The following is a 57671-nucleotide window of genomic DNA, read 5'->3' as shown; positions in this document are numbered from 1 at the left end:
AGCTCTAGTCAGCACGATTGGGATGAGGAATATGACGAAGATGATGTTGATGCATTAGATGATTAGCGAGGAGCTTGAACATGATTGCCGAAGAAAATAAATATAAGCGAATTCCAAAAACTGATAAATTCGGCATTTATCTAGGATTGGACAATAAAGGTAGGACAAGTATGTTTGTTAAGCTATCGAAAAAGCCTAAGTTTAATAATAGTAGCAAGTATCTCATTTATGAATATAACAAAAGACAGGACGGGTTGTGGGCGTTGACAGTCTCGATTGCTGAACAACGGTATCTTGGAGTTTTTAATAAGCTTGTTTTTGATTTGGTTGATACTGTCCGTGACGCAAGTATATCGGTAGTTGCCGAAAGGATGTTTATACAGCGTTTTGTTGAATGGAAAACACTGTTTGAACAAGGTATAAAGTCAAGCCTCGATTTTAGCAAAGCAGTGGGATTAGCAGGCGAGTTATATTTTATAAGTGAATTCATGGTTGAAAAATATGGTATAATAGATAGTTTGAATTCCTGGTGTGGTCCATTAGGGGCTGATAAGGATTTTAAAATAAATAATACTTGGTTTGAGGTAAAGACAAAATCTTTAAACAAAGATACAATTCATTTAAACAGTAAGTCGCAACTTGTTTCTAATAGTATTGGATATTTGACCATCGTATCATACGAAAAAAGCAGTTTAGCAAATTCGAAGTCCACTAACTTGTTCGACTTGTATCAAAAAATTAGTAGTTTTATTCAAACACAGAGCTTGCAAGCAGAGTTCGACAGGAAATTAGCTAATCTAAATTTTGTCCCGGATGAAAAGTATAAGGAAATAAACCTGGAGTTCCATGAAATTGTGTTCTATGAAGTAAACGGAAGCTTCCCTCAAATATCCAATGTTGAATTGGGTAAGGCAATAACGAATATTGAATATGATCTTTACTTGCCTGAATTAAAGCAATTTAAAGTTGAGGTATAACTAATGGATTCATATAGAGAGGAATTAGTAAACGAACTGAAAGTCCAAGCTGTATCTGATAATATGTCGGATCGTGAGTCGTTTTTTCAATTATATTGTGAGAAGCTTGAACAGTCTGAAATCATAGAGGATTTCCACTATCTTCATTTTAAAGGTAGAGGCAGTCGCAACCGATCAATTCAGATTGATGGATATGTATACAGTGAGTTAGATAGTAAATTGACACTCTTCATTATTCCTTCTTTGGCATACTATGAAGATAAGATATTAACAATGACTGATGCCGATTCATTATTTAATCGCGCCAAATATTTTTATTTTGATGTAGAAAAAATTATTTCAAAAGCAGAAGAAAGCTCAGAAGGTTATGGTTTGGCTTATGATATCTTGAACAAGAAAATTGAGATTGATGTTCTTGAAATTATCATATTAACAGATTATTTGAAATCAAATACAATTAACATTATTGACAGCACACTTGAAAATAGCGTCCGGGTAAATTACTCAATTTTTGATATTTCCCGAATGAAATTAATTGATGAGTCAGCAAATGGTAAAGAACCATTAATAATTGATCTTTGGGAGGATTTTCAAGCGGAGGGGATTCCGGTACTTCCAGCGTCTAAAACTGATGATTACCAAGCATATCTGTGTAATATTCCTGGAGAACTATTGGCTAGAATGTATAATAAGTATCAGTCAAGGTTGCTTGAAGGAAATGTTCGTTCATTCTTACAATCCAAAGGAAAAGTTAATAAAGGTATTAGGAATACAATTTTAAATAATCCCCAAATGTTCTTTGCATTTAATAATGGTATTGCTGCAACCGCAGAAAAAATTGAAATTTCGGAAGGACCAGATGGGAAAGTAATTACAGGTTTTAAATCATTACAGATTGTAAATGGTGGACAAACAACAGCTTCTCTTGCAAATGCATGGGAAAATGATATAAAACTGAATTCTCGTAATCAAATAAAGAGGATTTTCGTTCCAATGAAAGTCTCGGTTGTCTCCCAAAAATCATCAGAAGAATTGATACCAAATATTTCAAGGTTTGCAAACAGCCAGAATAAAGTAAGTGACGCTGACCTAGCATCTAACCATCCATTCCATAGAAAAGTTGAAGAGCTTTCAAGAAGGATCCATGCGCCAGCGGTTGGGGGAGCTCAATTCGGGAAGTTCTGGTATTATGAACGTGCTAATGGACAATACAGACAAGAAGTATATAAATCAACAGCTTCCTTTAAAAGGAATTTTGAATCGCGATATCCAAAAAGTCAAATGTTTAAAAAGGTTGATCTAGCAAAATACTATAACATATATCTTCAAACACCTCATATAGCAAGTGCTGGATCTCAAAAGAGTTTTAACAAGTTTAGTGAATGGATGATTAAACAGTGGGATAAGAATTCTGAATTTGTAAACGATGAATTCTATCGTAAAGTAATTGCATTAGCTATTCTGTTCAAAAAAGCAGATAATATTGTGCGGAATCAAGAGTGGTATGATAGCTATAAAGCAAACATTATTGCTTATACACTCTCAGTAATCATTCACAAAGTTGAAAAAGACTTCCCTGAATCAACAATTGATTTCCAGCAAATTTGGAAAGATCAAGATTTATCTAATGGATGGATAAAACAAATTCAAAAAGTGTCATATATAATGTATCAACACTTGGTTCGTGAGGATCGTACAGTTGAAAATGTTACGGAATGGGCAAAACGTGAGATATCCTGGACGATGGCAAAAGAAATAGATTTTGAATATGAAAAAGAATTTATTGTTCAGTTGGTTAATAAAAAATATGTAATGACACAAGAATACAGTGCTATTAAGGAGCAAAAAAAAGCTAATGAGATAAATGCTTTACTTCAAGTTTACGAATATGGTTCTGCTTTTTGGAAGGAAGTATACAATTGGGGCGTTCAAGAAAAAATTTGGAATATACAGGATGTCAGCTTCTTAAAACTAGCTATGGGAATTGACGATGGAAAAGTACCATCGGATAAACAAGCGGCAAAGATTTTGCAGCTACTTGAAAAAGCAAGAATGGAAAGTTTTTCTAAATAGGAAGATGGGATGATGGATAAGTCATCCCTTTTATATGTGATATGACATGAAAATCCTCTAAGCTTAAATGAAACCACATTATAGTGTTCAAAGAAACGATTATTTATCTCATACACTTCCATAAAGGTTTGTTTCAAAACATATACTGCCATACACAATTACGAGTAAGCTTTAGAAATTGCGTATGGCTCTTGATATAGAAATGGTGATACATCATAATAATAATTTTAGAGGAAGATAGGTAAATATCAGAAAAAGACATAGCAGAAGGCCATTCTAATCAAGCAGTATTACTTCAAAGTGATCTCTTCTAGATAACTCACTTATCAAAGTAATATCAAATTCGTCTTCAATTTCTTTATTTACATATATAATGTCAATTTCAGTTAGTGAGGAATTCAACAGTTCCATTAATTCATTGCTACTGCCAGGTAAATCAATATATACACCTCTGATGACATGAGGTGTCTGCAACTGTTCTATCAGAGCATTGACACGGGGAACTGCCTGTTTGGTACTTTCGTTGTCGTCCAATTTATAGTAAATTACTGCATTTGCCACTTGTTTAACCTCCCCTGTTAGAGGTATTGTATAAAAGTAACTTTAATATTCTAGCACAAAAAACGACCAAACTACAATAAACTTTGATATAATTAAAAATAGGACAAGTGTTCGGAGGTGGAAATCTATGCTATACAGATTTATTGATCTATTTGCAGGCATTGGAGGCATAAGGACAGCCTTCCAACCATATGGAGAGTGTGTCTTTTCTTGTGAGTGGGATGTAAAAGCGCAGGAAACTTATGAGGCTAACTTTGGTGAAAAACCAGTTGGTGATATTCGCTTGGTAGATGAAAAGGAAGTTCCTGACCACGACTTACTTCTCGCGGGTTTTCCTTGTCAGCCGTTCAGTATTGCTGGAGTAAGTAAGAAGAACAGTTTAGGTCGTCAACACGGTTTCCTTGATGATACACAAGGGACTTTATTTTTTGATATTGCCCGTATTATAAAGGAAAAAAAGCCACAGGCTTTTCTGTTGGAGAATGTAAAGAACCTGAAATCTCATGATAAAGGAAATACATTTAGAGTAATAAAGAAAGTACTAGAAGAAGAATTGGGGTATACCGTTTATTCGGAAGTCCTGAACGCAAAGGGTTTAGTACCACAGAACAGGGAAAGGATCTACATAGTGGGCTTTAAAAAGCCGCTCAAGTTTGAATTTCCTGAAATACCAAAAGAAGGTCCCGCTATCCGTACTATTTTAGAAGAGAATGTGGATGATAAATTCACATTGTCAGACAAGTTGTGGGAGTACTTACAGGCTTATAAAGAAAAGCATAGCAAAAAGGGCAATGGATTTGGTTACGGTTTGGTAGATTTGAACTCTTATAGTCGTACCCTATCAGCTCGATACTATAAAGATGGTTCAGAAGTTTTGATTCCACAGGAAGGAAAAAACCCTCGAAGATTGACTCCAAGAGAATGCGCCCGCTTGCAGGGATTTCCAGAAAAGTTTAAAATTGTAGTTAGTAACACTGCTGCTTATAAACAGTTTGGCAATAGTGTTGCAGTTCCTGTCGTAGAAAGAATTGCTGAAAAGATGATACAGGCAATTGAAAACGACAAGATACTACAAGTGGAAACGGAAGAGGGTCGGTTGGAGTATGCAACAAAATGAGTCAGATAAACTGACGAGTGCGATTGAAGCGGCCAAGCAATATGGCCGCTTTTATTGTAAATTCGTCACAGCCAATGATGTCGGATTGACTAACGCACACCAAGAGGGATTGCACATTGCTAAGAATGCTTGGAGTGTATTTTTTGAAACAGAAGGAGTAAAAGGGGAAAATAAAGATAACTTTGTCAAAATACATATAGACGGTTATTACCCTTTCGAAAGTAGAATTATATACTATGGTGTTAGAACAAGGAATGAATATAGGATAACTCGCTTTTGGACAAATTCCCCGTGGGATAAAAATCAGCAGGTGGGAAATCTTATTGTATTTATCCCAGTAGATTTTGAGAATTTTAAGGCTTATATATTTGATACTGAAGAAGAGATTGAGAACTTTATAGAGACATTCTCCCTATCACTTGTCAGCAACAATGCAGTTTATGGAGTAGAAAACCAAAAGACTACTCTTGTACAAAAAAGAATAGAAGATTGGATAAAAAAATATGGCAGTCTATATCCTGACAGTTTCCCAGAAACTACTGTTTTAGCAGAGCATTCAAGGGATATTGTAATGAAGTTTGCTAAAGGAATAGGTAATCCAGATAATACATTATTAAAGTGGATAGATGTTGAATATGAGTTATTTAAAGAAATAGAACGAAATATATATAAGCCATACTTAATTGAACCATTTTGCGAATTAGATCCTCTTTTGAAGTTTGCCTCTAGTGCTTTAAATAGAAGAAAGAGTAGGGCAGGAAAATCACTTGAACACCATATTGATTTTCTTCTTTGTTTTTTTAATATTCCTTTCAGTCATCCTGGAAAGACTGAAGGCACCAAGAAACCAGACTTTCTTTTGCCAAGTAATGAGCATTATGCCAACTTGTTGTATGACTCTGACAAACTTATTATGCTGGGCGCCAAGACAACTTGTAAGGACAGATGGCGTCAGATATTAAATGAGGCAAACAGGATTCCACAAAAACATTTATTAACATTGCAGCAAGGTATTACAATGAACCAACTTGACGAAATGCAAGAAGAAAAAGTGACACTCGTTGTACCAGAGGCATATCATAAGATGTATCCAGAGGCATATCAGGATCGTCTATGGACAGTGGAAAAGTTTATAAAGTATACAAAAGAAAAATACTCAGTATAAGGAGACCTGTAAAGGGTCTTCTTTTTATTTTCTAAATAGAGTATTAGTAGATTATGTTATATACTTGAAAGTAAATAATGAAGAAGAATTAATAGAAATAACCTTACAAAATCACAAATTAAACGGTAAAGTAACCTGAAAGATTTGAAAAAGTTTGAAGACGGATACAAAAAAGGTGGAAATATCATACGTTGTCTACACATTTAAGCCTTTAGAAATGAAACAGGAAAATTATAAAAGCAGTTAAGTAGTAGTGGGCTTCCCACTACTACTTTTTTTAGCCTCGCTAATAAATTGAATGATATCATTGACCACCTCATCTAGATCCTGCTTAATCTCGTGTTCCCATACTCGTTTAAGGTGCCAGTCTTTTTCTAGATAATATAGATTTACCTCTTTATCCCGCTCCACATTTCTTCCCAATTTATTTTTCCAGAACTCCGAATTATTCTTTGGCGTATTCCCGTGTATAGGGCAGCAGTGCCAAAAGCAAGAGTCAATAAAAATAACTACTTTGTATTTAGTAATTGATATATCAGGTTTACCAAACAACTTTGTATTTCTCCTGTATCTTAAGCCTCTTTTCCATAATTCCCTTGATACTATACCTTCTAATTTACTAATTGACTTGATGGCTTGCATGTTTTTCCTTCGTTGATCTTTGGTCATTACATCAGTCATCGTACCACCTCTATAATATATTTACCTCTTCCGATTATTTGCAAACAGGTAAGGATTAAGAATGACTAATCAGAGTTGTACTTATGATTTGTGTATGTGATGGAATATTAAATCTAATTGGTGTGGAGGAATATCCAACACACCGTAAAGGAATGTAACTGCTAGACTAAATTGAACAATTTATGCTAGATAAAAATGAACATTTTCTCACCAAATTAAGGCTAGTTGAGCTATGATAGTTTTTCAACATAGTTTAGCTGGAGGATTTGAAAGGTGGGAAAATTGCAATTGTATATTCATGTTCAACAATTAAAGAAACAAGGATTTAAGGTAGCTGCTATCTCAAAGACGTTGGTATATCAAGAAACACTGTGTAAAAATATTTGAATATGTCATTTGAAGAGGCAGTGGATAGGGTTGAATCTTTGGGTTCCAGAAGTAAAAAGTTAGATCCCTACCGGGACCTGATCCAATTAAATTCATTGACCGTGAAAAAACATAGAATTATTGGGGAATCCTCACTTTGAAGGTACCCTAAAGAACTTTCTAGTAAGGTGCCTTTAAAGAGAATTTATGAGTTCGTGTTGATAAAATATCTTCTTCAGCATGAAGAAATATCACTGGACAAAGTAATCAATGAAATTCAGAAAGTCCTTGATGATGGAGAGAAAGTGTACTGCACGCAATGGAATACTTAAACCAGAACTACTATGATAGTGTTCAGTTAGATTTTAAAAATGTCTACTATGGAGTATCACATTTCAAATTAAATTGTATGAGCATTACCGAATGGTAGATGCAGCTCTTTTATCAAATTACCGAAAGCTACATAACACCTTTCGAGGATCTGGGCTCATTACAAATGGGAATGAATATTTCCTCTATATTGATCTACACAAGGAAGAAGATATAAAGGAGTGGCAAACACCAAACACTGTCTCCCAGCAAACCGATAGAGGAAAAAACATTATTTTTAAAACAAAGGTGCATTAATCTTCACTTGTTTGTTAGAAAGTACAAGGAAATCGAAGGTAAGGTAGAGCCGTATATTTATATAGGAAAAGGGGATAGCGTGGAATTTTCCGGAGCAAAACCAATAACAGTAAAGTATAAGCTGTAGAATGAAATTCCAACCAACTTATATACAGAATACACGAAAAAAGTATGGTCTTCTCATATGAGAAGACTATTTTCCATTCATTAACTGTTCTACCGCTGGAAAATCAGCAGGTGCCCATTAAAGGGAGCTAAGATTTTTTTTTTTGAGCCAGATTAGTTTTGAATGCTACTTGGTTGTGGTTCTCCGCTGGCAACTTTTCACTTAATTGATATGAGATTAATGATAAAGGTGTCTTATCATGTGTATTTTCGTTGAAGAACCCTAGGTATATTATGTGTTTCTCTTACGAGAGCCGAGTTGATATCTTCATTTGGTTCGACTTTTCCTCCTGGAAACTCCCACATGTTGGGACATTTCAGGGGATCTCAATTCGCATAAGATCTCTTCTTGTTCATTTTGGATAATTGGCTACTACTGTCGTGGCTCCTTACTAATTGATTTTTTCTTTTATTAGTATAAAGGAAATATAATATTAAAGTCGAATATATAATTAGGGGGATAGAGTATGCGTTATTTCATTGTTTATGTTACATTTATTGATAATCGTACTGAAAATTTTTGGTTTAAGAGTAGATCGGGAGCTTTACTTCTATCGCAATTAAGTAAATATCCAAAAGGGATCATCGCTACTAATAAATTTAGTTTTTCTACAAACAATGCTTTATCAGCATTCATCCTTGAAGTAGATTTATTATTACAGCCTCAAATAGTGAAGAATGATTTTGCTATTCTTAATGAAAATGCTTGTTATAATTATTTTGATATGGATCATTACTAATTATATAATGTCTTTTTCTTAGGTTTTTATATACATTGCGCAGGGTTAATAATATTTAACAAGAGTGATATTCTCTCCTTAATATAAAATTAGTTTAACAAAGCTGATACATCAACCTCTAATATTCTTTAGTGAATATGGTGGTATAACGTTCATGTTAATAATACCAACGTTTATCAACTTACAATATGTGAGTTTTTTAAATATTCTATCTTGTATAATAAATACTTATTAAATTGAAGATTATTCTTTTTTCTCATGAAGTTCTGAAAAATAGTAGGGGGATAATCACTTTTGTATGAGATTTGTAGCCATGTTCATATAATAGCTCCCAGTAACTCAGCTGGCAAGAGAAACAACCTCCTAAGCTGTAGGTCGAGAATTCGAATCTCTTTTGGAACGCTGAATTGTGAAAAAGGTTGATATATAAGGGTTTCCAAAACTTAAATGGGTTTTGGTTGTCCAACATATATCAACCTTTTTTGTGTAGTTTTGGGTTGACGTTTTGTGGGACAGAAGGCATCCTTTGTGTGTCCTCCATTCTATTTGGAGGTTTAGGTAAAATGGCAAGAGCATATATAGGCGGAAGAGGACAAGCAGCAACTAAGAGTACAAGTTTTGTGGATGTTGAAGAGTACACTATAGATGAAGCTTTAGAAACATTCATTTTATCTAAAGAAGCAGAAGGAGTCCGTTCACGAACAATTGAGGAATATCGGCATTATAAAAGATATCTTAAGATGTTTTTAGAGGAGTATCAGTATAAGGTGAACTTAATTAATGGCTTATCAGCAAAAATAATATGTGAATACATCATTTACTTGAAACAAACAAAAAAAGCTTACGAAGGAATTGCGAACAGGGAAAAGGAATCTGCAGGACTTTCTGTAAATACAAGTAACATTCGACTAAGAACACTAAAAACCATGTGTAACTTTGGGTTTAAGGAAGGGATTATTCAGACTAATCCAGTCAGCAACATCAAACTTGTTAGGGATGATGAACAAAAGGAAGTACAAGGGTTGAATGATGAAGTCTTGAATAAGCTGCTTAGCCAGTTTGACACGAGAGAATACGCCCAATGGAGGGATAAAGTATTGATTCTTCTGCTACTGGATACTGGTATGAGGATTAATAAAGCTGTCAATTTGCAGGTATCCCACATCGATTTAAAACTGTTAACCATTCATATCCCTTCTGAAACAGCAAAAAATAGAAAAGGCAGAGATGTGTCTATTACTAGGGAGGTAGGAAAGCTATTGCAAGAACTACACATGGAAATCTCTAATTACTTTGGTGATTGTGAATATGTATTTTTCAATGCCTATGGTGAGCCTTTTACAGCAGATGCGTTTCGACGTAGGCTTAACCGAAAAAATGATAAAATGGGATAGAAAGACTACATCTTATATGTTTCGGCATACCTTTTGTAGGAATTACATATTGTATGGTGGGATATTTTCACACTCCAAAAGATTGTTGTCCATTTCTGATATCAAGACTACAAGGAAATATTAACAGTTAGGCTGAGCATATTTATAAACAACACAATAAATTCTCTCCTGTAAGAAAGTATATTTCAAAATAATGAGCAATGTTGTTTTCAAGATAATACTACTAATTTTAGCTTTTATATCTTTGAAGATGGAAGTGTGTTTGAAAGGATAGTGATGGGGTAATTTTTATTTCCGATAGGTCTGTATAAGCATTCTAGTATTCTTAATATCAATGAAACTATGAATATTAGAATGAACAAATGCCAGCAGTAGTATATGAAATGGCATAGGGAGAATAAATTTTATATCAAAAATCATTATGAATAAACTCAAGAGATTCTTTATAATGATTCTGTAATATAATTAACGTTGGTCGAGGTAGAAAAATGAAGAAAAAACTATCTTTTGGCATGAACAAGTTTACCAATATTCCAACTACTCTTCAAAAGACAGGTCATCCTAGTATACCTGTAGATTACATAACAATAGATGTTCGGAACATTTGTCATTTCCTATATATGGATGCATATGGCGGTTCTCCTGCTTTTTCACGTTCTCAACATTTGTTTGAACATTATAAGTCCTTTATTAATAGTGATGATTATTTTAGATTTGAAAAAAGAGGATTAGGTTCACATAAAGAGGTAAGAATATGAGAAAGCAATAGATGGGGGAAAGCTTTTTGCAGGTGGTTTCTACACGAACATTTAGGAATCAAATATTTCGTACATATGGATGAAGTTCTTGATAAATCAATTTTAGCTGAAGGAGGATATAAGATTGAAAGAACAGTTAATGGAGATACACCAGATTATCTATGTGCTAAATCTGCAAGAAAAATATATATAGCAGAAGCAAAAGGGAGAAAGGGCTCAATTAGTTTTAGGAATAAAGAATTTGCAAACTGGAGGAACCAATTTAGCAGGGTAACTATTAGTGATAGTAGTGGAGTAGCTCATTCTATTAAGGGATATATGTAGCTACTAGGTTACTAACGAAGGACGAATATAAGACAGTAAAACCCAATTTACTAGCCGAAGACCCTTATACACCTGGGATGGAAGATTTTAAGAGTTAGATAATTGGCCTGAGGAAATAGGACAAATGATTATAGCAGGGCATTATACTAATTCTCTTGAAATTCTTGGGATGTTTGAGTTAGGGGATGCTTTGAGGTTTAATTATACACTGCCAAGGGAGATTGAGATACCAGTTGGTGTGTGGAGGTCAACATTACCTAGCTTAAGAAATAAAAGGTTTATTGGCATGTTTGTCCCTTACTTTTTAAATTTCACATTAAATCAATTATATCCTAGGCTTAGACGTGAATCTGCGGTTTTTATAGGAATCGATTTAGATACATTTAGAACAGTGAGTAATGCTACTGTTTTGGGAAGAGGGATTTTAAATCAAATTGAGGAGTTTCCTTTATATGAACATAGGATAGCTAATATTAGTATACTGAGATACGGAACTATTATATCTCCATTACACACAATGAAGTTTGATGAAATATTATATGTAAAAAATGAAACTAAACTTAAAAGTGAGGGACTAGCTATCCCCAATTATTTTTTTATCCATCTTGTATATGTTTTAAAATGAATAGATTTTTGATTTTATTAAATCATTTTTCTTGTAAGGATAGTGTCAAAGTAGCTATTAATTTTGCGAATACAAACAGTTCGGAAACAATGTTGAAGTTCCAGTGGTGGAACCTATTGCATATGAAATGATTCAAGCAATCGAACAATGAACTTATATAAAATGAGGACATTGAAACGTCACAAGTAACTGAAGAAAGAGGTTTGGAGTATGCATCCAAGTGATAAATTAACTAAGGCAATAGAAATGGCTAATAAATTTGGTCGTTTCTATTGTAAATTTATTTCTGCAAATGATGTTGGACTTACAAAAGCACATCAAGAAGGCTTATACATATCCATAAATGCTTCACAAATTTTTTTTGATGAAAAAGGACAAAGAGGTGAAAACAAAGACCACTTTATAAAAGTCCATATTGATGGACATCCTTCGTTTGAAAGTCGTGCTATATGGTACGGGAGTAAGACTAGAAGGGAATACCGGTTAACTAGGTTTTGGACAAATTCACCTTTTAATAAATATGACCAAGTAGGTAATCTTATTATTTTTATTCAAGCTAGTATCGATGATTTTTATTGCTTCTTACTGGATGGAGAAGAAGAGATAGAAACATTTCTTCAATCTTTTTCAATATCACTATTAAAAAATAATGCAGTCTATGGACTGGATACTGATGATAAAGAAACACAAATAGAATTGAAAATTAATTCATTAATAAATACCTATGCATCTTCATTTGTTGAAGAATTTCCTTCAACTATGGAAATGTCAGAAAAGGCAAGGCAAATTTATTTTAATTGCTTTAACCGGCCACACCTTGTCGATTCAGTTTTATTAAGATGGATTGATATAGAATATCAACTTTTCAGGGCGATTGAAAAAAGTGTTTATAAGCCCTATTTAACAGAACCATTTTGTAATTTAGATTTATTATTGGATTTCTCCAACAGTGCACTTAATAGAAGAAAAAGTCGTGCTGGACACTCACTGGAACATCATGCGGATTTTTTATTGTATCAAGCAGAAGTTCCTATTATTCATCCTGGGAAAACAGAAGGAAAAAAGAAACCGGACTTCATCCTACCTTCGAATGAAGCGTATGCATATCTTTTATACGACGAGAAAAATTTGACTTTTTTAGGGGCAAAAACAACGTGTAAAGACCGCTGGAGGCAGATTTTGAATGAGGCGAATAGGATTCCTGTTAAACATCTAATAACATTACAACAAGGTATTTCTAAGAATCAAATGGAGGAAATGAAGGAAGAAAAGGTTGTTTTAGTAGTTCCGAAACCATACCATGATTATTATCCACCAGAGTATAGGGATGGACTGATGAGTGTGGGCGATTTTCTCGGTTATCTTATAGACAAGTATGCAGTATAAAAAAACCTATTAAAACATTGATATTTACAAAGACGTTCTATTTTAAATCGTCTTTGTTTTAATATGGTAGCTTAAATGGAATATCTACTTACTATAAAGTTAATTAATTAAAAGTGGGGCAATTAAATGGAATATAATCATAAGTTAGCATTAATTGTGGCTTATTATCTTTCTAAGTTTGATTGGAAGGCTATAGAAAACTTAGGCTATAAAAAATTTAGGCATGCATTTGAAGACATAGGTAGGATATTAAATGTTAAACCAAATACAATTAAAAATATGAGAGATGAGTTTGATCCCCTAAACCCAAATGAAAGGCTAGGCTGGTATCAACGTGAACTTAGACCTAGCCGTTTACAGGTTGTAGAGAAATATGAAAATCTTAGTGAGGTTGCATTTACTGAGATTGTTAAAGATATATTGAGATCTAATGAAAATGAAGAACCTACGGTTGAATTACAAACATATGTAGAATTAATCGGTAATGATGAAGAAGATGAGGTAAAAGGAAATAGGGAATATACCACAAGAGGTATAACAGGAAAAAAGGCAGAAGAATTATTTGTTGAGTTTTTTAATAATGGAATAATTGAAGGGCTTTCTGGTGAACTAGTGGATAGAAGAGACGACGGTTGTGGATATGATTTTAAAATGACAGATGAACCTAAATATCTCTTTGAAATTAAGGGTTTATTAGATAGTAAAGGTGGGGTAAATTTTACAGATAAGGAATGGAACACAGCTAAAGAATTGGGTGAAAAATATGTTTTGATATTAATAAGTGATATAGGAAAAAACCCTAAAGTAACTATATTAAAAAATCCATTCAGAAATCTTAATCCTACTAAAAGAGTTTATACAACAATTGCTACTAATTGGTCAATAGACAGTAATCAGTTAGTAACCTTAACCCATTGATTAATGGGTTTTTTTTATTCCTCGATTACTCCTGTAAATATAATCTACTTCTCTTTGGGTTTAAGTTACTTAGGTTTAGGCTTGATTTGATGCTTATTGTCAAGGCCGGTTATAACTTCCTCAAAATCGCCGGTTTAAAATTCCCCAGGAGGACTTTTGTAAACGATAAACTAGAAACAACAGTTTTCCACAAATAAAGATAAACAGATTTCAACAAATAAGAATCAACAGTTTATCTTAATTGATTCCCCTTTCTATATACTTAAAGCAGTCTATGGAAAGTGAGGAATGAACAGGAGTGGAATCATTGGATGGTTAAAGGAACACCCAGACTTATCAGGAGCTCAAGTATTGGACTGGTTGGGGGAGAAATTAGACGTTAGTGCAGTCTCAGAAGGAACTGTGACGAATTATGTCAATGAATTACGTGAAGCTTATCATATCCCTAAAATGGTATCTGAGAGAAGTTATAGTACAGTACCGGACCTTCCAATGGGTCAACAGTTACAAGTAGATTTGGCGAGGTGAAGGTCCCTGCAACGAATGGAACATTTAAACGGCTCTACTTTATTGGATTCATTTTAGCACATTCTCGATATAAATATGTAGAATGGCTAGACCGACCGTTTCGAGCATCAGATCTTATTAGAATGCATGAAAATGCTTTCCGTTTTTATGGGGGCATGTCTATAGAAATCGTCTACGACCAAGATCGATTACTGGCTGTTAGTGAAAACGCTGGAGATCTTATCATGACGGTGGAATTCACTAAATATCAACAGTCAAGAAAGTTTAAGGTATACCTATGCAGAAAATCTGATCCAGAGTCCAAAGGAAAAATAGAGCAGGTAGTGAAATACGTAAAGAAAAATTTTGCGAAGAACCGCACTTTTGATAATCTACGAGATTGGCAGGAATCTAGTATAAATTGGTTAAAGAGGACCGGGAATTACAAGGTACATCATAATACGAAAAAGAGACCTGTCGAGGTGTTCGCCCTGGAAAAGCCACACCTACAACCGGTCTCCGGTATTTACATTTTTGAAGATATCTTAGGTACCAGTATAACAGAACTATAAACAATGACAATGTCATACGGTTTCATGGGAACAGGTACAGCGTACCGCGCGGTACTTACCGAAAAGGAGCTCCCAATATAGCTTATGTCGAAACAGATACTGAGTATCTATACATACGACTGCAGAAAAATGGGCAACCATTAGCAAAACATAAAATTGCCCAAGGAAGTGGTGCAGTTATATCAGGCCCTTCCCATCGGGAACGTGAACAGCCTAAACGGGATCTATAATACAGCAAATCAAAGAAATGTTAACCGACAAACAAGCTGCAAATTGGCTAATTGAAATTCTCTCTAATCAATATCCACGCCATATGGTAGATCAGCTTAAAGTTGTACAATCTGTCATTTTGAAACATCCATATTTCATTGATGAGGCACTTAGCGAAATGAGACGTTTGCGGTTGACTAGTGCAAATGATCTTAGGGATATTGCCATTACTTTAGAAATCCATAGCCGAAAGAAACATAAAGTAACTGGAATCCCGAATGAGAAATATAAGACTCTAGTTGCCCCCGAACGAAGGGAAGATATTTATTTTATTGTCCTTCAAGGAGGAGCAAATCAATGAGCCAACCTTACGAATCACTTCAGGATAAATGCAGAACCTTACGACTGACTGAGACAGCCAAGGAATTACGTTCTCTTCTAAGCGAAGATGAGGCAAAGGGATGGACCTATCTTGAATTTATCCAAGAGTTTCTTAGTCATGAAATGCGTTGTAGGGAAAGAAAAAACAGTGAAAGATTAATGAAGTGGGCTGAGTTTCCGGAAGCTTTAACATTTGGAAACTTTCGACTTAAGGAACAGACAGCGATTGGAGAAAAACAGCTGAATATTTTAAAACAATTATCTGGATTGATGAGTATTATACCTTAATTATGATGGGGCCAAAAGGTGTTGGCAAGACCCATCTATCAACTGCTTTAGGTATCCACGATATTGAGCGTGGATACCAGGTTTCTTTTATATCAATGGATCGTTTAATTTGTGTATTGAAATCAAGAGAGTATATTAGCAAATCTAAAACAAGGTATAACCGTATAATTAAATCTGATTTGATTATCATTTATGATGTCATGTATATGGCTTATGAACCACAGGATGCCCATCTATTCTTTCAATTTATTTATGAGATGTATGACAAAGCTGCATTTATCCTTACCTCTAATAAAGGTCCTTGAGAATGGGGAAAGTTCCTTGGGGATACGACACTTACGACAGCCATACTGGATCGTCTCCTTCATCGGAGTGAAATTTTGACCTTCAGCGAAGAACAGGACAGTATCAGAATGAAATACAGAAAAGCATTATTTGATAACCAGAGCGTTGAATCTTAATTGATGAAAACTGATGAATTTTATTTACTAAAAACTGTTGTTTTCTACATGACGGTTACAAGTATAGAAAAGTATTAGGGTGAATACAGGTGAAAAGATGAATATGTATTAGCACTACTTAATCATAATGATATGTTCAATTAAATTTTTGATATTATAGTTAGTTTGGTTACAAATAAAAATTGATTTGCATATGAAAAATGTTATGCTATCTGGGGTTATAATACATGTAACTGTAACTATTAGTAGAAGTTAGTAGAGATCAAATCTTAATTAAATGAAGAAGAATATTTACAAATATATGGAGATATACTTAGCTAGGGATAGCTTTTTTCATTGCATATAATTGATAGAGGTAATCAACTCGAGACAAGAACAGTATTAAAAAATTTTTTTGTAAAATTATTATTTTGCATTTTACTGACCTAATAGTGGATAACTGTGACTAACCAAAAAGAGTAGACTCTCATCTTCATAAGTTGGGAGGGAACCCATTTATGGAGCTTGAATTTTATAAAGAAAACTATAAATTGCTCAGTTGGGGTTATATCACCATTTGCCACCTTTCTCTAAATCGTAACCAAGATATCTATATCACGGTTATTCTAAATCGGAAAAATCATAACTTGAATTTTCGTTAATAATAGCAAAATCTTTTTTGAATAAATTTTGATAAAAATTAAGATCTACTTCTAAAATATATATAGAAATAGCATTAGTAGTATAAATCCCAAATTTACTTGTTTTTATAAAACCATTTGGATATTTTTTCAACTGAAATTCTAATAACATTGCTGATCTGCTTTTCACTAAATATTCACTTGTTTTAAGAGAAAAGAGGCAATGAGTAATGTACCATTGTCTTTTGCTGTTTTTGTATTATTGAGTAAAACTTTGGACTTAAATCGTGAAGAAAAGGAAACTTTTTTAGTTGCAATAATTTTGATTTTTAATCTAAAATAAAAAAAGAATGTACGTTCGTTTTTTGAGGTAAAATGATATAATGAAGATAATGCACGAGATAGAAGGGGGAGGAATTTTATGTTTAATTTTAAATTTTTTGTTTGCAGGCATAGGCGGCTTAAGACTTCCCTTTGAAAGCTTAGGCGGAAAAATGCGTTTTTTCCTCTGAATGGGATAAAAATGCACAAAAGGTTTATGAAAAAAATTTTAAAGAAGTCCCATTTGGAGATATAACTAAGATAAAGGAAACAGAAATACCTGATCATGATATTTTATTAGCCGGATTTCCATGCCATCCTTTCAGTCTTGCTGGAGTCTCAAAGAAAAATTCATTAGGAATTAAACATGGGTTTGAGGATGAAACTCAATCTTTTTAGTATAGTAATCATTTACTTCTTTATCTCTGTCAACATTTCTTGTTAACTTCCTATACCAAAAATCCGCATTGTTTTTTGGCATATTCCCATGTATGGGACAGCGATGCCAAAAGCAAGAGTCAACAAATATAACAATTTTGTATTTTTTAATCGATAAGTCTGGTTTTCCAAAAAGGTTTTTGGTATTTGTTCTAAATCTTAAGCCCTTTTTCCACAGCTCTTTTGAAACAATTTTTTCTAATTTAGATATTGACTTTATTGCCTGCATATTTTTTCTGCGCTGTTCTTTTGTCATTACATCAGTCATTAATGACACCTCCTTTAGTACTTTTACCTGAAAATTCTTATAAAAACAATTTATATTTAATGTTAACCACATAGATTATTTTCCCTATTAAGATCTTTTTATCTACTGTCGACCTTTTATTACAATTATAGTAAGATTATTTAATAAGCGTTATAATATATAAACTTAGTAGGAGAGTCTTAAAATTCAAAGTTTTTAAAGAAAATTAATAGTAGCTTGCAGGTGTTAAGAAGTATATTTCTGGGTTATCTTTTTATCAAATTTACAATTTATTGAGACTTCGATTGTACTAGTATTTATGTACTGATAACTAATATAGTACAACAGAGAAAGGCATGAGAAAGAGATGAGTACTATAACCTATATAAATGATTATTCTTCCCCAAAATATGATGAGCATAGAATGGCGGTTGAAAAGTTGCGGAAAAGAGGACGCGACTGGGACTTTATTAAATATTACGGCAAGCAGGATGAAGAAGGGCTGCAGAATAAACTCGAACAATTACAAGAAGATGATATGATTCCCGAAGATTTGAATGCAACAATCTGGTTAGGGATTGTAAAATTTTTACGCGAAGCAGCTGAGCGTGAACAAATGATTGAAGATAAAATTGCCACTAATCGTATCCTAAGTCGGCGTCAAGATAATAATTTAACCATCCCAGGTGGCGAAGCCAGCAGCTGGCAACTATATAAAAACAAGTTAATCCGTCAAGGATGGACTGAAGAATCGGTAAAAGATACTGAAAATACAACAATTAGTATTTTAAAAAAACTCCGTGTAGAGACTGATAAACCCGTTAAAGGTTTAACTATCGGTCATGTACAATCAGGTAAAACAGCAAGTATGGCTGCGTTAATGGCAATGGCTGCAGATTGGGAGTTTAATTTATTCATTGTATTATCCGGAACAATCGAAAATTTGCGTAAACAAACAGAAGATCGGCTGATGAGCGATTTAAAAACGTCAGGTAATCTATCTTGGGAACGTTTAAGTAAGCTTTCATTAAAAGCAGGTTCTTCACATAAAGTAAGCAGTCTTTTATTAAATAAAGGGTCGCGTGAGCGTTACTTAAATGTATGCTTGAAAAATAAAACCCGTTTAAATGATTTAATTCTTTGGTTAAAAGAAGATGGAAAAAAGCTTTCTCAAATGCGTGTTTTAATTATAGATGATGAATCTGATCAGGGTGGAATAAATACAAATGATATAAATTCTTTGGCAGAACGTACAGCGCTGAATAAAGCCATCGTGGAGCTGGTGAATATCCAGGCAAATGATGGTGCGAGACCGTTGAGTATGAACTACGTCAGCTACACAGCGACACCTTATGCAAATTTTTTAAATGAAGCTTCGGAAGAATCTTTATATCCGCACGATTTTGTCGCAGTTTTAAATCCTGCAAAAGAATATTTTGGTGCGAAACAAATTTTTGGTTTGGAAACCAATGAATATTATCGGGGTCTGCCAATTGTACGGGAAATTACGGAAGATGACTATGATTTAGTACATAGTATTCATAAGGAAGAGGATTTATATCTACCTCAATCATTCGAAGATGCACTTCATTGGTTTCTAATAGCGACTTCGATTATGCGCTATCGCAAATATAAAAAGCCGATAAGTATGCTTGTACATACCAGCCAAAAGCAAAAACATCATAAAATTTTTGCGGAATTGATCAATGATTATTTCCGTAGTACGCCGAAGGTGAAAATTATTAAAGCTTGTCGTGTTCTTTATGAACAGGAGCAGAAAGAGTTCACGAAAGAAGACTTTGAAATGGATTTTGAGGAATACCCAAATAAAGATGGTGTGAAAGATTATCCACCATTTGAAAAAATTGAAGATGAATTAAAACGTTTAATCCGGAATTTCCCTTCTCATATTAATGTATTGGAAGATACAAAAAAGTTGGAATATCATGACGGTCTTCATCTGTGTATCGATAATTGTGCAAATAATGGAATAACGGAGGAATTAGAGCATGTCCGTTTAGCATATCCTGACCCTAAATCACCAAATTACCCTGCACCCGCCCCGGCATTTATTGTTATTGGCGGAAGTACTTTATCGCGTGGTTTAACAATTGAAGGGTTAGTGAGTACATATTTCCTTCGTACTACTTCCCAGGCAGATACGTTACTCCAGATGGGCCGATTTTTTGGATATCGTAAAGGCTATGAAATGCTTCCACGAATTTGGGTAACTGCAGATACAGAGGCTAAGTTTAGATTTTTAGCCACACTTGAAGAAGAATTACGTGAGGATATCGAAACTTATATTCTTGAAGGTATGGGTGCAAACGAATATGGACCAAAAATAAAAAACTCACCAAAACTATCCTGGGTTCGTATTACTGCGAAGAACCGTATGCAAAGTGCTGAGGAAATTGATTTAGACTTTTCTGGAACATCTAATCAAACCATAATTTTTGATGATAACGCCGTAATTCAAAGACAAAATATCGAAAACACTGAGCAATTTTTAAATCGTCTTGGGACTCCAAATGAAACCCGAAATAAACGAGGGATTTATTGGGAAGGGGTACCTTTCCAAACAATTTTGGATGAATTTTTCCTTAAATTTACCTTTAGTGAACAGAGTGATTTCTCCAATATGAAAACCTTCTTTGATTGGTACCAAAAGAAGGAATCCGAAGCGGGATTTACTAATTGGAATGTCGTATTATCTGGTAGTGGGAAATTAGATGAAAACGTACCTAACCAATGGGTAGTAGGTGGTCGTGGTGTCGGGCTTATAACACGTACTCGTCGTGGTTCGGCAACTGGCGAAAAAATTAATATTGGTGTTTTACGAAATCCTCCTGATTTATATGCAGACATGTCAAGTGAGACGTATAATTCGATCCCTAAGGAGTATAAGTTTTCAAAAGATGGGAAAGAAGAACGTGCACGAATAGAAGATGAATTGGAAGAAATTAATCAAAAGCAGCCCAAGAAAAGTGTGATAAATGAATTACGTAAGGTTGCCGGTATTGGCTTAACACCTCAGCTGCTTTTATATCGTATTAACAAAGATTCCAAAGTTAAAAAAGAACAAAGCATTAATACAAAAGAAGCTAATAAACGTTACGACTTAAATGCCTCAGAGGATATAATTGGCGTAAGTTTATTTGTCCCGGGTTATCATTCGGGAAAAAATTTAGCGACAAAATTGTCGATTCGTATAGAAAACCCATTGGGAGAGTCTGAAACGGAAGAAGGAAAAGAGTAATGCAACTTGAGATTGCAGAGTTCGGGAAAATGTCCCAATCCGGCAATTCATTGTTAAAACTTATTCAAAATAACGATTTACCTATTTTAGATCTACTTGTACGCGAAGCTGTACAAAATAGTTTAGATGCTGGCATACGCGTAGAGGGGCACGATTCTGTGTATGTGGATATTGGTATTCGGGATGTCCATGTTCCAAACTTTGCCGGACATTTAGATGGAATTACAGAACAATTGATTGATAGATTTGGAGCCTCATCACAAAAGGCTATTTATATTGAAGATGCTAATACAACAGGATTGACGGGATCACTGGATTTTAAACACTCGCCAAACGGAAATATTTTTAAACTGGTTTATGGGATTAGTATGGCACAGGATACACCAGGCGCGGGAGGGTCATGGGGACTGGGTAAGACTGTATACTTCCGTGTAGGCATTGGTCTAGTGGTTTACTATTCGCATATTTTAAAGGACGATGGTCAGTATGAGCATCGTTTAGCAGTGACTTTAGTAGAAAACGAAAAATCGCCAGATACTATAATTCCAAAATTTGCCGGAAAGGTTCCGAGTGGGATTGCCTGGTGGGGCAAACGAGTGAGATCAAATAGTAATGATACCGTCCCAATTACAGATGAAAATAAAATACGGGAAATATTACATTCCTTATCTATAGAGCCATTTGAGGGAAAGCGTGTAGGTACAAAAATCATAATTCCGTTTATTGATGAACAACAATTACTGATTAAGCATGAATTTAATCCGGAAGATAACAAACCCTGGGAATCAAATGTTGCTGATTATATCCGTGTTGCAATGCAACGTTGGTACGCCCCTCGTTTAGCTAATAATAAATACATTTATGGCAAATATTTAGACGGACATATAAATGGGGATAGGCTGGAAAAGGATGATTTTCTACAAATATTCCTTGAGCTTCAAATGATGTACAACGCTGCGGTACTTGGAAGTAAAACAAATCGATATTTTGTTAATGATATTCAAATTCGTAATTATTTTGAAAATAATAAAGTGAATAACGCGGGTCGGGTAGTATTTAAAAAATTTACTAAAAAGGAACTGGATATGTTGGCACCAACAAATGGTCCCAGTCCTTTTACATGTGTAAATGAAAAAAATCCTATGATTGAGCAAAATGCTCCGTTAATGGCTTATGCGAGAAGACCGGGAATGATTGTCAATTATGAAACAGATGGCGAATGGTGCAAGGGACTTGGAGCAACAGAAGAAAATGAGTATTTAGTGGCTATTTTTGTGCCAAATTCCGATACGAAATTACTGAAACCAGATAATGATGTAGTGGATTTAGAAGCGTATTTACGAAAAAGTGAAATGGCAGATCACACCTCTTGGACGGACATTATTATTAAAAACAGGCCGCTTGATATTGTTGAAAAAATACGTTCCCAAGTACAAAGAAAAATTAAAGCGTCATATGAAAAAAAGGAAGAAGTAAAGGAAAAGCAAGGTATCAATATGCTGGCACGCAATGTAGGAAAGATGCTGCTGCCACCAACAGGATTTGGCCGTCGTGCTTCCAGTCGTAATCAGGCTGGAAGTACAAAGAATTCTGCAGAAAGAAGCAGGGTTCGGGGTAATAGTTTTACTATTATATCTCAAAAATATTTAGATACTGGGGCTTTAGAAGTGGATTTTCAGTTGAAGCTGGCAAAAGATGTCGCTGCTTTTACAATAGAGTTATTTATTGCCTCCGAGGGTGGAAGGATCTCGGCAGATGATTGGGAATCAGAAGATAGTGTAGGAACAGCATTTCCGGTTCAGGTTACGCGGATTTCAATTCCTAACACGATTGGTCTATTTGGCAGATCTGCGGCTCAAAAAAGTGAAAAAAAAGTGCTGTATGCTGTACGTATTGAGAAAAAGGCAGAACCTGTCCAATGTTCAGGCCAATTAGTATTCACATGTACGGATCCTCATGTGCAAGTGGAAATACTGATGAAGCCAGAAGGAAGTGGAAACATTGGCTAATAAGGTTAGCATGAATCGGCTTTACGATGAGGCTATGGAAGAGTTGGTAAATGTCGATACAGATTTTCACTTTTATTATAAAGATAGTGGGGGTTTAAATCACCCGCTTAATCAATATGAAGACTATGAGTTTAAAACATTGTTGAGTAATGAGGATGATAGTTGGGACTTTGTAGAAAAAGGTTTTGGGATATCAGGAAATCTAAAATTAGGTAATCCAACAAGTATGTTTGGACCAACGCAAATGGTCAATGCTGATGCGGAGATAGGGATTGCATTACAATGGATGTCCAAGCAATCTTCACAACGCGGTGTATTCCCTATCGAGACCATTACGAGTTTAACACCAAAGGGTATAATTATCCCTATTGATTACTATTTTCAACAAAATAAATTATTTGGAGAAGTACATATTTCACTTATTGTTTATTTGAAAAAGGCTAGCCGCAATAGTATGCGGGGTCAAGCAAAAGTGCCTGGAACTATTTTAGGTAAGTTAATAGAATGGGTTGTCATTTTAGATGGCTCGGGTTCCACTTTCCCTATTGTTATTGTTAATGAACCGGATAAACCTTTGTGGTATGTAGATTTTAATTATTCTGACCCGCTTATAGAGCCCTTTGATAAAGAATATATTGCAATTTACTTGAATCAGGCCCATCATGCATTCCCATCGATTCAAAAACCAAAAACAAAGATCGATGAAGCATTATATATAGAATTTTTAGCTGGTGCCTTACAGCTTATTTTGCATAATTTGATGGAATGTTCAGAATGGAAAGATATCCAGGACGGGACCAATTGCGAAGAAGGTTCTATTGGACAAGTTATACATTATTTTAAATCAACCTTAAATTGGGATTTTGACACACCGGAAAAACTGGCGATGTCGATACGTAAAGATTTAGAAACACGAGTAAAGACGGGTGAAATGTAGTGTGGCAAAATGTAGTTTATACAAAAGCCCAGGCCAAATTTAAATTTCAACAAATTGAGGCTGACCCGGAAAAATGCGCTCCACGCCAAGTGAGAGCGCCTTTTGATCGGCTTCGTGAAATTATGATTGATGAAAAGGAAAAATTTTTACTTGATGAGATCAAGAAAATTAATTCCTACGGATTTGACCTGCATATGGGATTAGTATTGTACCGTATATTGAAAGAGGATTTTGATTTTAATGAGAGATTGGCAGCACAGGATGAAGTGTGGCGATATTTGTCATTGGAAGTTTTTCCTGATTTAGTATATGAACGATTTGGTATAAATGACCAACGTTTTTATAAAGGAACTCGCCGTATATGGCTGAAAAGCATTTGGTGGTATATACATCTGTCCTGGCAGGGAACAGCGGAGGAGACATTCGAAACGCTAAGAAATAATTCTTCAGATGAAATCAGTCAATTACTTGATCGCTCAGGGAGTGCGGGTTATCGTGTAGAATTAACACGAGAAATTATGAGACAGCACAAATTACTTGCGGGTAGAAAAGTGCCGCAATTATTTCGTAGAGTGTTAAAACTAAACACCGCAAGGTTAAATACGATTGAACCAAGTTTAGTAGAAGGCGGGATAGAAACATATGTATCGGAGTTATATAGTTATTTCTTATAAGCAATAACAAATTGGAGAGAAGAGAGTTTGTTACATGGAAACAATACAAAAAATTAGAAATGGTTTCGCGTATTTTCGCACGTCTGCAAAACATTCAATTACATTAAAAGAGCCGTATTATTGGATTGTTAAAATAAATAGTATGCAAGGTGTTGCCATTGAAATACCAACTGATAAACATGTAAATGAGCAGTTTGCAAGTATCTCCTATTATACGAAAGAATATGTACTTGGTGGTGAAGAACGGCACCTATTAATGCTGGTTTCTGACCACCAAACATTATACGATGACTTTGCTATAATTTGTGCAGGCTTTTTAGAAAAGGTACTTGATGCTGAGTCATATGAAGAGATCCAGGATAATCCAATATCCTGGTGGCTCACAATGAAAGAACTAATGGGGAATGCTAATGTTGAAAAAGCAGCCTATAGTGTACTGGCAGAAATGTTGAGTTATTTTTATTTGTTGAAACAAGAAAAAGATGTTTCTTGGGTAGGGCCATTTGACGGTTCCGTTGATTTCAATTGTACCAATGGGAGCTATGAGGTGAAATCAACAGTAGCACGTTATGGATCTGAAATTACCATCAATAGCCAATATCAATTAAAAGCAAACTACCTATTATTTTATCGTTTTGAGCCCTCTATTAATGGTGTTTCTATTCAAGATATGGTCCTAGCACTTATAGATCTTGGTGTTGAAGAATCGAAAATCGAACTTGTTCTTGAAAAACTGAAATATCCAAAGGATAGTGAAGTTCGTAAAAAATCATATCGCCTGCTTGAAGTAATGAAATATGAAATTGATGAAAATTTCCCGAAAATTGTACCTGAAAGCTTTAAAAACGGTCATTTGCCAAATCATATTAGTGGGCTAATTTATAAATTAGAACTAAGGGGTTTAAATGGGGACGTTATTAATGTAAATGAATTTCCACAGAAGCTCAAATGTTAAAATAATGATTCCGCTTTGGGCATAGGATTCGACTAAATACTGAATTCTAACTGCAAAAGACTTTACTTTTTAAAGAGAAATTCTAAAGTGATAGAAAGGGCATTTAAAGAATTTAATTTTAATAAGCTCATGCTCTTCACTTCGTGGTCTCTGTATAAATTTCACAATATTTGAAAGGGAGAATCAATCTGAAGCTATTATTGATATTAGATTAATACTTACTATGTATCACAATTATATTAAGAGGGGGCAGCCATGAAATCTAACAGGTTTTTTGACTACTGGGTAGCCCGTAATAGTACTGACATTTTCAATTGTCTTAGGCTTAGTGGTTCACCAATTTCTGTAGAAGATTTAATTATTAGGGTTACCGGAACGCAAAAGCTGGAATACGATTTTCCTTTATATTGCAGGGCAGTGGAAACATTTTTACGAGCCAACAAGGATATAGGCAGGGATAATCAGGGGAGATGGTTCTATAAGAAAGCCCATCTTACCTCCGAACCAAAAGTCAAAGAAATAGATCAGTCGGATATACAAGCTACCGAAAAAGTACATTCAATTTCTTACACCGAACGTGTGAATGGATTAATGAAAGTTAAATTGTCTATTTTAGGAATTGACGGCCTTACGAGTCCTAATATTATTGAGGTTGTATTTGATGGATGTAAATATGAGTTTATTTGTTCAACTGTAAATGGTGAGGATATAGTCTACGGTAATGGGGTAATGGATTTTCTATCAGAGGCAAGTGTAATTCCCGGTCAGAAGATTCTTTTTAATTATAATAATGGTATTAACACTCTCAAGGTAGTTCCGGGTGAAAATATAGGTCTTGCAGCTTCAGATTATGATTTTAAATCTATTAAAGAACAGCTTTCGCAGAGAAATCAATATTCCGATTATACGATTCTGTATAAATTACTTTCTATTTATCCTGAGGGATTAACTCTAATCGAAATATATAACTATATTCTTGATTATAAAATAGTGACCATGAATGATTTAAAGAGTTTATTAAAGATGAACGACTGTTTTGTTTTTGATATCACACAAGACAAATGGACGGTAAGAGTTGATAAAATAGCCCGATATTATGTGGATGCATCAGGAAACTCCACAGAAAATGAGCTTATATACGAATGGGAAAGTAGAATTACATTTGATCATAAAGTTGTTACTTCAGACGGTACAACAAAAGAGCATGTTGAGAAAGTGAAAGAAATTGAGGAAGGCTCTGAGCGAGAACTGTCCACAGTTGATATCTTACGTATGTTAGACCAAAGTGCGGTACCTTACACTCAGTTTCAGCATGAGATAGAAAGAGCAGTAAAAGAAGCATTTCTTGCAGGAGATATGAATGCATTGTTAAGAGGATATCAAGAGGCAGACAAGATTGCTGATTATCTTTCCAAGTTTGAAAATCTTCTACGGAAATGGGGCGAATCAGAAAATAATGAGTGATATGGAATCATTACTTTATAGATATAGAACAATAGTTAATAAACACATGCTAGAGGTTCAAACTGTCCAGGCGCGGTTATTGGAAATTTATAAAAATGATGAAAAAAAAATTCTGGCTATAATGTCAAATCGCAATTTAGAACCTTCAAAAAGGTCAGCAAAGATGATCGGTATTATGGAGCACAGAGATCACATACATGATTTGATAGAGGATCTAACGGAACTTCTTAAATAAATTGACAGGCTACAGGTGACCAAATGAAACATTTTTACGAATCAAAAATAGCTCAATCAATAGAACCGGATCAGAATGTAATAGATGGAATCACTGCTCTTGAAAATGCCATCTATCATGAAGATATAATAGATGAGGCTGTGGAAACAATGACTATAGCTTCATATCACATCACTTACAAAAAAAATGGAAGTGATGTATTAATGGTACGGCCGTCAAAAGAGGACTGGAGTATTAAACTATATGGATCTGGATGGAATGTTAAGGCATTATCCGGCCTTACAGTTTTATTCGAATATGAAATATCGCCGTTGGGATGGTATCTTACGGGTATGGCAGATGAAACTAAGGAGAATATCACCGCAGGGATATTAAAGTCAGGCAGATCAAGTGAAAATGAAAGCATTATTTTATTTCCTCTAACAGTGCTATCAGGTTACTTTTGTAAAAATCCCCTGTTTTTTAAGAGCCCCGATGAAAATATTTTTAAACAAGTAATGTCCCATTTTTGGGAAGGTAGAATCAAAGAAATACAAGAAATATACGATTCTTTTTTTGGAGGAGAGAGAAGCCGACTGCCGGAATTTCTTGAGAAATGGTATGGGAAAATTAATACTGTTGACAGATTCCGTGCTGAACAACTGACAGATAGTATGAAACTGAGTGAAGATTCTGCCCAAAAAGTATTTTTCCATTTAGAAATGTTAATAAAACAATCTATAAAAAAGTATAAAAACTCTCTAAATAATATTTGGGACAGGAAAGAGTTAATGTCAGACCAGAAGGAATTTCAAAAGGAAATGGAAGACATTCGAAAAAATCTTCTAATGTCAGAAGATTTTGAAGAAGACTTACTTTCCCTTAAGAATGAATTTAGTCCAAGAAGTAACGATATTATCGAAAAGGAAAGAGCAACTAATACGATAGACCAAAAACCTGTTGAAGTTACTGTGACGAAGAATAATGATTACTCGGATGAGAAGACACACAAGGAATACAAAGATTGGTTTGACTTTCTTATCAAGAGCAAATCCCTTTCTGCAAGTGAAATTCCTTTTCAGACTAAACAGGACTTCACTGGAGAACAGTCATACACAATTTTTACAATCAATCAAAGTAGATTAAAAAGCTTATCAGAATAAATTGCAAAAGAAAAAAAATCAGTAAAAGAAATCATGTTTTTGATTACTCTAATATTAGAGGACAGTAACGAAGCCGGTTATGTAATAAAGGATCAGCTGAAGGAAATGTTTGTAAATGAGTATTACAAAGACCAGGAATCCCTTGCTAATTATTGTAAACGCTATGGAGTAAAAAGTCTCCTGGCCAAAAGCAGAATGAAAAATCAGTTTCATACCCTTATTGAACTGCTTAAGAAAAAAGGGGTTGTAAAGGAGTATTATAAGAATACTGGATTGGAGATTTACTGGAATTATGTCATTAATATTTTTAATGACTGAATAAAAATTTTTCTGTTATAAGAACAGAAAGAAATTGTAGAAAACCAATCAAATTTCTATTTGCTTCTTAATAAAAATGTAGAGGAACGAGAAATAATTATATTAGTATAACTCCATTTACTATGAATGGGGTTTTTTTGTGATAAATGAATGGGGAAGATAAAAGCTTGGAAAATATAAAATTTTTTTAACAAAATATATATTTCCCCAGAAAAATCCATTAAAATAAAAAAGATGTCAAATGGGGTATTTTTTAGGGGGGAATTTATTGTAGAAATGAAACGAACATCCAGCGAATAGAGAAATAGAGGAAAACAAGAGATTTAATCATAAAGGAGGCTATACTATGAATGAAAAGGATTTGTGGAAGTGGATTCTAGAGAATTTTTCGGATAAAGGATTAGCAAATATCGGGAAGACACTTGGAATAAAGATCCCGGGTTTTCGACAGATCAATCCGATGCAGAAGAATTTTACTGTGCTCCGTCCAAAATTGATACAAGAAGCGCTTTCGCCTAAAAAAATAGGCGATTTAAAGGATTTTTTCAATACTGTTACAGAGAAAAATGAAGAAGCTCTTAAGTATAGAGGACAGAAGCAGGTGGAGCTCATGCCGACGATAGGGACAGTAATTGTTCCTTCTATTCTGTTGAGTGCCTTATTATCCAGCCCGGATGAAGATGATGTTAAAACAGCGCTGTACATCTATACCTCTCTAAAGGAGGAATACAGGCTTGAAGAACTGGAAAGGCAGGCAGAGGGAACGTTAAATGAAGAAAATGACAGTGAAGTAATGGATGTTGAAAGCAAGGCTGTGGATACGGAACAAGAGCTGAAACAAGCTCATGAGAAAATAAATTCAGCTGAAAAAAAATTGAAAAAGTCGGAGCAGAAAAATGAAAACCTGAAGGCACAGCTTGCTTCCATACAAGCCTCTTATGATGCAGAGAAGAAGCAATGGAAGGAAGAAAAGAAGAAGATGACAAAAGACATTCAAACCCTCAGCAGTGAAAATGGGAAGACAAAAAGTGATGCTAGAGCAGCACTTGGTGAAAAGGATGCCGCTATAAAAAAGCTGGAACAGCAGCAGGATGCTATGAAGAAAAAGGATGATGAGATCTCGAGATTAAATGCACTCATTTTAAAACTCAAAACAGACCACAGTAAAGAAGTTCAGCCGCCTCAAAACAGCCATGAACCAGTCGTCGCAACTGAAACAGTCACAGATCAGACAAAATCAACCTTTGAGTCCCAGGGAAAACGGATTCAGGTAGCTGTAATCGGAGATCCAAAAAACTCAAGGGTGCAGCGTTATAAAAGATTCAGTCTCCATATTATTGAAGCCTCAGAATTGGACGAAGAAAAGACCCATGAACTGTTTGATTCAGCCGATAGAATCTGGCTGCTGACCTATAAGACTCCACGGGGAGTGCAAAAGCGCATCAAGACGATGCTAAAGGACAGAGAAATACAGGAATTTACTACATTTATAGACTTAGAGAATCATATGAAAAAGGGGTAGATTGACTTGAATAAATCTTGGAACAGTGATTTAGTAGGTATCCTGGCTGATGAGGATTATGTCCTAAATACGATAGATAAACAGGCAATTTATATCAACAGCCAAAATGTTATTCAGTTTTTTGTAAAAATCATTTCGGAGGAACCGGAAAGCTTTCCAAATGTTAAGCTAGTAACCTGTTATGCGACCGATCTCGAAAGATGGGGATTTGAAGACAATTATAATGACCTGCAGCACTTTAGGATTCGCGCGCTGCAGGATTTTCTGCAGGATAATCTTGTAGTTTTTAAACCAATACGGAAGGTTCTTTTCGATCATACAGAAGTGTTTGTGGGCCGAGAAATCAGATTAATTCCAAAAGCCGAAAGCTTCCAGGATGATGTATCTCTGATTCCTCTTCCGATATTTAGTGAGGATGAACATGGAAGCTCTTATTCAGAGTTTGTGTATCGGCTGCAAAATCGAAAATACATTGGGCGTGTTGACAATATTTCCAATGAACCAAATGATACTCCTAAATATATTCTGTGGAAAAACAATAATGAGGAATATAGAGTGTTTGGAGAGTTCAGTGGTCACCACTACGCACACGGCGGCTTTGCTCTTTCAGTACATGAACCCTTAAAATCTATTGCCTTTAAGGATGAATGGATTGATGACTGTTATGATTATGGAGAAAGCATCATGTTTATAACATTTGATATCCTTTCTGCCATCTCTGAATTGGTTGCTGTGGGAGAAGATTTGGATGAGGACGTTCCAGAAATCAAGCCGGACGAAGCTCACATAGCTTCTCAAGAAGTGGCCGCTGCCATAGCCGTCGAGCCTCCAAAAAGTAAGGATACGGTTAAAGAAGCTATCCCACAGCAGCAAACGCAGGAACAGGAACGAAAAACCGAACCTATGCCGCTTACCGAGGTTGAAATATCAGAAGAGAGATTAATGGATGAGTTCACACATATCACTCGTGAACAAGGATTATTATACGATCAGGCTGATTTATATAATTTTCATACAGCTATGAAATCCTCCAACCTTGTAATTCTTGCCGGCATGAGCGGTACAGGAAAATCCAAGCTTGTACAAGCCTACGCCAAGGCTCTGGGGCTATTTGACAGCCATCAAATGACCTTTATCCCTGTAAGGCCAGCCTGGACGGACGATGCAGATCTCATTGGCTATGCGGATACACTTCACATGGTTTACCGCCCAGGAGATTCAGGACTCATCAATACATTGATGAGCGCGAAAGAAAATAAAAAGAAACTCCATATTATCTGCTTTGATGAGATGAATTTGGCGCGTGTAGAGCATTACTTCTCTCAGTTCCTGTCTGTACTTGAAAATGAATCTGGCCCTCGCCGTGTATTGAGGCTTTACAATGAAGACTTGGAAAATAGATTATATAATTCGGCACAATATCCGCCTATTATTCCTATTGGGGAAAACGTAATTTTTGTTGGAACTGTAAATCTTGATGAATCGACCTATCATTTTTCTGACAAGGTCCTTGATCGCGCAAATGTCATTTCACTTAATGTACTACCATTCAAAAATCTAAGGCTGCTATCGGAAGAGATGAAAAATGCAGCTGAGGAAAAGCGATGGCCGCTAAAGAAAGAAAAAGAGTCGATTACATTTGAAATGTATGAAAGCTTCCGGAATAATGACCGTGAAATTCAACTTAGTAATAATGAACTTGAGCTGCTTTGGGAAATCCATCAAGAGCTGCAGAGCGTAAATAAAAACATCGGTGCAGGGCCAAGGATTGTTCGCCAGATTGATATGTATCTAAAGAACCTTCCTAATAGTGAGATTTTATCGAGACAGGATGCAGTTGATTTGCAAATAGTACAAAGAATTATGACCAAGGTAAGGGGACCAGAAGAACAGCTCAAGAAGTTTCTAGGTACTTATGATTCCATTAACGGCACAGTCATAGACAGCAGCTTGGCAGATATACTTGATAAGTTTCATGAAGTATCCGAGTTTTATAATACAAGAAATATGATAATTCATAAGGCGAAAGAGTTGAAGATTAATGGCTATACCCTCTAAAGGCTTTGAAGTAGTTTTTACTCAAAAGCGTGGGGAGGCTTACCTTGAGTTTCCCATAAACGATTATTTCAACTCGGAAACGGATTTCTATGTAAAACGGGAAGAGAGCTTTGTCGAAATAAAGGAAAATATCGACCTATCGGTCACTTTTCGTTCGAATAATATAGACTCCAGATTTTATATGGATGGATTGGATACATTATCGGAGAGATTGCTTGAGGTGGATCCACTGGAAGGTGATGTATTTCTACCGCCATCAGAACAGCCTGTCACTCTCTTTGCAAATGGCAATAATTATTATCCGTTAATACCGGGGTACTACCGTCTTGTTGTTCATCATGAGGGGGAGCGGTATTACAGCTGGATAAAGGTAATTCCGAAGCAACTGGAAGAAGCACAGTGGGAAGTAATGAGGAATGAAGTTGAAAAAGAGCTTAGAGGGCTAGCACGTGATGTTATTCTGAAGAAAACGGGAATGCACACAGGCTACGAAGGTATTTCTCAGGGGCTGCTGGGCCAATTCATTGTTATAAAGAATCGATTTCCATCTGTTATGTCTGCCCTAAGTGATTTATACAGAAACGTGAACTATAAGATCACCAAGAATTATGTGCTTGTTCCCAAAGAAAAATCAAGACAAATCGATGAGAGAACAATCAGGCATCGAGTTAGCCATCCAGAAAATGAGAATGTCCTGAAAACACCCATAAGTAGCACGTTATATGACATTCCCGAGAATCGATTTACTAAAAAGATTATTAATTCTCTCTCCCACATTCTTTCAAATTTTATAGATGCTGTAGAGCGGATGGAATACAAGGTTAAAACTGAGGGGCAATTCGGTGAATTCCGAACTAAGAGGGAAAAAGATAGGACTTTGACTGAACTGGAGTCATTTAGTGAAATGGCGAGGAAGATGAGAGGGGCGATTCAGTGGATTAAGACGGCACCGTGGTATGAAAGCGTTGGGCCATACTATTCAACAGTACCGCCTTACGTAATGAACAGCGACCCACGGTACAGGGCCCTTTACCAGGTTTACCGTGAATTAAATAGTGAGCAGATCCAGCTTGTGATGGATAAGTCGTATTCATATCAATGGAAACGGACCGATAAGCTATATGAAATTTGGGGTTACCTCCAGTTCATCAAAGCGTTGGGAAGCAGGAAGGTAGGATACACAGCTGAAAAGGGCTGGGTCTTCAATGAACGTTTTGACGGCCATAAGCTGTTAGTACCCACTCTGCCGTCAGCTACAGAAGTCGTATTCAGAAAGGACAATGTTCGAGTACACTTAGTCTATGAAGCCTTACTTCCTACCCAAAGCAAGTTCACAACTATGGAAAGGCCTCTATACACACGCGGTACTCATACATGCCCTGACGGAAGAATAGATGTTTATAAGGACGAGATATTTATCGGAACGATTGTTTTTGATTTTAAATATCGACCAAGAAGGGCGATTTGGGATCAAACCCTGATCTTCTCAAACCAGCAGAACGGTGTCATGAGGCAATTGGTCAGCTACGGAGACAATCTTCAGTCACCATACCTGTTCGGAGATGTAAAAAGTTTATACAAGGGGCAATTCAGTCCGGTTTATGAGGTATGGGCAATCTATCCAAATCGCTATAGCATACCAGGTGAGCAGGAATTTCCTGATCACAAGCTTAACCTTATAGAACTAACACCAGGCTTTGATAACTCACATCTCGAGGATAAAGTGGTGGAGGCTATTGATCGGCTTATCCAGCTTAGTGAGCCTTTTTTGCAATTGCTGGAAGGACAACAGGTTTAAGGATACAAGTGCAGTTATAATAAAAATTATGTAAAAAAACAGTACCCTTTTCATTTGGGTACTGTTTTTTATACCTACTAAACTCTCTCTAAAACCTGCTGTGGAACTCTACCAAGGAAATATTCCTCGATATAATTCCAAAACTCTACTGTTTTGACTTCATTCTCAAAAAGGTACGTGAGCATCTCAACAGAAATTTTATGTCTTTTGTGGACATTGTTTAAAATGGTGTTATTATAATTGTCAGCGTTTTTAATGGTGTTTTCAATTTGTAGCTTTGAGTTGATCCGGACGAAAATTTCCGGATTATCTCCACCCTTTACTTCGTATAATAAGAGATCGAACATTTCCAGCAAGCCAAGAGAAATAAAGGATTTTTCTGCTTCAAAGCAGTTAGCTTTCGTTTCTTTACTGTTGCTTTCAAAGTTCTTAACAGACATCTAAATTCATTTCTTTACATGTGTGCTTAAGAATCTAGTAAGTTCATTGATTCCGGGAAATACCTGATACTTTTTGGCCTTTTGGTTTTACCTTTCAGAAATCATTTTAATCCCGGTGATTTCGATTTATATTAACTGTGCTTTGATAGTTAATTATACACTGGATGATCGATTGGAATTCGCTTCTGATTGGTAGCGTGATTTTCCGAATAACCCCTGTATGGCAAAGTAAGGAATTAAGAATTGCTAAAAATCTAAACATTATGAAATGTTTCCGTGAGAATGAAGTTAACCGATTTTACTAGCAACTGGGATCACCGAGAAAGATTATATAATCCCATTGCTATTAGTAATTTGGTTTTTAGCGGTATTTCATATGTATAGTTCATCGAGGTTTTTTATTAACAAAATATAACAAAGAACAACATTATATTTCAAAAAAGAAAGAACACTACTAAATTCGACAAAAAACGACAATTTCTATAAAAACCATGTGGTAAAATTTTATTATTTCCAAATTTGCTTAATTAAGTTTAAATAGTTAAATTGTCTCAAAGTTTTAAGGGCTTTTTGGCAAAAGTACTAGGATACAATGAAGGAGTGATAATTCTATGACAAAAAAATCAGGTTCAATTGAAGATGAATTCGAGACTATTAATCTATACAAAGTAGATACATCAGATGAAACTCCAAAAGAGTCAGAACAAGATGATGATTTTAATGATGGTTTGGACGTTTACGAATTTGATTTAAGCAATGATGATAGTGAAATAGAAACTGACCTAGAAAAGACTGATTATGTATGGGATTCAGATAATTTAGATGCTAATATTGATTTTGAATTGTTTGAAGAAGAGTCGGCCGATAACGATGAACATGATGCTCGAGTTATAGATGAAAAAGAAGGAAACGTTCACAACTATAAAACAGTTGCAGAGGAATACGAAGAACTTGAAGATATCGTGCTAGACATGACTGATGGCCGTGAAATAGGAATTGACCTTGGAACTACTAATTCAGTTGTAACCTATTATGATGGTGGGTCAGTAAAAACGTTAAAATTTGGATCTGAATCCATTATCCCAAGTGCGGTGTATTTTGAAGAGCCAGGAAAAATTGTATTTGGCAAACAGGCAGTTAACAAACGCATTGTGAACCCTGAAAGTGGAATCCGCTATTTTAAAAGAAAACTAGGAGATTTGAAGGACCGCTATTTCCAGGTGAAATATCAGAAGGCTAATTCTGAAACTAAGCCAACAGACATAGCAAAAGCTACATACGTAGTCGATACCAATGTGTTCATCGAAGTTCCTGAATTAATCAAGCAGTTTCTGGATGAGGATGATGTTTGCGTACCTGTTACAGTATCAGAAGAACTTAATTACCATATCGAAACAAATCCTTCTACTAAATTTCAGGCCGAGAAGGCTGTTGATTACTTAGATAAGCATAAAAACCGAATTCGATATGAGAGCTCAGATTTAACCTTGTTACCGGATGATTTCTTTAAAGGGACCACAAACAACGATAAAAATGACAACAAAATATTGTCTATTGCCTTAAAACTAAACAGTGAGAATCCGATACTTATTACGAATGACCGCGGATTACGGCAAAAGGCAAACATTGTTGATGTTAAAACCCAAAATTATGATGAGTTTCGATTAGAGATGACCATGAATAAGGATCGCGAGGAGTCAACGTTCAAAGTGGCAGCGGAAGAAGCTACACAATTGTTTTTGCGCCATTTGAGGGAAAAGGCAATGAAAGAACTAGGTAATGTCACAAAAGCTGCAATCGGTATACCGGCTTCCTTTACCCCACAGCAAGAAGATGCTACACGCCAAGCTGCCTATGCTGCTGGTTTTGACGAGATCCGATTAATTCGTGAGCCCTTTGCTGCTGCGATTGCCTATGGATATGATTCGAGTGTTGCGAAGAAGATTCTTGTCTACGATTGGGGCGGAGGTACGTTTGATGTTTCCATTATTGAAACGGAAGCAGATGGAAAGTACCGAAACCTTGGCGATGACGGGGATGTGAAATTAGGTGGCGAAGACATTACCCGGACGATTGTGGAAAAGATGATGGATATGTTTGAAGATGAGCATGACCTTATTTTGGATGAACCTGATTTCTTAGGTATCAGTGATGAAGAGCATCAAAAAAATAAGACTGCCATGTATAAAGCAGCAGAAGAACTGAAAGTACAGCTATCTGAATTTGATTCGGCTTCTTTTCTTGTTTCACTATATATAGCACCAGCTGAGAAAAGGCCATTTGAGTTTATTGTTCTACGTAAATCTTTTGAAACATGGATTGCAAGGTTTGTTCAGCGTACACTGCAAAAAACTTCAAATGCTTTGCAGAGAGCAGGTTTGCAATATAGCGATATTGATATTACTGTTCTTGCTGGAGGGACTTCGTTAATTCCTTATGTTCAGCAACAAGTGGAAGCAGCATTTGGCTTTAAACCAAATTATGAGAAAAATGCAGCTATAGTCATTGCGGAAGGGGCAGCTATTTATGCTGCTAGTGAATTTGGCCGCAAAGGGGGTATTACTGACAAACCGAAAATCTTTGATAAAACAATGCATCACTTTGGCGTGTTGAAAAATCGAATTGATTTTCAGATGGTCATTCCAAGTGGTTCAGAACTTCCAGCACGTGAATCTGTAATACTTATGCCCTTACATGATTATGCGGAAACCCTTGAAATAAATGTCTATCGTGGGGATGTAAGCAGCCGCTGCCTTTATACGACAGACGAAGATATGATGCATATAGAAAAATTGACCATTTCAAACATTCCGCCTCGTGTAAGAACGGATGTTGATGTAGAAATCACTTTTGAAATGTCTAAAAAATACGGGTTAAATGTAGCAGCTGAAGTGAAAGACAAAATGACAGGTAAATTGTTATCACATGGACATGTCACGAAACATAGTGCAAAGTAGCTGGATTTCGTTATCAGTTTAGAAAGGAGATGCTTATATGACCGATCAGTTAAAGAATATATCATTAGAGGATATGCATGAGGTCTTGCTTAAAGGAAGAAAGCTATTTGAAAAACGAGGGATTATTCTTATTCGTACCCCGTATCCAGAACCCGAGGGAGAGAAACCGGAGGAACTACTTGAAACAAAGGGACATGTTATTGAACAAATGCATATCGAGAAGAATGAGATTCCAGCCCTTTATGAACAAGTAACAAACGGGACTATGTTTCTAAAACTTGCCCAATCCATAATTCAAAAAGATACGAGAGAATTATTGACTAAGATACAAAGTGTACTGACTCAGGAATCAATTCCTGATGATGTAAAAAGAAATATACAAATTCTCCCTAAATATGTAATTCAATTTCAAAAACGACTGCAAATGGCTTTAAGGACATCATTTGATGAATGTAATGATGTAGATGAAGTCCAGGAAAAAGTGAAAGATGTCCTTCGAAAAGCATTTGGAGAAGGGCTTATTTCGCATGTTATGCCTGCGTTACTAGAAGGCTTAAAGAGTAGTCCAAACTACTATAAGTGGCTTGTTAACTTTTTTAATGAGTTTATCGCACAATATGGTATTTTTACAAAAATATACAAAGTTAGCCAAGATGTGGATTTTGACCATTTAGAACTCATTCCAGAAAGTACCGATAATCAGGCTCTTCATGGGAAGATTGCTGATTTAGTCATGCTCCCGTATTTCTTTAATGATAAGCGTTATAGTGGCCAGGTACCAATATGTACAGGGCAATGTTATGTATGGAAATATGAAAAAAAATAAAGAGGGTGAGGACCAATGTCATTATACATAGGCATTGATTTTGGTACATCCACTTTATATGTAACAAAGTGGGATGAAGAGAAACAAATAGCTTTACCTGTACCGAATTTAATCCCATCTGAATATGGTTCCGGTAACTACGTTGATAATGTCGTTTACTACGAAGAGTCATGTAACTTGATTATGGGGAAAAAGGCTGTTAAGCATTGTCAATTAGACCCTTGGAACGGTGTAAGTGAAATTAAAAGACATTTGGATGACGATAGATGGTCCCGTGAAATAAGAGGGCATAAGAAAACGGCTAAAGATATTATTACCGATATTTTTACATTCATAAAAATGCGGGTTGAAACAATTTACGGAGGCCAAGAGATTACGGGGGCAGTTATTAGTGTTCCTTATGCCTTTGAGCCTAAAGAACGGAAAAAGATCGAGACAGCAGCGAAATCAGCGGGTGTGCCAGTGTTAGCGTTAATAGAAGAGCCAGTTGCAGCAGCGCTGTCAAGCGGATTATTTGATGAATTAAGACCAGGGTCGAAAGAAACTGTACTTATCTTTGATTTAGGCGGCGGAACATTTGATGTGACATTATTTGATGCCATACTGGGCAATGATGGGAAAAAAAGTGTCATTGTAAAAAATACCGATGGCGAGCGTCTTTTAGGAGGCGCAAATATCGATCAGTTAATTGCCGATAAATTTTTATCCATGATGACTGCGGGCTCAGGGCCTTTACATGATGCTAGATTTCGAAATGAACTTTTTGAGGAAGCTCGTCAAACGAAAATTGGACTATCAGATATGCAAGAGTACGAGATTTTTAAAAAGTTTGAGATAGTCGATAATCCGTTAGAGGAAGTTATTACACGAAGCCAACTTGAAGAGTGGTTAGAAGGCAGCTTCTTATACAAGATTGATAACGTTCTAGACCGTGTCCTAGATGACATATCTGTGCAAATTTCAGAGATCGAACAAATCATCCTTGTCGGAGGGACAAGTAATATACCAATAATAGCTAAAAGAGTAACGGACTTCTTTGGAAAACGACCGAAGATGATAGATGATCCTGGTGAATTAGTGGGAAAGGGAGCAGCTATTTACTGCGGAATAATTACAGGGCGAAGTGAGAAGATCGATGTAATCCGTCGTTCGAGTCACGGATTCGGTGTAAGGGTTACGAATAAAACGATTAAACCAATTTTAATTCGTAACGAACTTTATGGGCAATATTCACCATTCTATGACTTCTCCCTCCCAAAGGATAAGCAGAAAGGCAAAGTTGTCATCTATCAAGGGAATTCTCCATTTATTGAGCATTGTAGCGAAGTTGGTTACTTGGTTGTGAATCAGCAAGATTATCCAAATGGGATTATCCGCATGCAGCTTAAAATGTCTGACAGTGGTTTGGTGTGTTACCGGACGTTTAATGAAAAAAGTAAATTTGTTAGTGAGGGCGAAGTGGCCCGAGTTTAATATTTTGGAGGGGAAGTTATGTCAGAAAAAGTTTATATAGTCCTACAAGATTTTTCTGTAGAGATTATTAAAAATAAAGGTAAAAAGAATAATACCAACATAAAATTCACAGTTGGCGAAAAACCTTTTACGTATGATCCCAATAAAGAATATAAACCTTCTGTTAATGAATTAATAAGAACAGGAAAGATTAAAGAAAAGGTAGAAAATGAGAGTGTTCATGCGATACAAAACGAACAATCGGATGATAATGAACAAAGAACTTCTAAGTCATCTTTCTTGAGTTTGAATTTATTGCGAAAAGATGACTCTAAAGAAGAAAGAGGCAATTGGGTGAAAAATAATCAAGAATTATTACGATTAATAGACGGATTATTAGAGGAAAAGTTAGGTGACAAATTCAGTGAGTTATACGAAGGCTACCAGGAATTAAGGGAACAAAATAAAAATCTTAAGGGAAACCTTGATAGGTTGGATAATAATCATGAGTTTGCAAATACTAACCAAAAAATTGATGGAATTGCACAATTAGTACAAAAGTACCCTATGCCGGTAACGTTAAATGATTTAGATAGCTTTTTAAAGCCTGTTGTTACAGAAATGCCGGAAGCAGCAAAGAATATGGATTATAAACTTAACCAGTTACCTAGAAAGATTAAGTCGGATTTTGAAAGTGTAGCTGAAAATAATACAACAAAAATATTATCTTCTGTCAATAAGAATTCGGAACGTTTGAACCAAATTTCTAATACTACAACTTCTTCCATTTCACAGATGGAGTCAAAATTAGGTCAATTGCCAGGGAAGATTGGAGATACCGTTACACTGCATTTAGAAGATACATCTAAAAACATCAGCCGCATCAAAACAATGGTAAATGAGACAAAAGAAACAGTAGAAGAACTGCTAGGGAAATCAAGTGTTTTAGATGATTTGAAAGGTAAGCTAGACAAAGTGAACTTTTCACAAAAGTTAGAGCCATTTAATCGTGAAGATGATGTCGTCATTGAATTGGCTGAGCAAGGTCAACTTATTCTCGAACAGCTCACATTAGCATCCCGACACTATGTTGCCCAGAGAAAAGAAATGGAACTTTTAAAATTAGAAAATGAAAAACTTAAGCAAGAACACGAACAGATTGAAGCAATGACAACGAAGAAAGTAGAACAAATGGTAAAAACTGAAGTCACCAAGCAATTAATATCAAAGTTTGCAAGAGCATTTGCAAATTTAGATGACTTATATACAGATGGGAAACTAAATGGGGTGCAAGCTTTTTTCACAAACAATGGACTAGTTAGAAGTGAAGAACTGAAATTAGGGGAACAAATCACCATTACCGATGAGAATCGTAAAGATTATGAGGCTGCGGTTACTTTTGAATATGAGGATGAAGGTCAGTATTTAATTGAAGAATCACAGTTTGTCTGGAAAGACACGAATCAATCCTTTAAAAAAGCCAAAGCTGTTAAGATTCCTAATGAGAAACTGGTTGAGGAAACAAATAATTCATTCCAAGATAGCACTAAACAAGTAGGAGTTATGGATGTTTCCAGTGTACTTGAAGACAGCTTAGAAACGGGTGCTGCTCATCATCAAAATCTAACCAACGAAACCAATGAAGCTGCTGAAAATGAGCAGCCGACTGAAGAACAACAACCAACAGAACAAAAACAGGAAAGCAACGATGTGGTTGAAGAACTACAAAAAACAGACACTCTTTCAGCAGAAATAGTGAAGAAATAACTACCATAGAAGAAACACAAGAAAACAATGAGCACCAATAGAAATGTAAGTAAACTGGACAATACTGGGGTAACTAAGGGTTCCCCCTTGTTTTCCAGGACTCTCTGTAATTCATAACTATGATTCTTGTGTAACGAAAGGAATGACCACTTTTGGCGTATTTTGTGGGAATAGACTTAGGGACAACAAACAGCACGGTATCTGTGATCGAGTATAATGATTTTTTGGATAATCCAATTGAAAAGCTAAAAACACTATCAATCTATCAATATGACAAAAATCATTCACCTAATTTAAACGCAGTAGAACTACCTTCAGTTCTTTACTTTGACTTAGATAATGAAACGGTTTATACAGGGGAATATGCGAAAAGTATTTATGGCGGCGGATCTCGTCCAATGCAGACAGTACGAGGAGTCAAAACAAGAATAGGTGGAGAATCGGCAGTCGAAATTCCAAGTATTAGCGGGAAGAAGTCATCTGAATATTTCGATATGAAACAATGCTCGGCTTTGTATTTAAAAACCATCAGACTCTCATTGGAAAAACAATTGAATGAGGAAATTGATGAAGTGACAATTACCATTCCCGCAGCTTTTAATAATGATGAACGGATAGCGACTGAAAATGCCGCAAGACTGGCTGGATTCAAAAATGTTAACTTACTTGATGAGCCAACCGCAGCACTTTATTGGCATATTCATGATCCTGAGGCATTTGTTGAAGAACAGCTTTCAGAAGAAGGAATGAATGTTCTTGTATACGATATTGGCGGAGGAACGCTCGATGTGAGTATTGCTAATATCTCACAGGATCTAACAGGGGATGTTGATATAAATATTATTGCGAGATCGCCACGGATGGATCTGGGAGGAAATAATTTCGACCAGCTGCTAGGAGCTTATTTCCTTTCAGAATTTGAAAGGGCCCGCTCTTCGATTACAGATCGTGCAATAGAGGAGCAGAATCGAATCATTGCCCGTATTGTTTCCGAAGCGGAAAAGGCAAAGATTGAATTTAATGATCGAATTTCTCAATATATTGATAAACCTAGGCGTCGCGATAGACAAGAGCAGGCTGTGGGGTTTGAAGTGATTGATGGACAAAGTACCTTAACAACGATAACCTATCCGATGCTGAATCAAATTTTCAGTTGTTATACAGATCGTGAGGGCCGTGAAACTCTTCTTGCACCAATTAAACAGACACTTTCAGAAGCTAATATTAAGCCTGAGGACATCAGTGAAATTTTATTTACAGGCGGTATGTCCAATTTTTATTTAGTTGAGGAAACAATTCGTCAATATTTCACAGATATTGACATGATCCAATATAAATTTATTGATCCGGTTTCGGCTGTTTCCAAAGGTGCGTCCATTTACCAATTTGCCCAGGAGGAAGACCACGTTGAAATCAAAAAATTAAAATTACAGGACCGCATGGCAGATGATATTTTAATCAAGATTGGTTCCTCCTACGATGTTATGATCCCAAGAACGGTCAATCCTGGTGAACAGGGAGTTTTTGAATATCAAGTACCAGAAGAAGAAATGATTGATATTCCTATTTTCCTCTATTATGGACTTGGGAATGACCCATCAGCCTATACACCAATTGATGGACGATTTTTCAAGTTACAAAAAGCAGTTGATAAAGATGATGTAATTCGGATTGAATGGTTTTTCGACCGAAACAAAACTGTTCATTTAAAAATTCTGGAGCATGGTGAATTAACTATTGAGGAGAAAACTGTTTTACTATCGCCAAGTGAAGCGTTAAAGGATCCGATTCACCGTTTGAAAGTGAACGGTTCTATCTTTGGGAGCTAAATAGGTGATTAAAGGAAAGAAGGGGTATGAATGAGCATAGACATTGCTCTTGATTTGAATAAAATCCACTTGGCAAATCGGCGTGTTGAAGATGCTTTGAACCGTCGGTTTGAAAGGGATGCCGAAATGTATATCAGCAATCAGGATATTGCATTTATAAAAGAATGTCTCTCTAACGGTGAATTTGAATTAATGTACAGCAAGTACAAAGCAGAAAACTACCATCCGGATGTTTTCTTTAAAACGGTTCTTCGGAATGCATGGCTGATACGAGATATGAAGCCAGTACATTTCTCCAAAATCATCCGGCCCATTATAAATGAGGTTCATCCTGAATTTAGCAAGAAATTGTTAAATGAGGTGGCTGAGAATAAATTAGATGTTCCGGAAATTTTTAGAAAAAATCTGTTGGGACACTATGCGCGAACGGTTGATCCATTAGAAGCAGAAGAAATGATTGAAAACGGAAGTAATTTAGGATTAAAACGACTTAAAGTCCTTGTCCAGCGTGTTTTAGGGTATTATGCAGGCTCTCCACTGTTTTTTACCAAATGGAATAGCTTTCTGAAACAGTATCCCGTATTAGGTGGAGATGATTATATTTTAAGTGGCATGCCCGTAGAGGAAAATAAGCTGAGTAAACATCTAGAGTTAATTGTGGAGCAAGTTGATAAGACAGAGATTGCACCACGATATATGCTTGCAGCACTAAGAAACGGGAAAATCACTGCTTTTGATATCGTGCTTACGAAAGCAAATATATCCACGGAGAAAGTGGCAAGGCAGCCAAGAGGTGTGCGTGACAACCTCGCCTTTCAAAATATGAAGAAATGGTTGAAAATACTTCGGACAGTATTGGATCAAATCTTTATGGATAAAGGGTTGACAGATGAATATGACGGTATTTATGAGGAGTTAAGAACGTTTTATGAAAATATATATCGAATAAATCCCTTTCAAGCTGGTCAAATAATTCGTCATTGTTTTGGAAAACTGAAAAATGAGGATTTGAAAGGCAGGTTTTCGGCATATTTCGAAAAGACTAATTATCATATAAATTATGTGGACGATGTACATTCTATTAAAGAAAAGGTGTTCCTGTCTGAATTTGAGGATGTTGAGGGATTAATGAATGCGTTAGAGGATACGGATTCAGGTAACTTGAAGAGACTAGAGTATCTAGCAATTTCTTTTTCAAAGCTGCGGAATTTTGATTACCAGATGAATATGCTTCTTAGTCAGATTGATATGAACAATAAGACACATATTAATTTTCTGACCGCATTGCTTAGAGATCGTAAGCGGCTTATTTGGACAAAAGTATTAGAGTATGCGGAACGAAATTCTCAGATGGACAAGCTGGTTTTCCATATTGTATGCACAAATGTCCCGCAGAATCCTGCTGTAAAGACATATATGCATCGCAACCATTTTCAAAAATATAGTGAACTATATGGCGTATAGAGTAGTAATTCTGTATGGGTAATAATACTAAAACAAAATTTTTGATTGACACGAATAATAGAATAAGGAGTGTATCAACCTTGTTCTTCTTTGTAAGGTGGGAAAGGTGAATGGGTATATATCTAGGTATTGACTTCGGAACATCTACTTTATGTGTGACACGTTGGAAAGAGAATAATAATCAAGTAGAGATGGTTCCACCGTTGGTTAGCACAGGTTATGGCAAGTCTGGGCCGATTGAAAATGTCATCTTCTATGACAGCGTGGAGGAACACTTGATTGGTGCCCCAGCTATAAAAAAAATGGAACTAGATCCTCATCAATTTGTTAGTGCAATAAAAAGAGAAATTGAGGGGAATGGCTGGCAGAGGACAATCTTTAATCAATTGAAAACGGCTATTGATGTCGCAGCAGATATTTTTTCTTATATCCGGGAAAGGGTAGAGAATATGTATGGTGGCAATGAAATTGATGGTGTTGTCGTCAGTGTGCCTTTTGCCTTCGGACACCGTGAAAGGCAGAAAATTAAGCAAGCAGCTCAATTAGCCAGGTTACCGGTTCTTGCCTTAATTGAGGAACCAGTTGCGGCTGCGTTATCCTGCGGTATTTTCGAAAACAAGGAAATTCATGATGGTGAAAAAGTACTGGTTTTTGACTTTGGTGGTGGAACACTAGACATTACTATTTTTGAAAAAAAGTTTGAGTCAGATGGGACGGTTTGTATAGAAGTTATTACAACAGATGGTCATAAAAAACTGGGTGGAAAAGATATTGACCAAAGGATTATTGATAAACTCATCTCTCTGTTAAAGATTGATCTGTCGACCAAACCTGCCGATAAACGCTTGGACAACTTCCGAAATAAAATTCGTCATGAGGCAGAAGAACTAAAGAAAGCCCTCACTTATGAAGAAGAATATCCCCTGTTCTTTGAAGATGAATGGGGCGGAGTATACGATGAGTATATCGAAAGAGATTCATTTAACGAATGGATTGAGCCTGATTTACTTGTAAAAATAAGAGATAAGCTTGAAGATACGCTTGATGATATCGAACTAGAAGTAGAAGATATTATGCATGTTGTGTTAGTAGGAGGTTCAAGCCGAATCACAGCGGTCCAAGATCTTCTTACCGAATTTTTTGATAAAAAGCCGATTATGCCTCAAAACATGGAGGAACTTGTTGGATTAGGGGCTGGTATGTATTGCGGTATGCTTGTGTCAGGAAAGTCCCCGTTTAGAGTGATACAAAAAGTTAGTCACAGTACGGGCATTAATGAAGGAGGCCGAATGAAAGCCATCCTCCCAAGAAACTCTAATTATGGTAAATGGTCAGAGGATTTCTATTCAATTAATAAACCAAGTGTCGCGGTTTATCAGGGGAATTCTTCTCTTCTAAAGAATTGCTCTCAAATTGGAACAATCGATGTTGCTTCATACATTCCCGATGTTATAGAAGATGCAGCATTGAAATTAGGAACGAATGAAACAGGAGCCATCTTATTTCGAATATATCAAGATGGCGAGTTGGTTGTTGAGGATGAGGTAAGAGAAGACTAATAGATTCGGAGGGATTATAGTGTTAACAGTGGGGATTGACTTAGGTACAACCAATTCAGCATGTTGTACGTTAATAGATGGACGATATGAATTTATTTCATTTGGACGTGAAGAAGTATTGCCATCTGTCTTTTTATATCAGAGTGGTAAAAAGGCATTTGGTTCAATAGCGAAGAGAAAATCAGTTGTTTATGCAACGAATTATATTAGCTCTTCCAAAACGTATATGGGAGATTTGGAAAAAGCATGGAACATTGACGGCGAGATTTTCACACCAACAGATGTAGCAACCGAACTGCTTTCTCACATTTATAAAAATGTTCAAAAACATTTTGGTGTTGATGATAGTGCAGAGATTGAAGCGGTCATTACAGTACCAGCTTATTTTACATCAAATCAAATTGATGAAACAAAAAAAGCAGGAGAACGCGCAGGGTTTAAAGTAAAGCGTATTGTTACAGAGCCTGTTGCAGCAGCTATTGCGTATGGGCATGAAATTATGGGAAGCGATGAGCAGTTGTTCATATTCGACTTAGGTGGAGGTACGTTTGACGTTTCGTTACTTACCGTTAAAGGAACAGGTGCCAGCCGTTCGTATGTGACTAACCAAATCGGCGGGGATAAGAAACTCGGCGGTGATGATTTTGATGACGTTTTATTAGGGATGATTTTTTCAGAACTTAGGAAAACTCAAGGCATAAATTTGGCCAGTCAAGCCCAATCCGGACTCGATGCCTCCCTGTATGCGAATTTACGTCAAAAATTATTACAGGCTGCAGAAGCGGCAAAAAAGGAATTAAGCCAATCGGATTCTGCTAATATCGTTGTAGCCAATTTATATGAAAAAGATGGGGTTCAACATAGTTTAGATATGATTGTGACACGAGATCAGTTTGGAAGTAAATCAGAAGAACTGATTGATCGTATTGAACGAGAGGTGAAAATGCTACTAAATCGTTCTGAGACCTCAATAGATCGGATATCAAGGGTGATTTTAGTAGGAGGAAGTTCCCAATTACCATTTGTGAAAGAGTTTATTAAGAATTATTTCAAAAAAAATCCTTATTCAGATATCGATCTTTCAAAGATAGTCGCTATGGGAGCTGCCCAATTGGCTTATAATACTGCCCATGGTTTAGGTGATGTCGTTCAAGATATGATATCTCATTCTTTAGGAATAGAAGTAACGGGTGAAGAATTTGAACCGATTCTTCTAAAAGGGAGCTATTATCCTACCAAAGAGACAAAGGAATTTACAACGGTAATGAATAACCAAACCTCGATAGCTATTAATGTGTTTGAGGGGGAAAACACAGAAGATGTCAATCAAAATGAATGTTACGGAGGATTTACCCTTGACAATATTGAGCGAGCACCAAAAGGGGTGCCGCGCATTGAGGTTACTTTTGAGTTTGATGAAAGTCGGATATTAACCGTAACTGCTACTGATAAGAAAACGGGGTCTAGTAAAACAGTTGTAATGGAAAAGGGAAAGCCAATTGAAAAGCCAACAGCAAAACCGGTTCATGTTTACTTTGTCATTGATACGACAGGGAGTATGGCTCCATATATTGAGGGTGTTAAGCAGACCTGTCATGCTTTTGCAAATGAAGTACAACGTTCTGGTGCTAATCTGAAACTCGGATTACTGGTTTATGGGGATGAATGTTATGGCGAACAGCCAGTGCTATACGGCCTGACTCAGAATATCGATCAGTTTAAACGTGAGGTCACCAACTGTCCTAGATATTATGGCGGGGATGAGCCAGAAACTACCTTTGAGGCGATAATGCTTTGTGCGAAAACATTTAAAAAATCGAATGAAGATGTCAATCGTGTGGCGATTGTAGTCACAGACGCGTCAGCCCATACATCAGCTGGAAAGGGGAAATACAGCGCAGATGAAGTATTGAAAGAATTGAAAGGTGCGGAAATGACAACCTTTGTCGTATCGCCCAACTATAATTATTACCGGAACTTTGCTACTTCTACAGGAGGAAAGCATTATTTAATATCTGAATACCATCGTTTTGTAGAAGTTATTAATGAAATAGCAGAAGAGGTTGCATCATTGGTTGCAGTTTAGTAGTAGAATCAAAAGGCTTAGCGGTAAAAGCACAATTCAATCATTTTTATAAATTGATTTTTTGTGCTTTTTGTTTTTCTTTTCTATAGATGGAAGGAGATGTGGAATGGGATTTTTTCATACTGGAGGTTATGCTTTTGGACAGGCTTCTGGCTATGTCCTGGGAGAACCAGTCAAATTTTTTGGACGAATAACGGGGAGTGAGTTTTTTCAGGAAGTTGGCACGGATATTCAAAAGGTATCCATAAGTACCGGGCAATCGATTGGCCAATTGGGCTCTGGAACAGTCAGTACCGTAAAAGGCTTGCTTACCAATAATAAGCATGTGCGAAATGAAGGATTAAAAGAGCTATATGCTGTAATGGAAAGGACAGCAAATGGGCTTGAAACTATGGTTATCCATACTGCTCAAAACGGCAAGGATATTGTTGTTGGTGTAGTAGACAGGGATTCTCGGAGGCTGCTTAATGGAACAAAAGGAATTGCTAAAACGATGATTGTTGGGAGCGTAGCAGTGGGGATTGTGGATGTAATAGATGGTATCGTCGAGCATGCAGCAGAGGTAACAGAAACGGTAGATTCAAATGAGTTATTCTTTCATAGTATCCATGGGCTACAGGAAAACGAAGGTTTATATTTAACGGATGACTCCTCTGATGAATACGTCATTCAAACAGTGAATGCTGATATTGAGGGCGATGTCCATGATGAAACAGGAGTTCCTTATGAAAAAGAGACGATTGAACTTTCAAACGGTCAGCTTGTTACGGGTGTATATCCTGATTTTCAAGAGACAGCAGCTGTTTCTATTCCTGAGGATCTTTATTTAGAAAGTGATTATGTCCAGTTCGAAGCAGCCAATAGTTACCTTGCCAATCAGCTTGAACTAAATCCGGAATTGCGAGGGGAGTTTTCATCTGAACAGTTGGATCAAATTCGAATGGGAGAGACACCAGACGGGTATGTCTGGCATCACCATCAAGTTCCCGGAAGATTAGAACTGGTCCCTGAGGGAATCCATGCTCATACCGGGCATACAGGAGGCAGGTTTATTTGGGGAGGCGGAACAGAATATCGTTAGGAGATGTAATGTGTGAAGCTTGAATGGAATTTTGTGAAAATGCCATTAGTAATTAAAGATATCGAAAAACTTGAATTTGATTTTCAAATAAGTTTTCCTTTAGCCTATAAAAAAATTCTCTATCATTATCATGGAGGAAGGCCAAACAAGCGAAGGTTTATTACATATACCCGAAAAGAACGCGTAATAAAATCCTTTTTGCCGATTAAACAAGACTATACAGTTAATGTTTATGAAGTGAGAACATGGCTCAAGCTTCCAAAAACGATGTTCCCTTTCGCCAATACACCATCTGGAGATTATCTTTGCTTATGTAGTGGTGAAGGAGAAACCGAGCCAATCGTAGTCTTATATCACCATGAAATTGATGGGGTGGAGTACGTCAGTAAAAATTTTCAAACGTTTATAAATGCAATTTACTAAATAAGAACGGAGAGATGGACGTGAATCAAAAGCAAACATATGTACAAACGGTTATGGAAATTAAGGAAATAGCGGTTAATCATCATCTGCCAGAAGAAATTCCTGCGTCTTTAGATAAGTTGGCTTCAGAAATGGAGTCGTTTACAGTGAAGATGCCTATTGTTGGAGGGTTCAATGCAGGAAAGAGTACACTCATTAATTCCTTTTTGGAAACCGAGCTATTGCCAGTAGAAATTACACCTGAGACAGCTATTGCTGCAGAAATTAAATACGGAGAAAATAAAATTGTTGCTCATAAACAAACGGGCGAAACTCAGATTTTCCCACTTGAGAAAATTAAGGAAATAGATGCAACTACCTTTCGATTTATTGAAGTTTATTTAGAAAACGAGAAAATCCGGGCATTAGGGGATGTGACTCTAGTTGATATGCCTGGCTTTGACTCAGGAATTAAAGAGCACAATAAAGCCATTTTTCAATATTTAAAAGAAGGAATTGTTTTCCTTATTGTCGTTGACTCTGAGGATGGTTCAATTAAGTCAAGTGTACTAAATTTCTTATATGAGCTTGATCTATACCAATTAAATTATGCAGTCATTGTAAACAAGATTGATCAAAGGACAAAGGCGGAAATGGGGAAAGTCGTTGACAATGTAAAAAGTGTGGTTGATGGAATCTCAAAAGGGGTTATGGTTGAGACGGCTTCTGATCGGATAGAAAATGGAAATGCTGGTTTTTTAAAGGCAATTCAATCTTTCCAAAAGGATGATTTATTTAAAAAGAGATTTCTACCGGAACTGCTTCAATTCATAGCTAGAGTAAAACTGAATCTTGATGTTATTGTAAGAAACTCAGATGTTGATACTGATGAGATTACTGCCCGTATTCATGAAATTGAAGCAAAAATTAAGGGTTTAACTAATAAATTTAAACAGGAAGAAACACAAATTACGCATAGAATAAGAAATGTTGTGAAGGAAAATATTTTAAGTGATGTACAGAATGTACTAATGAATGAGTCTAACTCGCTAGCTCTAAGTGCAAAGGCAGGGGAAACCTCATTTAATCAAAAAATAAATGAACTCGTCCGCCCAGTTCTAATTTGTTCAACTAATCAACATTTAGAGCTCACTTTTTCTGATCTCGTTGCTTCCATGTCAACAGAATTATTAGATGCTAATCAGATCGCCCAAGGCATAAATGTATCATCACAAAAAGTAGGAGCTGCGATTGAACTTGTTCAAGAGGGGCTTAATAAGCTTGCAGAAAATGCAGAGTTTATGAAACGCTTTGAAAAGATATATAAAGTTTCTGTTGGTGGATTGGCTATTATAACAGGTGTGGTGGCCCCGTGGGTTGAGTTAATTATATTTTTCCTGCCGGATATTTTAAAAGTACTTGGTATTGGCAGTGAGGAACGCCAACTTGAGAAATTGAAAGAGCAGGTTGAAACGCAAATCATCCCCCAAATTACTAATAAAATTCGTGGGAATATCGAAGACAATTTAGAAAATGTAAAGAATGAATTTTTACAAAAGTTTAAGCAAGAGATGGAAGAAGAAATGTTAAGTTTATCGTCAGCGCTACACCAATCAATTAATAGTAAAGAGAAAAAAGAGAGTGAATTAGCTGAATATCTTAATCAGTTAAAATCCGATATTCAAAGGCTAGAAAGCATTAGACAAAACTTAGCTTAGGATGTGGTCGATATGGAACACAATTATGAAATTATGATTAATAGATATGAGGAAATCTCAAAAAAATATGTACCAAAAACAGAACTGATTTCTGATCAGGTACTTACTGATTTGCATGTCTTTTCGTCTGAATTCCGTGAAAAAATCGAGGGAATTGTCCGTGGAGAAAAATTGCTGAAAATTGGTATTGTTGGGGAAGTGAAAGCTGGAAAGTCCTCTTTTATAAATGCATTCCTCTTCGAAGGCAAAAAGATTCTGCCGGAGGCACCAACACCGATGACAGCCGCTTTGACCAAAATATCCTATTCTAGAAATCTAAAGGCGGAAGTTTTTTTCTACAGCCGTAAGGACTGGGAAACAATTGAAGATCTCTCCCATCAATATGACCTAGATTACGAGAAGTTCAAAAATGAACTAATTGCGAAAAAAAGAAGTGAAAATTCCAATCCTTTTTCTTCCTTACGATTAAGTTTAGAAAGTTCTAATACAGCAGAAAAGGTCAACATTTCTGCTGAAGAAATTAAGAGATATGTAGAGGAAAGAGTGCCTAAAGAAAAGTCAGGCTGTAAAGAGCTTACTCAACTTGTGTTGAAAAACGGATTAGATGTTGATAGTTACCTTGGGAAATCGGAAACAATCATTGGAGTTGAAAATATTGATGATTTAGTTGGCCGGCTTAGTTATTACGTGGGGGCAACTGGTATACTAACACCTATTGTAAAAAGCACCAATGTTTATCTAGATGTTCCAAGTTTGAAGGATTTAGAAATCATTGATACACCAGGAACAAACGATCCTATCGTTTCTCGTGGGATGGTTACAAGAAAATATTTAGGACAATGCGATGCCATCTTCCTATTAAGCCGAGCTAGTCGTTTCATGAGTAGTCATGACGTGGAGTTTATTGTAAATACTTTACCGACGGAAGGCATTCGTAAAGGCATCATTCTTGGAAGCAAATTTGACAATGCATTACTAAACCTAAAACCAGGCGGGGTATTGGAAGAGGGGTATTTGGAATTAAGGAATAAACTGATAAGACATGCCCTTCATATTGTCGATGAAGAATTAAAAAAAAATCCAAATAATAAAACGCTCCTCTCCTTGAAAGAATATATGCCGCCACAATTCATTTCGTCTGTTTTATACAGCATAGGTCATAAAAGATTGAAGAATCTGGACGAGCTTGAAGGCCATGTTGTCGAGCGACTAAAGGTAACTTTTCCAGCAATGAAGAATGATCCAGAGCTGTTTAAGTACCTTTCAAATATCGATCGAATCAAAGAGAAAGAATTTCCATCTATACTCAATGATAAAGAAGATATCCTAAAGAATAGATTAAAGGACACACTTTCTGGTCAAAGCAAACGATTTAAACAGATTCTTGAAACAATTCAATCGGAGACAGTTACTCGGTTAGATAATATCACTAACTATGATCAAAAGCAGCTAGAAGAAAAGTATAATCTAATGACATCTAAAATTAATGCTTCCAAAGCAGATGTTGATTTTATCTTCCAAAAGGAAGCCGTCAGTTTCCAGAGGAAGATAAGATATTTACAGCAGGATTTAAGGGAAGCACAGGCGCATCATCAAAATGTTGATATTACATCGGAAAACAAAAGCGAGTACTCGCACTCTTCAGGCTGGTGGCTCTGGAAGAAGGATCATTATCAAAATGTAACTTATCACTATGCCAAAGTAAATCAAGTTATAGATAATGTCCGAAATTACTCAGTCGCTATTCAAAGGCATGTTATCGATACGTTTCATACCATTATTAATATTGATGGATTACGCAAGGAACTTAAGAAAGCTATTTTAGAGTTGCTTGATTTAAAGAATAGCAGTTTAAGGGAAAATGAGATGTTAAATCCAATTGAAATTTTATTAAACAAGTTAACAATTCCAGAATTTAATTTGGATAGCAGCAAATATGAGGAAATGATTTCCGATGCCTTTTCTGTAAGTGTCATTCAAAATGATGAAATACATAAGCTTGTGGAAAAACAGAATAAGGTTATGTCTCTTGTGGTGAAAGAAACAATTGAGGCTTTGGAGAATGAAATTAGAAAGGTTTCCAATCTATTATCTGAGGAAGGGAAACAATTTACGGACAAAGTTGCAAAGAATATGAACAATGTATTAGGAGAAGTTCAAATTCAGCTAGAGTCAAGAGCAAAGTACGTGAAGTATTATGAGCAATTACTAATAGATATTAATGCCGATATTAAAAGGGTTATGGTCCTTGACTAAAATAGGAAAAAGGCTGGAGAAGAAATGAACTTTTTGGATGACATAGATAAGGATGAAGGATATAAAAAATCTAAGGCTTCAAATCGATATTTAGATAATCCTGAAGAAGCGCTCATTTTAATATCTAACCTATTGAAAACAAAAGAGATTTTACCTGACTTGAAAAGAGCAATGTATCGTTTAGAACGTCTTATTCAGGATGATTTCCGTAAGTTTGCAGGGAAATTTGATATGGTAGATGAAATAGCGATCTATCAAAAGTTGCTCCAAATTGTTGATAAGATTAAAGAAATGAATCGTTTTCAAATATTGGATGGTAAAAATTTTATTGCAATCGGCGGGGGATTTAGTGCAGGGAAATCAAAGTTTCTAAATTCAATCATTGGATTGGAGCTTTTGCCAGAGGACCAAACACCAACTACCTCCGTACCGACATATATAATGAAGGGGAAAGAGAAGCTAAGCGCTTATACCTTTAGGAATCAGGTGCTGGATATCGGTAAAGAAGCGCTTAAAGCTTTGTCCCATGAATTTTACAACCAATACAAACTAAGTTTTTCTAAACTAATAAAAAACATTAATGTGCAGACGCCTTTCTTTCCATATGAGAATCTGATTCTATTAGATACACCTGGGTATACGAAAGCTGAGTCGTATAAGCTTGAGAACAATACCGACGAACATATTGCCAGAGAGCAGTTGAGGATTGCAGACTTTATCATTTGGCTTATGGATATAGATGATGGTGTGATTACAGATAAAGATTTAGACTTTATAGCGAAACTTAGAGCGGATGTACCTATTTTATTTGTGTTTAATAAAGCAGATATTAAGCCGGAATCTCAAGTAGAAGAAATTGTCTCGAATACGAAAGAAATTATTTCCAAAAGGGGATTAAATGTATTTGGTGTAACGGCATATTCCTCACTTTTGGAAAATGAATATGCAGGAGATTATATCCAAGCTTTTTTTAAGTATGCAAATAAGCCCCTTCGAAAAGGAATGACATTTAAGGATGAATTTGAAGATGCAATTAAAGAGTGGGACATTTATTTTAAAGATACTGGTGCAATGTTATTGAAACAACAAAAAGAAGTCGGAGAATTGTTATCTTATACGAAGCAAGTCACTCAGTTTCGAGATCTTGCAGAGCTTTATTCAAGTATTCATGCTCGCATATCTGAACAGAATGTTTTGCATGAGGAGTATGCTTTTTTAAAAACTAGTTTCTCAAGGCTTATGAATAAGATTGATTCTCTTACTTTAGCAGCTGAACCATAGGAGGGAGGTGTAGGATGAGGGAGATAGGAAAACAAGGGACAGAAATAGAACTGCTTTCGAAGGTTTTTCAAACCGAGGGAGATAGTCACATTTGGGATGAGACCTTTAAACAGTTACACGATTTAATAAAACAAGAGTTAGTAATGATTATTGATGACTCTAAGTATCCAGAAAAAGCATCTTTTTTGAAAGTAATCGAAAACTTTATGTCGCAGCTTCAGCTTTTTATTACAGTTCCTGCATTAAGAGAAAAAACGGTAATTGGTGTTATGCACACTTCAGTGGCGGGAAGGCAATTATTTTATGACAAGATTATTCAGCCTGGTCGGAATAGTGAGTTTTTGATGAAGAAAAATAGAAATATCCCAATTATACATTGTCACAGTGAGGATGAGAGGATTTATTTGTATAATGCCTTTCATAACCGAGAGGAAATCAGCAGGCTTGATATCAGAGTTTTACTGGATACTTTAGCTCGGAAATATCATATGGATTTGCGGAATGTTATTACTTATTTTTTAAGTGAGACTCCTTTCATTCATGAACATATAACCTATATTGATTTTTCCCTAGCATCTAATAACAATGAAACTTTTTGGGATTTTCTTGATAGGACAGACGCCCTTCTTGTGAATATTGATATTAAGAGTGGTTGGGATAAGCCTATTCGCTATTTAAATACGATTGGTTATAATAAAAAGATTTTGCTCCAAGTTCCACATGAGGATAGAGATAATTTGCTAGATTTATTAATGGACATGAATCTCAACTTTGCAATTATGGATGGAAATCTTTTTGAAGCTCTCCAAGAGTTTAATGTTCCGAGCAGCCGAAAGGATTTGTTCCGAAAGACTGAGCAGTTGATTCAAGAGGTGTCTGCATATATCTACCAGGAGCGGAACAAAAGTCTTCATGTTATAGAAAAAATCAACAGGACTCTGCTGATGTTGGAGCATTACGATAAAAGCGGATTAATCAAATTGCGAACTGGAGTTCAGGATGAAATTGATAAAGCGACATCTTCTTTTGAGAGATTACAAAATATACTAACAAAGATACAATCTATTTTGAGTGACATTAAGGAAAGTATCATAGGTAAATCTGAAAACGGAGTACTTAGAACTCATCAATTAGAAACTCTTTATAGGTTGAGTAAATCTTATATAGGACTTGAAAAGTTTGAAGAGGCAGAGTCTAGTGCTGAAGAACTTCTCAAAGCTGGATATAAAAAAGCCAATCTATTATTACTAACTATTGGTGAAAAAAAGGGTGAGAGTCCTTCCAAATCCCATCTGGATGCTATTCATTTGATGGATCCAGAAGATCCTGAAGTATTGGAAGCGAAGATAAAATATAAAAAGGAACTAGGGTTTCAAAAGCTACAGGTTTACAATTTTGTATTAAAGCTCAAAGATAGTGATGATTCTGGTATTCTTTTTATATTGGGTCAGTATTATGAAAATCAAGATTATGAAAAAGAGGCTGCTAAGTTTTATCGGTTAGCACTTGAAAAAGGAAATAAAAAGGCAGGTGGCTCTTTATTTAGCCTCTACCAGTCTAAGAAAATACTTTCTGTGGAACATTTAACTTATTTAGGCAATTATCTAAACAGGGATGCAAATTTTCAACTCGGAAGTATGTTACTAGCTCAGGGAAAAGAACAGGAGGCTATTATCAGACTTTCACTGGCTGCTATTTATGAGCATTCCGAAGCTATTTTTCAACTGGCAGAACTTTTTTATCGAAAAAGGGATTATAATCGGGTGATTGATTATGCTAAGGCGTATTTGGGATTAGATAAAAAGGAGAAAGGTCAAGAAATACAGGAGCTTCTTGGTGTTTGTTATTATAACAATAAGGATTATGAACAGGCATATGAAACTTTGTGTAATTGTTCAACAGGAGAAGCTTATTTTTTGATTGGTCAAATGTATGAAACTGGCGCAGGCAAAATGAAAAATATGGAACTAGCTCTCCAATATTACTCAAAAGGATCAAAGTTGGGACATAACATATGTAAAACCCATCATATTAAAATTACTGCCCGTTTAGAGGAAGAGAAAAAGAAGAAAGAACAGGGATCCACTACTAGTTACAGTTCAAGTAGCAGCTATAGTAAGTCATCTTCAGGTTCCTATAGCAGCAGTAGCTCGTCGAGGTCAGGGTGTTTCTTGACTACAGCTACTTGTATGGCGCTTGGGAAAAAAGACAACTGTGAGGAGATACTGGCTTTTAAGAAATTTCGTGATGAGTGGTTAAT

At 35.9% G+C, this 57671-nt stretch carries 45 protein-coding genes, 1 tRNA gene and 2 pseudogenes (2 of these 48 cut by a window edge); 42 read left to right on the top strand and 6 right to left on the bottom strand.

Annotated features, from left to right (window positions below):
* The 3 genes in view from H539_RS0100550 to H539_RS0100540 are tightly spaced (at most 14 nt apart) and all read left to right on the top strand, a layout consistent with a single transcriptional unit that may run on beyond the window.
* Nucleotides 1–66: the end of a Z1 domain-containing protein gene (locus H539_RS0100550; protein ID WP_026691887.1), read on the top strand. 2775 nt of this gene lie to the left of the window's left edge; only the last 66 of its 2841 coding nucleotides appear in the window; its start codon lies beyond the left edge, outside the window; it ends in the stop codon at nt 64–66.
* Between the two features lie 14 nt (nt 67–80).
* Nucleotides 81–977, top strand: coding sequence for a PD-(D/E)XK motif protein (locus H539_RS0100545; protein ID WP_026691886.1), 897 nt, complete (start codon nt 81–83; stop codon nt 975–977).
* Between the two features lie 3 nt (nt 978–980).
* Nucleotides 981–3050, top strand: a complete 2070-nt coding sequence (locus H539_RS0100540; RefSeq protein ID WP_026691885.1) for an AIPR family protein — start codon at nt 981–983, stop codon at nt 3048–3050.
* Nucleotides 3051–3326: 276 nt separating this feature from the next.
* Here H539_RS0100540 and H539_RS0100535 read toward each other — a convergent pair whose 3' ends face one another.
* Nucleotides 3327–3611, bottom strand: a complete 285-nt coding sequence (locus tag H539_RS0100535) for a hypothetical protein (RefSeq protein ID WP_026691884.1) — start codon at nt 3609–3611, stop codon at nt 3327–3329.
* 127 nt (nt 3612–3738) lie between these two features.
* On the opposite strand from H539_RS0100535, the gene dcm reads away from it, so the two are divergent.
* Together dcm and H539_RS0100525 are read left to right on the top strand one after the other, a co-directional pair.
* Nucleotides 3739–4728 (top strand): DNA (cytosine-5-)-methyltransferase, encoded by a 990-nt coding sequence (gene dcm, locus H539_RS27415; RefSeq protein WP_051348375.1) that lies wholly within the window; start codon nt 3739–3741, stop codon nt 4726–4728.
* A complete protein-coding gene (locus tag H539_RS0100525) occupies nt 4715–5893 on the top strand; it encodes a type II restriction endonuclease (protein WP_035321693.1) in 1179 nt (392 codons plus the stop codon). Before dcm ends, H539_RS0100525 begins: the two co-directional genes overlap by 14 nt.
* A 243-nt stretch (nt 5894–6136) precedes the next feature.
* Here H539_RS0100525 and H539_RS0100520 read toward each other — a convergent pair whose 3' ends face one another.
* Nucleotides 6137–6574, bottom strand: coding sequence for a very short patch repair endonuclease (locus H539_RS0100520; protein ID WP_026691882.1), 438 nt, complete (start codon nt 6572–6574; stop codon nt 6137–6139).
* Nucleotides 6575–7363: 789 nt separating this feature from the next.
* Here H539_RS0100520 and H539_RS32560 point away from each other — a divergent pair.
* Nucleotides 7364–7567: a hypothetical protein gene (locus H539_RS32560; RefSeq protein ID WP_026691881.1), complete on the top strand. Its 204-nt coding sequence runs from the start codon at nt 7364–7366 to the stop codon at nt 7565–7567.
* 363 nt (nt 7568–7930) lie between these two features.
* On the opposite strand, the gene H539_RS33265 is transcribed toward H539_RS32560, so the two are convergent.
* Nucleotides 7931–8038, bottom strand: a complete 108-nt coding sequence (locus tag H539_RS33265; RefSeq protein WP_342663986.1) for an NUDIX domain-containing protein — start codon at nt 8036–8038, stop codon at nt 7931–7933.
* Nucleotides 8039–8199: 161 nt separating this feature from the next.
* Here H539_RS33265 and H539_RS0100500 point away from each other — a divergent pair, with 161 nt between their 5' ends.
* The 10 genes and pseudogenes from H539_RS0100500 (at nt 8200) to istB (ending at nt 16296) form a co-directional block, all read left to right on the top strand.
* Nucleotides 8200–8472 carry a hypothetical protein gene (locus H539_RS0100500; RefSeq protein WP_026691880.1) on the top strand — a complete coding sequence of 91 codons (273 nt, stop codon included), beginning with the start codon at nt 8200–8202 and terminating at the stop codon, nt 8470–8472.
* Between the two features lie 331 nt (nt 8473–8803).
* Nucleotides 8804–8871 (top strand) — tRNA-Arg (locus tag H539_RS0100495).
* Between the two features lie 164 nt (nt 8872–9035).
* Entirely contained in the window at nt 9036–9866 is an 831-nt protein-coding gene (locus H539_RS0100490) for a tyrosine-type recombinase/integrase (protein WP_026691879.1), read from the top strand.
* A 488-nt stretch (nt 9867–10354) separates the two neighbouring features.
* Nucleotides 10355–10624: a hypothetical protein gene (locus H539_RS0100485; protein ID WP_026691878.1), complete on the top strand. Its 270-nt coding sequence runs from the start codon at nt 10355–10357 to the stop codon at nt 10622–10624.
* 75 nt (nt 10625–10699) lie between these two features.
* Nucleotides 10700–10948 (top strand): hypothetical protein, encoded by a 249-nt coding sequence (locus H539_RS0100480; RefSeq protein WP_026691877.1) that lies wholly within the window; start codon nt 10700–10702, stop codon nt 10946–10948.
* 124 nt (nt 10949–11072) lie between these two features.
* On the top strand, nt 11073–11573 hold the full coding sequence (locus H539_RS0100475) for a hypothetical protein (protein WP_026691876.1): 501 nt from the start codon (nt 11073–11075) through the stop codon (nt 11571–11573).
* Between the two features lie 210 nt (nt 11574–11783).
* Complete coding sequence (locus H539_RS0100470) at nt 11784–12959, top strand: type II restriction endonuclease (RefSeq protein WP_051348374.1); 1176 nt, start codon at nt 11784–11786, stop codon at nt 12957–12959.
* 126 nt (nt 12960–13085) lie between these two features.
* Nucleotides 13086–13877 carry a protein NO VEIN domain-containing protein gene (locus H539_RS0100465; RefSeq protein ID WP_026691874.1) on the top strand — a complete coding sequence of 264 codons (792 nt, stop codon included), beginning with the start codon at nt 13086–13088 and terminating at the stop codon, nt 13875–13877.
* A gap of 1326 nt (nt 13878–15203) precedes the next feature.
* On the top strand, nt 15204–15527 hold the full coding sequence (locus tag H539_RS32685; RefSeq protein ID WP_051348373.1) for a hypothetical protein: 324 nt from the start codon (nt 15204–15206) through the stop codon (nt 15525–15527).
* Nucleotides 15524–16296, top strand: a pseudogene (gene istB, locus H539_RS33330) (IS21-like element helper ATPase IstB). Before H539_RS32685 ends, istB begins: the two are co-directional and overlap by 4 nt.
* A 600-nt stretch (nt 16297–16896) precedes the next feature.
* Here istB and H539_RS0100450 read toward each other — a convergent pair.
* Nucleotides 16897–17088 (bottom strand): hypothetical protein, encoded by a 192-nt coding sequence (locus H539_RS0100450; RefSeq protein ID WP_035321691.1) that lies wholly within the window; start codon nt 17086–17088, stop codon nt 16897–16899.
* A 380-nt stretch (nt 17089–17468) separates the two neighbouring features.
* On the opposite strand from H539_RS0100450, the pseudogene H539_RS33020 reads away from it, so the two are divergent.
* Nucleotides 17469–17636: pseudogene (locus tag H539_RS33020) on the top strand (DNA cytosine methyltransferase); the annotation flags it as partial.
* Here the strand turns inward: H539_RS33020 and H539_RS27400 are convergent.
* Nucleotides 17599–17943: a DNA mismatch endonuclease Vsr gene (locus H539_RS27400; protein WP_051348372.1), complete on the bottom strand. Its 345-nt coding sequence runs from the start codon at nt 17941–17943 to the stop codon at nt 17599–17601. The pseudogene H539_RS33020 and the gene H539_RS27400 overlap by 38 nt on opposite strands.
* A gap of 346 nt (nt 17944–18289) precedes the next feature.
* Here H539_RS27400 and H539_RS0100435 point away from each other — a divergent pair, with 346 nt between their 5' ends.
* The 11 genes from H539_RS0100435 to H539_RS0100380 all read left to right on the top strand — a co-directional run bounded on the left by H539_RS0100435 (nt 18290) and on the right by H539_RS0100380 (nt 34293).
* Nucleotides 18290–21181: a Z1 domain-containing protein gene (locus H539_RS0100435; protein WP_051348371.1), complete on the top strand. Its 2892-nt coding sequence runs from the start codon at nt 18290–18292 to the stop codon at nt 21179–21181.
* A complete protein-coding gene (locus H539_RS27395; RefSeq protein WP_051348370.1) occupies nt 21181–23190 on the top strand; it encodes a hypothetical protein in 2010 nt (669 codons plus the stop codon). The genes H539_RS0100435 and H539_RS27395 overlap by 1 nt, the downstream gene beginning before the upstream one ends.
* Nucleotides 23183–24127, top strand: coding sequence for a hypothetical protein (locus H539_RS0100425; protein ID WP_026691870.1), 945 nt, complete (start codon nt 23183–23185; stop codon nt 24125–24127). The genes H539_RS27395 and H539_RS0100425 overlap by 8 nt, the downstream gene beginning before the upstream one ends.
* Nucleotides 24127–24801 (top strand): DUF6339 family protein, encoded by a 675-nt coding sequence (locus H539_RS0100420; protein ID WP_026691869.1) that lies wholly within the window; start codon nt 24127–24129, stop codon nt 24799–24801. Before H539_RS0100425 ends, H539_RS0100420 begins: the two co-directional genes overlap by 1 nt.
* 34 nt (nt 24802–24835) lie before the next feature.
* Nucleotides 24836–25756 carry a PD-(D/E)XK motif protein gene (locus tag H539_RS0100415; RefSeq protein WP_026691868.1) on the top strand — a complete coding sequence of 307 codons (921 nt, stop codon included), beginning with the start codon at nt 24836–24838 and terminating at the stop codon, nt 25754–25756.
* Between the two features lie 255 nt (nt 25757–26011).
* Nucleotides 26012–27220, top strand: coding sequence for a hypothetical protein (locus H539_RS0100410; protein WP_026691867.1), 1209 nt, complete (start codon nt 26012–26014; stop codon nt 27218–27220).
* 258 nt (nt 27221–27478) lie between these two features.
* Nucleotides 27479–28597 carry a hypothetical protein gene (locus H539_RS0100400; protein WP_026691865.1) on the top strand — a complete coding sequence of 373 codons (1119 nt, stop codon included), beginning with the start codon at nt 27479–27481 and terminating at the stop codon, nt 28595–28597.
* A 39-nt stretch (nt 28598–28636) separates the two neighbouring features.
* Nucleotides 28637–28915, top strand: a complete 279-nt coding sequence (locus H539_RS0100395) for a hypothetical protein (RefSeq protein ID WP_026691864.1) — start codon at nt 28637–28639, stop codon at nt 28913–28915.
* A 346-nt stretch (nt 28916–29261) separates the two neighbouring features.
* Nucleotides 29262–30437, top strand: a complete 1176-nt coding sequence (locus tag H539_RS0100390; RefSeq protein ID WP_026691863.1) for a phage tail tape measure protein — start codon at nt 29262–29264, stop codon at nt 30435–30437.
* A 6-nt stretch (nt 30438–30443) separates the two neighbouring features.
* A complete protein-coding gene (locus tag H539_RS0100385; protein WP_026691862.1) occupies nt 30444–32495 on the top strand; it encodes an McrB family protein in 2052 nt (683 codons plus the stop codon).
* Nucleotides 32479–34293, top strand: coding sequence for a DUF2357 domain-containing protein (locus H539_RS0100380; protein WP_026691861.1), 1815 nt, complete (start codon nt 32479–32481; stop codon nt 34291–34293). The genes H539_RS0100385 and H539_RS0100380 overlap by 17 nt, the downstream gene beginning before the upstream one ends.
* Nucleotides 34294–34370: 77 nt before the next feature.
* On the opposite strand, the gene H539_RS0100375 is transcribed toward H539_RS0100380, so the two are convergent.
* Nucleotides 34371–34733 (bottom strand): hypothetical protein, encoded by a 363-nt coding sequence (locus tag H539_RS0100375; protein ID WP_026691860.1) that lies wholly within the window; start codon nt 34731–34733, stop codon nt 34371–34373.
* A 611-nt stretch (nt 34734–35344) separates the two neighbouring features.
* Between H539_RS0100375 and H539_RS0100370 the strand changes: the two genes are divergently transcribed.
* The 14 genes from H539_RS0100370 to H539_RS0100305 form a co-directional block, all read left to right on the top strand.
* A complete protein-coding gene (locus H539_RS0100370; protein WP_026691859.1) occupies nt 35345–37690 on the top strand; it encodes an Hsp70 family protein in 2346 nt (781 codons plus the stop codon).
* 37 nt (nt 37691–37727) lie between these two features.
* Nucleotides 37728–38516 carry a hypothetical protein gene (locus H539_RS0100365; RefSeq protein ID WP_026691858.1) on the top strand — a complete coding sequence of 263 codons (789 nt, stop codon included), beginning with the start codon at nt 37728–37730 and terminating at the stop codon, nt 38514–38516.
* A 15-nt stretch (nt 38517–38531) separates the two neighbouring features.
* Complete coding sequence (locus H539_RS0100360) at nt 38532–39989, top strand: Hsp70 family protein (protein WP_026691857.1); 1458 nt, start codon at nt 38532–38534, stop codon at nt 39987–39989.
* An 18-nt stretch (nt 39990–40007) separates the two neighbouring features.
* Entirely contained in the window at nt 40008–41735 is a 1728-nt protein-coding gene (locus H539_RS0100355) for a hypothetical protein (RefSeq protein WP_026691856.1), read from the top strand.
* 152 nt (nt 41736–41887) lie between these two features.
* A complete protein-coding gene (locus H539_RS0100350) occupies nt 41888–43564 on the top strand; it encodes an Hsp70 family protein (protein WP_026691855.1) in 1677 nt (558 codons plus the stop codon).
* Between the two features lie 30 nt (nt 43565–43594).
* On the top strand, nt 43595–45028 hold the full coding sequence (locus tag H539_RS0100345) for a hypothetical protein (RefSeq protein ID WP_026691854.1): 1434 nt from the start codon (nt 43595–43597) through the stop codon (nt 45026–45028).
* Nucleotides 45029–45138: 110 nt separating this feature from the next.
* Nucleotides 45139–46587 carry an Hsp70 family protein gene (locus H539_RS0100340; protein WP_026691853.1) on the top strand — a complete coding sequence of 483 codons (1449 nt, stop codon included), beginning with the start codon at nt 45139–45141 and terminating at the stop codon, nt 46585–46587.
* A 19-nt stretch (nt 46588–46606) separates the two neighbouring features.
* On the top strand, nt 46607–48673 hold the full coding sequence (locus H539_RS0100335) for an Hsp70 family protein (RefSeq protein ID WP_026691852.1): 2067 nt from the start codon (nt 46607–46609) through the stop codon (nt 48671–48673).
* A gap of 106 nt (nt 48674–48779) precedes the next feature.
* Nucleotides 48780–49754 carry an HNH endonuclease gene (locus tag H539_RS29935; protein ID WP_051348369.1) on the top strand — a complete coding sequence of 325 codons (975 nt, stop codon included), beginning with the start codon at nt 48780–48782 and terminating at the stop codon, nt 49752–49754.
* A gap of 12 nt (nt 49755–49766) precedes the next feature.
* A complete protein-coding gene (locus tag H539_RS0100325; RefSeq protein ID WP_026691851.1) occupies nt 49767–50177 on the top strand; it encodes an SMI1/KNR4 family protein in 411 nt (136 codons plus the stop codon).
* Nucleotides 50178–50197: 20 nt separating this feature from the next.
* Entirely contained in the window at nt 50198–51874 is a 1677-nt protein-coding gene (locus tag H539_RS0100320) for a dynamin family protein (protein WP_026691850.1), read from the top strand.
* Between the two features lie 12 nt (nt 51875–51886).
* Nucleotides 51887–54130 (top strand): dynamin family protein, encoded by a 2244-nt coding sequence (locus H539_RS29930; protein ID WP_026691849.1) that lies wholly within the window; start codon nt 51887–51889, stop codon nt 54128–54130.
* A 24-nt stretch (nt 54131–54154) separates the two neighbouring features.
* Nucleotides 54155–55411 (top strand): dynamin family protein, encoded by a 1257-nt coding sequence (locus H539_RS0100310; RefSeq protein WP_026691848.1) that lies wholly within the window; start codon nt 54155–54157, stop codon nt 55409–55411.
* Nucleotides 55412–55425: 14 nt separating this feature from the next.
* Nucleotides 55426–57671, top strand: partial view of a tetratricopeptide repeat protein gene (locus tag H539_RS0100305; protein WP_026691847.1) — the 5' portion only. The gene runs 220 nt beyond the window's last position; only the first 2246 of its 2466 coding nucleotides appear in the window; its start codon is at nt 55426–55428; the stop codon falls past the right edge of the window.

The organism is Peribacillus kribbensis DSM 17871 (genome assembly GCF_000430765.1).
Taxonomy (GTDB): domain Bacteria; phylum Bacillota; class Bacilli; order Bacillales; family DSM-1321; genus Paraperibacillus; species Paraperibacillus kribbensis.
The sequence above is the reverse complement of the archived record's forward strand: the minus strand, read 5'-3'. Positions and strand labels throughout refer to the sequence as shown.

What these genes read in the sequence shown, in the direction of transcription:
- H539_RS0100340 (WP_026691853.1), top strand. Translation starts at nt 45,139, where the DNA reads ATGGGTATATATCTAGGTATTGACTTCGGAACATCTACTTTATGTGTG.
- H539_RS0100390 (WP_026691863.1), top strand. Translation starts at nt 29,262, where the DNA reads ATGAATGAAAAGGATTTGTGGAAGTGGATTCTAGAGAATTTTTCGGAT.
- H539_RS0100500 (WP_026691880.1), top strand. Translation starts at nt 8,200, where the DNA reads ATGCGTTATTTCATTGTTTATGTTACATTTATTGATAATCGTACTGAA.
- H539_RS0100485 (WP_026691878.1), top strand. Translation starts at nt 10,355, where the DNA reads ATGAAGAAAAAACTATCTTTTGGCATGAACAAGTTTACCAATATTCCA.
- H539_RS0100375 (WP_026691860.1), bottom strand. Translation starts at nt 34,733, where the DNA reads ATGTCTGTTAAGAACTTTGAAAGCAACAGTAAAGAAACGAAAGCTAAC.
- H539_RS0100345 (WP_026691854.1), top strand. Translation starts at nt 43,595, where the DNA reads ATGAGCATAGACATTGCTCTTGATTTGAATAAAATCCACTTGGCAAAT.
- H539_RS0100360 (WP_026691857.1), top strand. Translation starts at nt 38,532, where the DNA reads ATGTCATTATACATAGGCATTGATTTTGGTACATCCACTTTATATGTA.
- H539_RS0100415 (WP_026691868.1), top strand. Translation starts at nt 24,836, where the DNA reads ATGGAAACAATACAAAAAATTAGAAATGGTTTCGCGTATTTTCGCACG.
- H539_RS0100545 (WP_026691886.1), top strand. Translation starts at nt 81, where the DNA reads ATGATTGCCGAAGAAAATAAATATAAGCGAATTCCAAAAACTGATAAA.
- H539_RS0100470 (WP_051348374.1), top strand. Translation starts at nt 11,784, where the DNA reads ATGCATCCAAGTGATAAATTAACTAAGGCAATAGAAATGGCTAATAAA.
- H539_RS32685 (WP_051348373.1), top strand. Translation starts at nt 15,204, where the DNA reads ATGTTAACCGACAAACAAGCTGCAAATTGGCTAATTGAAATTCTCTCT.
- H539_RS0100410 (WP_026691867.1), top strand. Translation starts at nt 26,012, where the DNA reads ATGAAATCTAACAGGTTTTTTGACTACTGGGTAGCCCGTAATAGTACT.
- H539_RS0100540 (WP_026691885.1), top strand. Translation starts at nt 981, where the DNA reads ATGGATTCATATAGAGAGGAATTAGTAAACGAACTGAAAGTCCAAGCT.
- H539_RS0100310 (WP_026691848.1), top strand. Translation starts at nt 54,155, where the DNA reads ATGAACTTTTTGGATGACATAGATAAGGATGAAGGATATAAAAAATCT.
- H539_RS29935 (WP_051348369.1), top strand. Translation starts at nt 48,780, where the DNA reads ATGGGATTTTTTCATACTGGAGGTTATGCTTTTGGACAGGCTTCTGGC.
- dcm (WP_051348375.1), top strand. Translation starts at nt 3,739, where the DNA reads ATGCTATACAGATTTATTGATCTATTTGCAGGCATTGGAGGCATAAGG.
- H539_RS0100465 (WP_026691874.1), top strand. Translation starts at nt 13,086, where the DNA reads ATGGAATATAATCATAAGTTAGCATTAATTGTGGCTTATTATCTTTCT.
- H539_RS32560 (WP_026691881.1), top strand. Translation starts at nt 7,364, where the DNA reads ATGGTAGATGCAGCTCTTTTATCAAATTACCGAAAGCTACATAACACC.
- H539_RS33265 (WP_342663986.1), bottom strand. Translation starts at nt 8,038, where the DNA reads ATGTGGGAGTTTCCAGGAGGAAAAGTCGAACCAAATGAAGATATCAAC.
- H539_RS0100480 (WP_026691877.1), top strand. Translation starts at nt 10,700, where the DNA reads ATGGATGAAGTTCTTGATAAATCAATTTTAGCTGAAGGAGGATATAAG.
- H539_RS0100400 (WP_026691865.1), top strand. Translation starts at nt 27,479, where the DNA reads ATGAAACATTTTTACGAATCAAAAATAGCTCAATCAATAGAACCGGAT.
- H539_RS0100365 (WP_026691858.1), top strand. Translation starts at nt 37,728, where the DNA reads ATGACCGATCAGTTAAAGAATATATCATTAGAGGATATGCATGAGGTC.
- H539_RS0100355 (WP_026691856.1), top strand. Translation starts at nt 40,008, where the DNA reads ATGTCAGAAAAAGTTTATATAGTCCTACAAGATTTTTCTGTAGAGATT.
- H539_RS0100520 (WP_026691882.1), bottom strand. Translation starts at nt 6,574, where the DNA reads ATGACTGATGTAATGACCAAAGATCAACGAAGGAAAAACATGCAAGCC.
- H539_RS0100380 (WP_026691861.1), top strand. Translation starts at nt 32,479, where the DNA reads ATGGCTATACCCTCTAAAGGCTTTGAAGTAGTTTTTACTCAAAAGCGT.
- H539_RS27395 (WP_051348370.1), top strand. Translation starts at nt 21,181, where the DNA reads ATGCAACTTGAGATTGCAGAGTTCGGGAAAATGTCCCAATCCGGCAAT.
- H539_RS27400 (WP_051348372.1), bottom strand. Translation starts at nt 17,943, where the DNA reads ATGACTGATGTAATGACAAAAGAACAGCGCAGAAAAAATATGCAGGCA.
- H539_RS0100435 (WP_051348371.1), top strand. Translation starts at nt 18,290, where the DNA reads ATGAGTACTATAACCTATATAAATGATTATTCTTCCCCAAAATATGAT.
- H539_RS0100525 (WP_035321693.1), top strand. Translation starts at nt 4,715, where the DNA reads ATGCAACAAAATGAGTCAGATAAACTGACGAGTGCGATTGAAGCGGCC.
- H539_RS0100450 (WP_035321691.1), bottom strand. Translation starts at nt 17,088, where the DNA reads ATGTTATTAGAATTTCAGTTGAAAAAATATCCAAATGGTTTTATAAAA.
- H539_RS29930 (WP_026691849.1), top strand. Translation starts at nt 51,887, where the DNA reads ATGGAACACAATTATGAAATTATGATTAATAGATATGAGGAAATCTCA.
- H539_RS0100370 (WP_026691859.1), top strand. Translation starts at nt 35,345, where the DNA reads ATGACAAAAAAATCAGGTTCAATTGAAGATGAATTCGAGACTATTAAT.
- H539_RS0100475 (WP_026691876.1), top strand. Translation starts at nt 11,073, where the DNA reads ATGATTATAGCAGGGCATTATACTAATTCTCTTGAAATTCTTGGGATG.
- H539_RS0100490 (WP_026691879.1), top strand. Translation starts at nt 9,036, where the DNA reads ATGGCAAGAGCATATATAGGCGGAAGAGGACAAGCAGCAACTAAGAGT.